This is a genomic window from Salinivibrio sp. PR932, assembly GCF_001996125.1.
GTDB classification, from domain to species: domain Bacteria; phylum Pseudomonadota; class Gammaproteobacteria; order Enterobacterales; family Vibrionaceae; genus Salinivibrio; species Salinivibrio proteolyticus.
Map to the genome: position 1 here is coordinate 1 of NZ_MUFM01000015.1, position 57,671 is coordinate 57,671.

Consider the following 57,671-nt stretch of genomic DNA (forward strand, 5'->3'; position numbering starts at 1 on the left):
ATTTAATATTGTGAAAAATCTCATAATCTTGGGATAGTAATATGTCATGAGGAACTCATCATTTTTTATATAATCAACTCCACCTGTTGACATGTTTTTTATTGCAACCAACATCCCACCACATTCACAAACACGAATTTTGTGGCTTTTTCTTATAGAAAGATCGTAACCGGTGATGTGATATTTCTTTTCAAAATCAGCATTCTTTATCCAAAATTCAATATGCAAAATTTTGTTTCTCTCATGCCACTTTTTAAAATCAACAACTACTCCATCGATATATTCAAGATATGGTTCACAATTAACTACTTTATTATTAAAACTCTTATTTATTCGCTTAATCGCACGACCAGTCAATACAAGTAAATAAACACATGGAATTAGAATAAAAAGTATAAAAAACACCCAGAAACTCATTTTTTCCTCCATGTAAAACTGCTAACGCCTCGCTTAACCGGCGCAAAATTGCAGGCTAAAATTAGCGACGAAGGAGCGCAAGCCTGCTGTTTTGCGTCCCTTGGTTTAAGCGTTTGTTAAGCATCACTGCTCGGCAAGTGCAAGATTTCACCTATGAGTAGATAGGTATTTAAAAATAAGGCTCTTGCTTCTTCCACCGTAACTTCGTTGTGAACACCGGTAGAGACTCGGTCATAGAGGTTAGCTAAGTTTTGACGAAACCTCTTTTTCCTACTATTGCTGTCTATACGTTGGTGAATATAAGCATTAATTCTGTTCTGGTGGCGATTAGCCGCTAATGAAAGTTGATTGCCACCAATTTCGATCGTTTCTTCTGATGGAGGGAAAATATTATCTGCGAAAGAGTCAATGACTCGGCGACAAGTTGTAAGTGACTGACTTATTGCTTCTTGATCACCCTCAGCTAGACGACTCATTACAGATGGGATTTGTTCGAGAACGTCCCCGCACGAGTCTCCGATCAAGCTATCGACATCACTTTTATATCTCTCAAAAATCGACTCAGAAAGACTGTCGAATTGCTTTTCATAATATATTTCGCTTACAAACTCATGAAGGTTGGCAAGTACTCTACTTTTTATTCCGCTTAGCTTAGAAATATACGAAGTCGATGAAGCCATCTCGTCAGTGACTTTCTTTGTCGCAGCAAAAGCCATATCCCCAGCAGTATCGGGCACTCGCATCGCATGTAATTTTGCTTGCTCAGCAATTATTGCGGCTTCTTGTTGTGCTAAAGGCCCCCAATAACCCCGTTGTTTTTCACGATCGACCCAGCGCCCTGTGATCCCCATATATCTTAGGGATACCTCATTTGATGAGTTGTATCCTTTCATTTCAAGCTTAAGCCAATATCGGATTTCTTCAGAGCCAACCCATCGGGCTAGTCTCGAGGCCTTCAGAATTAAGCTTTCTGCGCTTGCTCGGCTCAACTCTATATCATCGAGTAGCTCTTTAGCTAATTCGAGAATGTGTTCTGATCTACTCTGGTCAACCACGATTATTCCTTGTGATGCTTAACGAATGACATGGATTCCCTCTCTTGAAGATCTGCCACACTTAGGTGCGGCCTTTAATACCGGAGGTAACCATGTCTGCTCGATTCATTTGTGGCGCTGATCTCGCCAAGCACCACTTTTCTCTTCACGCGGTGGATGACCACGGAAAAGTCATTCTCTATAACTCGTTCCCACGCTCCTGCGTGGGAACAGGAAGTAATGTCTAATGGCCCTGTCACATGATTGGCAGGTAGCGGTGAAACCGCAGTAAGAGACCTTCTATATGTGTTTGCCGTAAGCAATAACTTAATGGCTGAAATGACAGAACGAAGTAGACGACTTTGTTGTTCGAGAGCATTGGCTGCTGGCGCAGCCAAAAAATGCTATTGCCTATTGACCGGAGAAGGGCTCATATGTGTTATACGCGTTCTCCACGATTGAACGCAACTACCGTAGCGCGTAATTTAGTTAGCTTAAACTCTGTAAGTAACACTGTAACAAAAGACAATATAGAAACGGAGATAAGTGCAACATTAATCAAAGCATTACCACTAAACTCATAAATACCTGACAGACCAATAAATAGCAAAAGACAGGAAATTATCGATAGAATCGAATCATTCGTTTTCACTTTATACTCATCAGCAGGTATATCTTTTATTATCGAAACCGGATTTGAGAGCCCGTCAAGCCGAACTGCAATTTTTCCTTTTTTAATTTTTACTTTTAGGCCAGAACTTCTTAACGAATTAGCTAAATCTTCCATGATTGATTATCTCCATTTCTGCGAGCGCATAACGCAAAGCACAGTTGCAAAATACTTGGCACTATATTTTGCGAAGCAAAATTCGTGATATGTATTTTGTCAATTGATGCGCCTTGTTATACGAACATTTCCTCATATGTGCTGATTGCTTTAACTGCACCGGTTAGGTCATTTCTACCATTAAAGTCATGCTTAACAGCAATGACGTCACAGCCACTAGATTTACCAGCACGAATACCCGCTGTAGAATCTTCAAACACAATTGTTTGGTCAGGTGAAGCAGCTAATTTGCCAAGAGCTAAAGTATAGGCTTCAGGATCAGGCTTATGCTTAGTTACGTGCTCCTGCGTGATAACAAGGTCAAAAGCATTCTCTAGCTGTAACGAGGCTAAAATATTAGCCACCATCCATGTTGCTGCTGAACTAACAACTCCACACTTTTTACCTGCTAGTTTTAACTGTTCTATGTAAGCCTTAGCCCCAACATTTAGCTCAAGACCATCATTGAGCAACTGTTCGTAATGAGCTCGAAAGTAGCAATTAAACTCTGTTAAGTCAGGAGCAATATTTGCATTTTCAAAGAAGTGACCCGTTACAACCTGCCAACTTTCACCCATAACATCTTTGTAAATGTTGTAGTCTACGTGTGCGCCATAATCTAAACACGCTAATGCTAACGCTTTGCCCTTTAAAGGTTCTGAATTTACTAATGTTCCGTCCATATCGAACAGATAAACTTCATAATCTTTCAATTCACTCTCCATGTTAAATTTTCGAGTTCGTATAACGCTAAGCCAAGTAGTGAGCAACGCAATACGAAGTCACTGCATAATACCTTAAACACATAAATCAACGCATACTAAAAATGCCACGCGTTGCGAATCTGTCTTAAGCGCTTTGATACTCATTGAGCCTTCTCCTCCAGCTTAACCAGCAGGCTAAGCTGGAAGGCGACAAATCCAAAAAAGGAGAAGACTCGATGAGATTTTATAACCAACAGCATGATTATTACTGCGGCATCGATCTGCATGCGCGCATTCTTTACGTCTGTATCATTGATTCTGCGGGTAACTCCGTGGTTCATAAGAAAGTTGACGCCACCCCTGACGCACTCTTAGACACTCTTGCGCCCTTTCAAGACCAAATTGTTGTCGGCATCGAGTGTATGCATTGCTGGTATTGGGTTAGTGACCTTTGCCGCGATAGACGGCAGTAAGAGATCTTCTATATGTGTTTGCCGTAAGCAATGACATAATGGCGGAAATGACAGAGCGAAGTAGACGACTTTGTTGTTCGAGAGCATTGGCTGCTGGCGCAGCCAAAAAATGCTATTGCCTATTGACCGGAGAAGGGCTCATATGTGTTATGTGTGCTCCCAAAAAGCAACTTGTTGCCCACTTTTGCCCTGTTGGCTAAAATTTGACAAATGAATGAACATGTTAATACTATTGATGACTATTTAACCAACGGAAGGCTTAAATCGTGAAGGAAATCATCAACAACATAAGTATTTTTGTAGGCAAAAACCTTAGCATCATTGGGTTTACCTCTGGTGTTCTATTTTACTTGGTAATCAGGTAATTGGCTCAAGAGACAGCAGATAAGCAGATTTATTTGGCCGTTTTACAACTTTGACGCTGTCTTTGGCATTGTTACCCCAAACTTTTCCACCCGTGAATAACCATTCTTTTCAGTGCTTTTATTGCTATCACTTTCGCGCTGCTATCTCCGATTACTTCGTAACACATAACGCCCGCGTCTAGGGAATCCCCTCATAAATATCTTTTGAAACAATGAGGTAGACACGCATCACTCCCTCTGATCTAATGAATTTCGCCAAAAACACACTCGATACAGACAGATTCAATAGCGATGCTAACGATGCGTGATGACCAAATCCTACTACAAACACTGTCAAAACAGTGCCCCAACATTCACAAAAAACGGCTTATTTCTGTTAAACATGCGATTAAACGTATCGACCGCCTATTAGGCAATACGCTGTTACATCAAGAGAAAAATCTCATTTATCGCTGGCATGCGCATCTGATTACGCGCGCCAATCCTTGTCCCGTCATCTTGGTTGATTGGTCGGATGTGCGTGAGCAATTGCGCTATATGACACTGCGTGCTTCTATCGCCGTGGATGGGCGTGCCGTCACTTTGTATGAGCAAGCCTTTGAATATGGCGACTATAACTCGCCTCGCACCCATCAACGCTTTCTCGATACGCTCCAAGGGATATTGCCTGACGGTTGCCACCCAATCTTGGTCACCGATGCTGGCTTTAGAAATACTTGGTTCCGACAAGTGGCACAAAAAGGCTGGTTCTGGTTAGGCCGCGTACGTGGCGAGGTCTCGATTAAAACCCATCAGCACCCGTGGCAATCCAATAAGCAGTTTTACCCTGACGCATCAGCTAAACCTCACACTCTTGGGCCCTGTTTATTAGCGAAGCGTTCGCCTCTTCATTGCTTTGCGTATCTCTACAAAGGTGCCCCCAAAGGACGCAAAGTGCATCGTCATAGCCGCACCTGCCAGCGTCATTCCGCCAACGCGCTTTATCAAAAAGGGAGCAGTGAACCTTGGGTGCTCGTAACGAATATCCCCACGCATGCAATGAATGCGGTCCAAATCACGCGGCTTTATGCCAAGCGTATGCAGATAGAAGAAGCCTTTAGAGACTTAAAAAGCACCGCCTACGGCATGGCACTTCGACACAACCGGACGCGCTGTGTAAAACGGCTCAATATCTTGCTACTCATTGCCCTGCTTGCCGATATCTTAATGTGGTGGAATGGCTTAGTGGCGACCCAAGCAGGTTGGCATTATCACTTTCAAGCCAACACCATCAAGCATCGTCGCGTGCTCTCGATACCTCGTCTTGGTCGCGAGGTCAGAAACCATCGGCGATACCTGATTAAGCTAACCCAATATCAGTGGGCCATCAGGGAATATCAACGGCTAACGCATACGATGGGGCTCGGTCAATTATGAGGGGATCCGCCAGNAGCAGGTTGGCATTATCACTTTCAAGCCAACACCATCAAGCATCGTCGCGTGCTCTCGATACCTCGTCTTGGTCGCGAGGTCAGAAACCATCGGCGATACCTGATTAAGCTAACCCAATATCAGTGGGCCATCAGGGAATATCAACGGCTAACGCATACGATGGGGCTCGGTCAATTATGAGGGGATCCGCCAGCGCCCGCGTAATAGGCGCGAGCTTGCGAGCGTCCTGATTGACGCGTTTGTTCTACGCTTCACTTTCTGCTGCCTAGAAATAGCTTCATTGCTAGACCAAATACCAAACCGCCACCTAGCCAAATGACTGCCTGAATGGCGATTGCGCTAGGGGTTAACTGATTTTGGAATATTTTTGGTAGCACCATGATGAAAAACATTAAGATTCCATAGGTTATACCCATTTTAAGCCAGTTAGTCTTCTTGGCTTCTGGAAGTTCACTTGACATAACTTCGGCAAAGCGATCTTTTTCTTTCTCAAGCCATCTTGCCTCACCGAATATTTTGAACCAAATCCAGATTGGGAACGTTAAGGTAAGCAATATAAGACTGGTGATATTCCAAAGGCACGGTATTTTCCCGTGACACTCTGGGCATACATAGCCAAACCAGTGCCCAAATGAATTGCTTTTAGACCAGAGCCTACCAACATTTAACGCACCACATTCAGGGCACGGAACGTACTGCCTCTCCATTAATGGAGCATCGCTAGTTTTATCTATTAGAGTTACCTTAGGTATTCTCTGCCCAAGAATTAACTCATTGAATGCAAGTCCAGGGTTGATAATCCAATGGAGCAGTATTGGGTGCGGCAGCTTCCATACTTTGTATTTTTCTTTATCGAATTCCATGTTTACTCTCAACTTTATTCGTGGTTGACGTAGAACGCCAAATTAAGGTGTGAACAACGCTAACCACCTACCTAAAGCATTGTGTCATAAACACTAAACTTGCATGAAGTGAAAGCGCCGAGCGTTGTGAATCACCCTTAAATTTTATTGTTAGTTGTGAAACTTACCACCTGCCGAGATCTACAACCTTAATCTAGGTAGTCTGGTGTATGTAAGTTTGTACCGCAGACTTTGCACTTGTAATCACCTGAAGGCTCACCTTCCATTAACGCACTCGCTATTGCTGCAAATAAGCTAGAAAAGAAACCCTTAACTTCTTTTCCCGTGTCTTCACCAGATTTAGAGAAGCTTTCATACTTATGAAACGTCACCTTTTTGCAATTACAGCAGAACGCTTTGGTCTCTTCAGCGCCGTATATTTGAACCAACTTGATTATCTCCAACAACCTAATTTTTCACCCAGCAACTAACGCCCGGCACATGCGCCGGTTTGGAGCCGCGAAGCGGCGGAAAAGCGGTCGCCGTGCTGCCGCTTGTTATGCGGAATCAATCAACCACCCTGAGTTGAATTTCTGCACCATCAGGAAGGTCTTTAATCTGTTTTGCGAGATCACCTGAGAACCGAACAAGTTCGACAAGGGGGGCAGTTTTGATGTTCGAAATGCCGTATTCCCCTCCCAGCGCACCGGGAATGACGAGACAATACTTTCGGCCCTCTGAAAGTTCACCCAAGCTTTCTTTTGCTTGCTCAACCAACGCCTGCATATACCAATCTTCTAAAAAATCCTGGTCTTGAGACAATCGATCCAATTCGTCGCGATCGTTAGCCACTACCTCGCAATAGACATCCTCTGGACTAAGGCGCCAATACTTACCATCCGCATCTTCAATCATAAGATTGCCGAAATCGTTTTCGCCCACAATTGAGAGCGGTTCGATTCCGACCCAACCCCATGAATCTTTGACTTCCTGAATGATGCTCATGAATTCCTTACCGCATAACATTGTATTAGTGCGCGCGCTCGATTTTCCAAAACCGTTATACGCGCCTTTTTTCATCTAACTACTTATGATTAAACACATTTTTAACGCTTGAAGCAATCACCTTGTCTGCGAAAGTGTGCATGCCGCCTATCCCGGACAAGGCGTTCACACTATCCTCAAAGGCGAATTTTTAACTCATTGATTATATTTAACTAATATTTTGTCTTTCGGCGATAATGTGAATGTGTCTCGAAAAAGTGTGCACACTATTTGGCTTTCCTTACCGATAGGCTGTATGAATATACAGTCTTAGATGGAGGAAAAAGATCATGACCAAAAGTCCTTTTATGGCAAGCCTTCAGCATGAGATTAGGCGACGAGGCTATGCGATCAAAACCGAGAAAAGTTACTTGTACTGGGTGCGTCGATTTATCCTTTTCCATCATAAGCAGCATCCTACAGAGCTTAGTGACAAGGATGTAAAAACGTTTCTGTCTTATTTGGCGAATGCGCAGCAAGTTTCACCGAACACACAAAAGGTAGCTCTCAATGCATTAGCCTTTCTTTACAACCAGTTTTTAAACCAGCCGCTAGGTAAGATTGCGTAAAGCCTTAAATCGTGCGGTACAAAAGGCCCAATGGATTTGCTTTAACGTCCACGCTACCGCCCTTCGGTTGGCGGCATCCAAAAGACCATGTGAGGGAGATATTTAAGGAACGTAGATTACCAGAGCATGAGGAAGGTGTTTAGACAGAGGCGTCTAAAATGTTGGCAATGTCAGGATTTGCATGATTGCGGGGCAGAAAACGAAAAAAGCCGCTGATTTCTCAGCGGCTTTTCGGTATGTGGCGGAGGGATAGGGATTTGAACCCTAGAAGGGCTATTAACCCTTGCCGGTTTTCAAGACCGGTGCTTTCAACCGCTCAGCCATCCCTCCGGAACGCGGCGTATAATATGGGTTTCCTGTTGGCTTGTAAAGTAAAAAACCAATATTAGCGGTGCGTTTGGTCAGCTTTCAGCCAATAAAAAAGAGGCCAGCGTTAGGCTGGCCTCTTTGGTGTGTTTTTTAAACCGTTTTAGATGTTTTCGACATCAAATTCAACCACGGGGCTGATGTCTGCCTCGTAGTCTACGCCTTCAACACCAAAACCAAACAGTTTTAGGAATTCAGCTTTGTATTCTTTGTAGTCAGTCAGCTCACTGAGGTTATCAGTGGTGATCTGTGGCCACAAGTCACGGCAGTGCTGCTGAATATCGTCACGCAGTTCCCAGTCATCTAAACGCAGACGGTTTTCGCTGTCTACCTCTGGGGCGCTGTTATCGTCTTTATAGAGGCGTTGGGTGAACATGCGATGGATTTGCTCCATGCAACCTTCATGGACGCCCTCTTGACGCATTTTTTTGAATACCATGGCGATATAAAGCGGCATAACTGGAATAGCCGAGCTCGCTTGAGTGACCACGCTTTTCAATACGGCGACGTTGGCACTACCACCTTTTGTCGAGAGCGTATCGTTCAGCGCTTTTGCAGCGCGATCGAGGTCCATTTTCGCTTTACCCAGCGCACCTTCCCAATAGATAGGCCAAGTGAGCTCGGTACCGATATAGCTGTACGCCACGGTTTTGCAGCCTTCGGCCAATACACCAGCGTCGTTCAGCGCGTTAATCCAAAGCTCCCAGTCTTCACCGCCCATCACGGTGACGGTATCTTGAATTTCTTGCTCGGTAGCCGGCTCGACACTGGCTTCAATGATTTCATCTTTGTTGGTGTCAACGGCGGTTGAGGTATAGGTCTCACCGATTGGTTTGAGTGATGAGCGCACCAGCTCGCCGCTGTCAGGTAGCTTGCGCACTGGCGAGGCCAGCGAATACACAACCATATCGATTTGACCCAAATCTTGTTTGATCAAATCAATGGTTTTTTGCTTAGCTTCATGCGAGAACGCATCGCCGTTCAGGCTCTTGGAATACAGGCCTTCTTGCTTGGCAAACTTGTCGAATGCGGCAGAGTTGTACCAGCCAGCGGTGCCAGGCTTTTTCTCGGTGCCTGGTTTTTCAAAGAACACACCAATGGTTGCCGCACCGCCACCGAAAGCTGCCGCAATGCGTGAGGACAAGCCATAACCGCTGGATGCCCCTACCACCAAGACACGCTTAGGCGCATTGGCAATCGGGCCTTGCGCTTTGGTGTAGTCAATTTGTTCTTTTACATTGGCTTCACAGCCGATCGGATGGGTGGTCGTACAGATAAATCCGCGAATTTTAGGTTTGATGATCATATTCAACGTCCCTCACAAAATTGAGGCTAAGGATAATTACTAACGCCGACCTATGCATCCCCTTTTGCGGAAAAATGACGAAAATATCCAGTGGTTGGAGGTGTTGCAGACAAGATTAGTGGACGAGATCGCGATCAGCGCCACCGAAATGGCGCAAAGACGCGCCCTTAACGACGGCGGTTAAGCGGCCAATACATAAACCAAGAGGCATAAGGATTCGGCGAGATGAATTTATCATTGTCTTGCGCGTTTTCTTTATTGCCACTTTGCTCCCACGCATTCGAGAAAATGTGTTGGCCCCAGTTAAACGCAATGTTACCGGTTAAGCCAAATTTAGGGCGTGTTGGGGTTGAGCTCGCGTCTGTATCTCGTGGTTGATGGGTTTTACTCACAGTGACTTACCTCTTTAGTTCGATACGCTTGATCGATGTTGGCGTCTTGCCATCACGACACTGCAAAGGACCATAATAAGTAAAAAAGAGCAGACTTGCACCATTTGTGTGACATTAATCACACTGGTTGGTGCGATCATGGTAAGTCGCTGTCTCATAAAAAAGCGCCTGCCGAAGCAAGCGCTTTTTGTTCTCATGGTGCGGTTTTCTTTGCAGTTACGCCGCTTTGTTTGGGTTCGGCTTTTTAATCGCACCACCTTCTAGCTGGCTAGAGGCAAACCACTCCGCTTTAAAATCATCAACTTGCACGGCATATGCACGTAGTGCATCAGCCTCAAGCAGTTTCTCTCGTGCTTGCGCGGTAATGATGTTTTGATCCACGGCCTGCTGTGAGCGATCAGCCAAGCTGGCTTTCCCGTCGATTTGTTTCGCTTTTGCGGCTTTGATCAACGCCTTGTCGGTATCGCGTGATTCCCACATAGCTACAAAGGCACGCTCCATCACGGCAACAGGATCTTCAGGCTTGTCACCCACATAGCAAATGTGTGTCCAGCGATCGCGGTCCGCACTTGGTGTCATCAGTTGCTCGGCAATTTGGTTGAGCAATTTGTCCGATGGCATTTTGTAGTGCATGCCCAACGGGAAGAGAAGTACACGTAAGCTGCGACCCACACCGTTACGTGGGAAGTTGTTAAATGCGCCATCAAAGGCTTTTGCACACTGAGCTAAACAGTATTGCAGCGCATAGTGCACCATTGGCAAATCAGCACGCGGACGTCCTTCATCTTCAAAGCGCTTCAGTACTGCAGAAGCCATATAAAGATGACTTAACACATCACCCAAACGGGCTGAGAGCATTTCACGGCGTTTCAGCTCACCGCCGAGGGCCAACATGGCAACATCGGTGGTCACGGCCAGTGCTCGGCTCATTCGTGTCAGATGACGGTAGTATTTTGCCGTTTCGCCACTCACTGGCGCGCGATTGGTCAGGGAGCCGGTTAGCGCGTTAACTAAGCCCAACACACTGTTTTTACTCGCGTGACCGATATGTTTGAACAGCAATTTATCGAACGCTTGCGCACCCGCTTCTTGGTCAGGGTTCGCCGCCGCTTCCATTTCTTTGAGTACGTATGGATGACAGCGAGTCGCCCCTTGACCAAAGATCATCAGGTTACGGGTCAAAATGTTGGCACCTTCTACCGTGATCGCGACCGGAATCCCAAAGTAGTGATGACCAATATAGTTAAGTGGCCCCAACTGGATTGCACGCCCAGCATGGATATCCATGGCATCGTTTAAGATGGTGCGCGCCAGCTCTGTCATGTGGTATTTCGAGATCGCGGTAATAATTGCAGGCTTCTCACCTTTGTCGAGCGCCGTGGTGGTCAACGTGCGGGTCGATTCGAGCAAATAGGTCAATCCGCCCATCCGTCCTAATGCTTCGGCTACTCCTTCAAAGCGACCAATATGCATCCCGAACTGTTTACGCACATAGCTGTATGCACCCGTGGTTCGGCTAGCCAAATGGCCCACTGCCGTACCCAACGCCGGTAAGGAGATACCGCGCCCTGCTGATAAGCATTCCACCAGCATCCGCCAGCCGCGGCCGACATAATCTTTGCCCCCGATCACCCAATCGATAGGGATAAAGACATCTTCGCCCTTGGTAGTACCATTCATAAACGCCATGTTGAGCGGGTTATGGCGATCACCAATTTCAACGCCGGGATGATCCGCAGGCACCAGCGCACAGGTGATCCCGAGCTCTTTTTTCTCGCCGAGCATGCCGTCAGGGTCGTCCAGTTTAAATGCCAGACCAACCACAGTGGCCACCGGCGCGAGAGTAATGTAACGCTTGTTCCAGCTTAAGCGAATACCCAGCACTTCTTTGCCCTCGTATTCGCCCATGCACACCACGCCACGGTCAGGAATGCTTCCCGCATCCGAGCCGGCTTCTGGGCCTGTCAGGCCAAAACATGGCACTTCACGGCCATCCGCTAAGCGAGGCAACCAATAGTCACGCTGCTCTTGGGTACCATAGTGAGTCAGTAGTTCACCCGGCCCCAAGGAGTTTGGCACCATCACGGTCACTGCGGCACTTAAACTACGAGTGGCAATGCGCGATACAATGGTCGAGTTGGCAAGTGCCGAGAACGCGAGACCGCCGTATTCTTTGGGGATAATCAGTGAAAAGAAGCGCTCTTTTTTGAGGTATTCCCACACTTCTTCCGGCAGGTCTTTTTGCTCTTGAACGATTTTAAAGTCGTCGAGCATCGCCAGCAGCGTTTCCAGCTGGTTATCGATAAAGGCTTGCTCGTCTGCGGTTAGCGATGGCTTGCCGTACTGGTGTAGGGTTTGCCAATCTGGCGAGCCGGAGAACAACTCGCCGTCCCACCATACGCTACCGGCTTCCATCGCCTCACGCTCGGTCGCTGATAGCGGCGGCAGTACCTTTTTGAAGAAAGAAAACGCTTTATCACTAATCAGTGATCGACGCATTGACGTTTGAGAGCTCATGATTCAGGTCCTTTTGTTGATCATGGTTGCACTCTTTTTGGTGTTATTGTGCGACCAGAACGGGTTTTCACTTGGCACTTAGGGTGCCGCTTACGGGTTGTTACAACAGCGCGATGCACGGCTTAAATACCATCGCTGTTTGACTGTCCCTTGCGCTTATTTTTTCGCCATCAGCCCAAAGGTAATCGTGCGTTACTCTGCGGCAAATGCCACGATGTTATCTTGCGACGCTTGTCTTGGTTTGGCGTTCATCCCTGCAGCTAGATACGGAATAAGTCGGTCAACGATCGCTTCTGAATCTAACGTGCGTCCAAAATCGTTTTCGGCGATGTCGCGCAATGCCTCACTCGACGCCATAGTGAAAATCGCCGCGCCCAAGGTGAAATGTAAGTGCCAAAAAACCGCCTCTGACGTAAGGTCTGGATTGGCTTTGCGGACCGCTTGATTGAACAATGAGAGCACATGCTCATAGCGGGTGGTAATAAACCAACGCAGGTGGCCTTGCACATCACTATAACCACGTCCAATCAGCTGCATAAATGTCGCGGCGCCATGCGGGCGATACTTATCAAGGGCAAGCACAGGTTGTTTTACACAGGCAAACACTTGTTCCATCGTGCAATGGGGCTCACTAAGCAGCGCTTGCAGTTGCTCTCCGAGTGCGGGCATAAAGGCCTCGAGATAACGGCTTAATACCGCCCGAACCAGTGATTTTTTATCCCCAAAATGGTAGTTCACCGACGCGAGATTAACGCCTGCTTTGCCGGTAATCGTTCGAAGTGAGGTTTCCTTGAACCCATGCTCGGCGAAGAGTTGCTCCGCGGCATCCAGAATTTTTGCTTTGGTTTCGCCTCGTCCTGCCATTTTCATTCACCTGTATTAAACGCTTGTTTAACTTTATAACGCAATGTCAGTTTTAACAAGATAGAAACACGCCATCATCACATGAGTAACATCACATTCCTGAATATCGAGCGCGATAGGTTCATCGGTGTTATGAGCTAGACGCGTGGTAGGCACTGTTCCAAGCGACACTCGGCCATGTATTTGGGCGACTTACCGTGGCAAAGAGGAGCCACTCGAAACCGGCTAGAACAAGGGCACAAGTCGATAGCGTATGGTGGTTGGTAAAAAATAGGACGATGATTTCTGCTGCTAGCTCTCGCTATGACACTGAATGTTGGGGGCAAAAGAGCAACGTCAATATACAACGAGGAGAAAAAGGCGACTTTTTGTGCAAAATTGGGAACCCTTTCGCAATACTGGCGGTCACACTCTGTGCCACTGCTTTTTCTAGAAGACTTTTCTTCTACGCCCACTCGCTCGTTGCTTGTGGGCTTTTTTATGTGCGTGCACTCAATCAGCGCCGCATCAACATGCTGACTCGCCACGCTAAGTCGGGACGAGACAAAAGAACTATTGCCATTCACCTCCTCTAATGCACGCTTTTTTGTGAGAAAAATCACAAACTAATCGCGTATTAATAAATAATTGCCACTTTTTCTCAACCTAAGGAACTTCTTCAATTTCGCCCAGTCCTAATGGGTGCATCGGTAAGAAATGCCTTATCTCCCTCAGCGATTGAGGGCGCATGATTTCTCTTTCTTTCCGACCTGCTGCTGCTTTTTCTACTCACTTTAGAGTTTGTTTGTCTCTACCTTTATTTTTTGCCCACCTTGTGTGGGCTTTTCTTTTTTTAGCGGCGCTAACCGCTTTTGACCTTTGCTTATTTATCTTGGGCTTATTTATCTTGGGCGCACTTATCTTCGCTCACCGTGTTTAATCAGGGCTAACAGCACCATTGGCAATCATTTGGTAGGGCGAGCCATATCGCAACGTCAAGCCAAGGGCCTTTAACGTCTGTGAGGCATCAATCCATTTTCCATCACCCGCACTGACGGTAAATTGCGGCGGCGTTAGGCCCATTTCCCGTGCGGCCCACGGATAATACGTCGCTTTGGGAGGATGAAGCTCTGCACACAGGTGAAAGGTGTGTCCCCATTGTTGCTGATGAATAATGGCAGTAATGGTGCTGATTACATCCGCTCGGTGCACTAAATTGACTGGCTCATTGGCACCCGCCAAGTCGCTCCGCCCTGCCAATGTTTTCGACGGATGACGGTCTCCACCAATCAATCCAGCCAGACGCAGCACGGTAGCGGTATCGCCATAATGGGCACGAAGGTGCGCTTCAATCCCGTGGTGTGCCTGTCCAGATGCAGTCTGTGGTGCCGGCGTCGATTGTTCTGTCACCTGCCCTTTCAAATCACCATACACTGAGGTGGTGCTAATAAAGAGGACATGCTTAACCTCAGCGGCAAGCAATGTGTCGATAAATGCGGTCATAGCCCCTTGATAGGCATTGAAGTCTGCATTCCGCCGTCCGGCAGCAATGTTGATTACGACCATATCGCAGCCAAGTAAGGATGCCGCGGAGGTGTAATCGGGTTTCATCACATCAAACGGCACCACGTCGCACCCAAGCGTCTCGCTGAGCGCCCGTGCATCAGCCGCATCACGCTTTGTCCCTACAACTTGATGGCCCGCAGCCAGTAACTGTTTGGCCAAGGACGTGCCTAACCAACCACAGCCACAAATACCTATTTTAAAACCCGTCACAGTCACTCCTTTTGTTACGTAATTATTTTTCAATGTAATGGATAACAACGCCTTTATTTCGCCTATTCTGGTCTATTATTTATTTCACGCTGTAAATATATTCCGTGATCCTGAAAGGAAATAACCAAAAGCGTGAATGGCGACAAAGTTTTCATGCTCGAATGGTCATAATAATGTCATTAGCAGGCGCGAGAAGATAGACTAAATGCCACGAAACGGTAGTCAAAAACCGTGTTGATATACGTAGTTAACATCGAATTTGGATCGTGGATAACGTCACGATTGTTTTACATTCTGGTCACGAACTTAAGCGGTAACTCGAATGAATACTCTGGAAAAAATACAAAAAAATCTCGAAAACTTCAGCAAATCTGAAAGAAAAGTTGCTGAGGTGATTGTTGCCTCACCACAAACAGCGATCCACTCTAGTATTGCCACACTGGCTAAGATGGCGGATGTGAGTGAGCCAACCGTGAACCGCTTCTGTCGCCGACTCGACACCAAGGGTTTTCCTGATTTTAAATTGCACCTTGCGCAAAGCCTCGCGAACGGGACACCCTACGTCAATCGTAACGTAGAAGAAAACGATGGTGCTGACGCTTATACCGCTAAAATTTTTGAATCCACCATGGCCTGCTTGGATGTCGCGAAAAACAGTATCGATACCCACCAAATTAATCGCGCGGTGGATTTACTGACCCAAGCCAAAAAGATCGCCTTTTTTGGCCTTGGTGCATCGGCGTCGGTTGCGCATGACGCACAAAACAAATTTTTCCGCTTTAACATCCCCATTGTTTGCTTCAACGACATCGTAATGCAGCGTATGAGCTGTATTAACTGTAACGATGGGGATGTCGTGGTGGTGATCTCGCACACTGGCCGCACCAAAAGCTTGGTGGATGTGGCGAACTTAGCGCGCGAAAATGGCGCGACGGTTATCGGCATCACCCAGCGTGACTCACCACTGGATAAAGTGTGTTCACACACCATTCAGCTTGATGTCCCGGAAGATACCGACGTCTATATGCCCATGGCGAGTCGCGTCGTGCAAATGACCGTCATTGATGTGCTCGCGACTGGCTTCACGCTTCGCCGCGGTCCCGGGTTTAGAGAAAACTTGAAACGTGTGAAAGACGCGATTCGCGATTCACGCTTTCACAAAGAGTCGTTGACTTAATACGCAGGAGTGCCCACGGCACTCCTTTTTTGTGTCACACGATCGACGCTTTCCCTGCGCTACACTGGATGCAATGTGCTTGGTTGCACGTTGAGCTTCATGATGTTTTTGCTGTTGCACCTCACTATCCAGGTCTATGCGTGGTCTGGGCGTAGCCCAATGAAAACAGGAGTTAAACATGTCTGCAAAACTGAGAAGAACCAAGATAGTTACAACACTCGGCCCTGCCACTGATAAAGATGATGTGTTAGAAGCGGTGATTAAGGCAGGCGCAAACGTGGTTCGCCTCAACTTTTCTCACGGCAGCGCAGAAGATCATATTAAGCGTGCCGAACAGGTCCGTGCCATTGCGGCCAAATTGGGTCGTCATGTCGGTATTTTAGGCGACCTACAAGGGCCGAAAATCCGTGTATCGACCTTTAAAGACGGAGCAATCCAACTGGCCGTTGGTGATAAATTTACCCTAGACGGTGATTTATCACCGGGTATGGGTGATCAAGATGCAGTCGGCCTCGACTATAAAGCGCTTCCTCAGGATGTGACCAATGGCGATATCCTGTTGCTTGATGACGGCCGAGTTCAACTCAAAGTGTTGGCGGTAGACGGCGCGAAAGTGCATACCGAAGTGACGGTCGGTGGCAAGCTGTCGAACAACAAGGGCATCAATAAAAAAGGTGGCGGTCTATCGGCGCCGGCACTGACTGAAAAAGATAAACAAGACATTCATACCGCCGCCAAAATTGGCGTGGACTACTTAGCCATTTCGTTCCCGCGCAACGGTCAAGATATGAATTACGCGCGTACCTTGGCTCGCGACGCAGGTCTTGAGGCGCGATTGGTCGCCAAAGTTGAGCGTGCTGAAACCGTGGCAAGCGAAGCAAGCATTGATGACATCATCGAAGCATCAGATGTGGTGATGGTGGCACGTGGCGATTTAGGTGTTGAAATTGGCGACCCTGAATTGGTGGGGGTCCAAAAGCAATTGATTCGCCGCGCCCGTAGCATGAACCGTTTGGTGATCACAGCAACTCAGATGATGGAGTCGATGATTTCGGCGCCAATGCCAACGCGTGCGGAAGTGATGGATGTGGCGAACGCCGTCCTCGACGGAACAGATGCCGTCATGCTTTCTGCGGAAACCGCTGCGGGGCAATACCCCGTAGAAACCGTTCGATCAATGGCCGAAGTCTGTATGGGGGCGGAAAAAATGCCGTCCGTCAATGTGTCGAATCACCGTCTGGATCGTCAATTTGATAGCCAAGAAGAAACGGTTTCGATGGCGACCATGTATGCGGCGAACCATATGAAAGGGGTGAAAGCCATGGTCTCGTTGACCGAGTCGGGCCGAACCGCCTTGATGATGTCGCGTATTTCGTCAGGTAAACCTATCTTCGCGCTCTCACGTCACGAGCACACACTCAACCGTGCCGCGCTGTATCGGGGGGTCACACCGGTTTACTTTGATAGTGATAGCGGAGCTGGCCTGCAAGTTGCTGAGCGCGCACTGCAAACCCTCAAAGAAGGTGGCTTCTTGGATGAAGGGGATCAGGTCATTATGACCCAAGGTGACCAAATGGAAGTGATCGGCTCAACCAATACGATGCGTGTTCTGACCGTGAAATAATCAAGGCTATCAGACATGACCAAGGGCGCTGCGGCGCCCTTTTTCTTCACCAACCGTTAGCCAAGAGAGGTCGCGTTTTGCGTGCTCTCAGGACGAGGTGGCTGCCAACGCGGATTAATGTGGGCCATTAAGATATGATCTTCCCAGTGTCCGTTAATCAGCAAGTAATCGCGCGCACGCCCTTCACGCTCAAATCCAACCGCTTCTAACACCTTGGCGCTTTTTTCATTTTTCGGCATATAAGAGGCGCAGACGCGATGCATATTCACGTTATCAAACAGCCATTGGTTGGTGGCTGATAACGCGCGCCGCATAATTCCCTGCCCTTGAGCGAGCTCATCTAATGAGTAACCCACCGTGCATGAGTAAGACGGATACTGCATCATGCTGGTGTAGGAAATCACGCCTAACACCTGTGGTGACGTTGGCTTCGCGATTAAAAAGTAATAAGCCAGCTGGTGTTTTTGCAGCTCCATCAATTGCAATACGCGGCGTTTCCAGCCCTGCTCGGTATAAAAACCATCGGTGCGTGTCGGCTCCCACGGGGTCAAGAAAGTGCGATTACGTTGGAAGTATTGAACAATACGCGTCACGTCTTCGTGACAGATCGCATCAATCCGTAAATCATCGACAATGATACGCGGGAAACGGCTTATACTGGGATCAGACATTCTGTGGTTCCGAACGATTATGTTTTTTGACTGCATGACAACACCGCTAGGGCAAATCAGCTTATTAGCGGACGAACACGGACTAAGACAGCTGACCTTGTCGGTGTATCACCCCTTTGAGCCCAGCCGTGAGTGGCAACATGACCCAAGAGCACTCCACCGCTACAAAACGCAGCTGTTCGAGTACCTCTCAGGGCAACGGGCTGAATTTTCACTGCCCTTGTGCCCGGAAGGCAGCCCGTTTCAATGTCGTTTGTGGCAGCAAATACAGCAGATATCCTATGGTGATACCTGCACCTACCGAGAATTGGCCGCTGCACTGGGCGAGCCACATATGCTCAGTGCTGTATCGATGGCCTGCAACATGAATCCGATTCCCATCATCATTCCTTGCCATCGTGTCCTTAACGAGGATCACCAAGTGGGTGATTACCGTTATGGCGCTGAGCTCAAGCATGCCTTGTTAGCTCTTGAGCAAGGCGAGCCCCTAGAGGGGCCCGCTTAGTTCGCGTCGGGCTAACTACTTTTTGCCAATCCCGTAATCACGCAGCTTATTCGCGATCGCGGTATGCGACACGTCCAAGCGCTTGGCAAGTTTTCGGGTCGACGGATAACTCCGATAGAGATTATTTAAGATCCCCGATTCATATCGCTTCATGATTTCATCCAGCGAACCATCCAATGACTCTTCACTGATGAATTGGGTATTTTCGATCTCTGGTAACTGAACGTCGTCGATCGTCATCACTTCTGCGTCAATTTGGGTCATGGCATGAAGCAAAATATTGCGGAGCTGACGAATATTACCCGGCCACGCATAATGGGTCAGATAATCAGCCAGCGCGCTATCAATCCGTGGCTTAGATTGGCCTAAATCGGCGGCAAACTGTTTGATAAATAGTTCAGCCAAAGGCATGACGTCCGCGGTACGCTCGCGCAAAGGAGGCACGGTCAACGACAAGACATTAAGCCGATAGAACAAGTCTTCACGGAATTGCTGCGCCGCGACCAGTTCAGGCAGATTCTTTTGTGTCGAGCAAATCACGCGCACATCAACGTGCATTTCACGCTCTTCGCCAACGCGACGGAAGGTGCCATCTTGCATGAAGCGCAATAATTTCACTTGCAGATGACGGCTCATTTCGCCGACTTCATACAAGAAAACTGTCCCGCCATCGGCTTGCTCAAAGATCCCTTTTTTGGCTGTACCGCCATTTTCCGCCGCCGCCATACCAAATAATTCGGTTTCGGCGGCGTTATCCGGCATAGACACACAGTTGACCAATAAGAACGGCTTGTCCGCACGCAGCGAATGGCGATGACAGGCTCGAGCGATCATCTCTTTACCGGTGCCCGTTTCACCTTGGATTAATAATGGCGCGTCGAGCATGGCAAGCTTTTTCGCTTGACTAATCAGCTGTTTAAACTTGTTAGATTGGCCTACCAAATGCTCAAAACCGTGATCGCTAGGGGTACGGAACACGGTTTGTGGCGTATTGTTCATTGCCACTTGCTTGAGCTGGACAACGGCGCTGACCAGCACGGGCTGATCACTCTCATCGTTAATGTGAACCGGCATCACTTCCATCAGAAAGTCGAGCCCGGCCATCACAACCATGCGGCAACTTTGGCTTGCTTCTTCTTTTTCTAACCAGTGAGAAAATTGAAAATCAGGGAACACACTGTTGGCGTGCTCGCCCACTAATTGATGCTCGCTTGAGCTAATCAAATCCAGTGCCGCTTTATTGGCCATATCGATATAACCATCGAGGTTAATCGAGAACACAGGATCAGTCAGACTTTCGAGCAGAGCGCGCAGTTCACGGTGCTCGCGTTCGGCAGGCAGAAACTGGATTTTACGCACATCGGTCACGCCTGAAATCAAACGGATTTCAGACATCAGTTGGCTAAAGGCTTCGAATTCAATTTCAGGGCAATTGAGGTAGATAATGCCGACTTGGTCGATCTCGATACCACGCAGGTCAATTTCACGTCGTACCAAAATATCGAGTAGTTCGCGCGTTAGCCCGATTCTGTCTTCACAACAGACTTTCAGTCTCATAATGGATTCCTGTAACTTGACAGTGATACCCAATACCGGCTCGTCACATCGTTGGATGAGTGGGTTAAAAACACGGCACTCATCAGTCAGTTAGGTAAGAGGTCAAACAGTTTATCTGTCGGAGCCGAATTAGCTGTCAGGATAAGTTGACACTGAAGCGGAGTTTGAGCGGGTTGGCGGAAACAGTCAAGCCCTGATGCGATTTTTGCCACCTGATATCACGTTTGTAGCACATCACCCGTTTAGGTAAATTTTTGATTATAAAGTTGAATTACCTAACAGATCTTAAAGCCTTTAGAGCCCTTGGCGTCGCGACGAGTTCGCGGCCAAGGGCGACCCATTACGACGCTGAGCGTTCAGCTTTGCCCAAAAGCCGTTTAACTAACTCGCGACGAAGTTGTGACAAACTCGGAGCGGGCTGGCCATGCCAAGGCAGCGGACGCATCAAGGTCATGGTTTTAAGACCCAAGCGTGCCGTCAGCAGTCCTATTCCCAAGCCTTGCGCTACGCGTCCTGACACGCGACCGGCCATATTCACCGACAGGACATCAAATCCCACATCGGTCATCGCCTCACTGGCGCCTGCCAAAGCCATATTAGTTAGCACCATTTTTAGCAAAGTGAAGCGTGCTTTGACGCCTAATTGAATACCGTAAATCTGCGCAATCCGAGTCATTAGGTGCAAGTTGCGCCAGGCCACCAGCAACATATCGGCAATCGCAAGTGGGCTGACCGCCACCATAAGTGCCGCTTCTTGCGCGTATTTGGTCACTAATAACCGCGCGGCTTTATCTTGGTCGGTTAACACATTTTGCTCATACAGGGCCAACACCTCGCCATCGTTATGCGTGGCCGAGATTTGGCTTTGCCAGTGGGCAAACCCTGCAGTATGGGTTTGCTGTGTGCGCTCAGCCAGCGTCCGACAAAAGGTCTCTCCCTGCCCAACCGACTCAGAAGCCAGTAATTGCTCGGCATATTGGCGGGTTTGTTCGCGCTGCACTAACTTACGCATGGCTCGCCACTCACGGCCCAGCACCGCAAGCCCAGTCGCGGCCACCGCCACCAACAAGCTTTGCCACGCTAAACTCAGCCAATCTTGCGACTGCCACGATTGGTACACACTCACACCGGATTGCACAACCGCCAAGAGCACGCCGAGTAACACCAAAAAAGGCCACACACGGCGACGCCTACGCGTAGGAGTCAGCGTCGTTTCCAGATCCGATTCGAGTGTCGACGTGGCTTCAGGCAAAAAGTCAGCCTGTGCATCAAATTCAGCACGGTGTTTCACATCATGAAAGGCACTCGCCTCATCATTATCGCCATGATGAGTAAACGTCTGCTTGGGTTTATATTGCGTCATCTCATCCTCTCTTATCGAAATTTATCGCCGAGCAAATAGTCGAGCGCTTTGTCCATGCGGATATGTGGCAACGGCGCATCCAACGGCACACGAGGCGGCCTAAATGATGGAAAATCAAAGCCTTGATGTTGCCAAAAATCCGCATCGGGAAGCTGGCTTGGCACATCGCCCGGATACAGTGTCACCCCCGAGCCGTCGTCCAATTCGCCTTTCAGTGCAGCGTGTTGGGTGCCTTTGACATCAACGAAACCGGGCGTCGTTGCCGCCACGGATGCGACACTTTGGCAGCGCATCTCTATGCCTTCGAAAGCCGCTTGTTGCCATGCTTGGTGGACAATTTGTTGCAGTAAGCTGACCATATTCGGATGTTGTTCGGGCGTAACGTGATCGGCTTTGGTTGCCGCAAACAAGACTTTATCGATCCGCGGGGAGAACAGCCGTTTGAGCAATCCAGATTTACCATATTTAAAGCTCTGCATTAATTGCTCAACCGCCAAACGCATATCGTGAAAGGCATCCGGCCCAACATTGAGCGGCTGCAACGTATCGACCAAGATCACTTGACGATCGATCTTAGCGAAATGCTCGCGGTAGAACTGAGCGACCACGTGCTCACAATAATAGTCATAACGTGCCTTGAGTAAGCCATAGTTGGTGTGCTTGTCCGCTTTGGCTTTGATCTCGTCAGTTAATGCACCCATCCAAGGGAAGAACTGCACGACCGGCGCGCCGGCTAATTCACCGGGTAACACGAACCGTCCCGGCTGAACCCAATGTAGGCCACCATGCGCTTTGCAAGCATGCAAAAACTCAGTAAAGCTTGCCGCGACCTCTGCCAATTGTTTTTCATCTGCCGGCGCAAGCGGGTCCAGTTGAGCCGCTTTCGCTTGCCACGCCTTGGCAAGTTCCGCGCGTTTCCCCGTCAACATGCTGGTCTGCTTTTGCGACCATTGGGGGTAACTTTGGCTCAGTAAGGGTAAGTCCAACAACCATTCGCCCGGATAATCGACAATATCGACATACAAGGTAGCCATGTCATTCAACGCGCGCATGGCGGCAGATTGAGGGCGATAGCGCACGGCCACTCTCACCTCACTCACATCTCGCGTTGGCGAGGGCCACGTCGGCGGTGTCATTTGCAGGGCATGCATGGCGTTTTCATAATCAAACGCGGGAAGATGCATGTGAGGGTGTGGCTCACGACGTGCGCCTAGCGCGCGCCCTTGCTGCACCAGTTGCAGTAACGGCAAATTTGGCTGGGTGCCTAAATGGGTCAGCTGATTAATGAGTGAGGTAATAAACGCGGTTTTACCCGCGCGAGATAAACCGGTTACGGCGAGACGCACATGGCGGTCAGCCCCGCGGCTCACCCACTGCTTTACGCGCCTTTTCACTGATGGCATCGGTTAGATTGACTCCTTCATGACCACGCTGCCCCGAGAGAAATTCGATGGGACAGCGTGAATAGGTTCTGTGTAGCTGTTAGGCCATAAACGCTTTACAGCTTTTTAAAGGCTTGGTCGACATTGAATGCCGAGGAGGTGACATAAGCTTCCATCTGGCCAACTTTTGCTTCCATCGCGTTAAACTCGCGATCGAGATCCGCAATCAGTTGGCTCGCCGGCTTTCCCGATTGCCACGCCTTTTGTTTCACCTGATGTTCAGGCTGCGGTGTCGCATCGGGTTGTGCATCAGGCTGGATCGGCTTTTTATCGAGGATCAACATCGCAGCGATATACGCGACAATCACAAAAAAGCCAAAACCAATCAGAAACGCAGAAACCGTCAAGATACGTACCAACCAGGTTTCCATGCCAAAGTAATTGGCAATGCCAGCGCACACACCGCCAATGCGTCCATTTTCTGGGTCACGATACAGGGTTTGACTCATGCGCGTTGCCTCCATTGGGGTGCTTCAGCATCGAGCAAACGCTCGAGGTTATCGACACGGGTCTGCAGCTTTTCAGCGCGCTGCGCGAGTGATTGCAGCGTTTCATAATCTTGTCCACTCAAGCCTTGCCCAATTTGACGCTTACTACGATAGTGCAGCATCAGCCACAACGGGGCGACAAATAGCAAGAAAATCGCCAGTGGTATGCCTAAAAAGAATGATGACATGTTCGCTCCTATCGTGGTCGTTATTGCTTATCGTTCATTTTGGCTTTTAATGCAGCCAACTCTTTTTCAATTTCATCTTGAGCTTGCAGATCGGCAAACTCATCTTCGAGTCGCTTGCCTTTGCCCATTTGATAGCTGTCTGCTTCCGCTTCTAGTTCGTCAATACGACGCTCATATTGTTCAAACTTTGCCATTGCCTCATCAGCACGGCCGCTTCCTAAGTGGCGACGCACGTCACGACGATTTCCGGCGGTTTCACGTCGAATAGCCAGTGACTGCTGACGCGCGCGGGTATCCGTCAGTTTGGTCTCAAGGGCAGCAATTTCACCACTCAGCTTATCGACACTTTCTTCGATTAAGCTTAACTCTTCTTCCAGCGCGACTTTGATATCATGCGCTTTTTGTTTTTCGATTAATGCCGCGCGCGCCAAATCTTCCCGATCTTTTTGCAGCGCCAAGGAGGCTTTATCTTGCCATTCTTGGAGCTGGCGATTGACGTTTTCAATCTTACGCGCCACTTCTTTTTTATCCGCGAGCGCTTTCGCGGACGATGTGCGTACTTCGACCAGCGTGTCTTCCATCTCTTGAATAATAAGACGGATCATTTTTTGTGGATCCTCTGCCTTATCTAACAGCGAATTGACGTTAGCATTTACGATGTCGGCGAAACGAGAAAAAATACCCATCATAGACTCCTTAATAATGCACCCAAGCAGTAGATTACATGCTCATTGTGCCTGATTCGTCTGAGCGCCATCGCTCAGCCATAGTTTGCTAGCCAATGTATAATCAACTAACGTGCCAACTTTTTAATCCTTATATTTCAGATACTTAAAATTTATTGCATCCTGCCATCAAACGCGCCATGATGAACAAAACCACTATTTGGTAAAAATCGCCATGCGTGAACAAGACAATTTAATCGGAGAATCCGATCGCTTTTTAGCCGTGTTGGACCACGTCTCGCGGCTCGCGCCATTAAATCGTCCCGTGCTGATCCTTGGCGAACGCGGGACTGGCAAGGAGCTGATTGCTCAACGCTTGCACTACTTATCACACCGCTGGTCTCAGCCCCTCGTCAGTTTAAATTGCGCCGCATTAAGTGAAGGCCTGATCGATTCTGAGCTGTTTGGTCACGAAGCGGGAGCCTTCACTAGCGCCAAAGGGCGTCATGCGGGTCGCTTTGAGCGGGCCGAAGGTGGCACCTTATTTTTAGATGAAGTCGGCACCGCCCCCTTGGGCGTGCAAGAAAAGCTCCTTCGCGTGATTGAGTATGGCGAATATGAGCGTGTGGGAGGATCTCAGCCCAAGCAGGCGGACGTGCGCTTGATTTGTGCCACCAATGAAGATCTTCCCGCGATGGCTACCCGTGGGGACTTCCGGCCTGATCTGTTAGACCGCCTCGCATTTGATGTGGTCCATTTGCCGCCACTGCGTGAGCGGCGACAAGATATCTTATTACTCGCCGAGCATTTTGCTCTAAAAATGGCGGTTGAGTTAGGCTATAGCTACTTCGCCGGTTTTTCTGCCCAAGCCCAAGCGCAACTACTTGCCCACCCTTGGCCTGGTAATGTACGCGAGCTTAAAAACAGTGTAGAGCGCGCCTTATATCGCCACAATGATCCCGATACGCCGGTTGAATCACTGTGTCTGGACCCGTTCACGCCACCTTGGCAAGCCGAGATAACATCACCACTTCAGACCAATTCGGCGGCCGACAATCAAGGCGGGACGCTCCCTGCGTTACCGGTAGATTTGCGGGAGTGGCAAACCGAGATGGAAAAGGCCATGCTGATGGCGGCGATGACACAGGCCAAATATCATCAAAGAAACGCCGCGCAGTTACTCGGCCTCAGCTACCATCAACTCAGGGGGCTGTTACGGAAACACAATGTGGGCAACAACGAACAATGATGTAAGCCAATACGTACATCACTGGGAAAATGATACGCGACATTGCCCTTACTTTGCTTGGTGGTAAGGCCGTTTCGGTGGTAGATTACGGGGTTTACTTTGATAGCTGATTTCACTTGGTTTATGCGCGTTTTCATCCAATTTTTGATCCTTGGGGTCAGCGGCTTGATCCTCGCAGGCTGTGATGCCTCCACGGACCAACGTGCGGCCGACAATCGTGGCTTTGTTTTTTGTGGCCCGGGCCAGCCCACCACGTTTAACCCTCAATTGACCGACGGCGGCCTCACGGCCGATACCTTATCGAGCCAGCTTTACGATCGCCTTTTGCGTCTAAACCCTAAGACGTATCAGCCCGAACCCATGTTGGCGAAAAGCTGGGAAGTCAGCGAGGACGGTAAAACCTACACGTTCTCTCTGCGACGGGGCGTTGCGTTTCATCGCAGTGTGCAGTTTACGCCGTCACGCTACCTCAACGCTGATGATGTGGTCTTTTCATTTCGCCGTCTCATCGACAACAATCATCCTTACCATCCTGTCTCCGGTGGCCAGTACCCTTGGTTTGATAGCATGGACTTCTCGGGGTTATTAACAGACGTAAAAGCCTTGGATACTTATCAAGTTCAATTTACGCTCTCACGCCCTGATGTGTCTTTTTTATCCACTTTGGCAACCAACTTTTCGGTGATCCTCTCGAAAGAGTATGCGGATCAACTTCTTACTGCTGGCACCCCAGAAAAGCTAGATACCTATCCGGTCGGTACTGGCCCATTTGCACTGGCAGAGTTTCAACCACGCGAGTTTATTCGCTTGCGTCGCCATTGGCAGTATTGGCAGGGCCCAGCACCCATGGAGCAAGTGGTATTTGACGTCTCAACGCGTGGCACAGGCACCTTAGCAAAAATGCTGACTGGTGAGTGCGATGTGCTCGCCTCGCCGGTTGCTAGTCAATTGCCTGTGGTCGTCGATGACAAGCGTTTTCATTTGTCATCTCAAACCGGCATGAACGTCGCCTTTATCTCCTTGAATACGCGCCATCCAGCCTTGTCTGAAGTGGAAGTGCGTCAAGCGATTAACCTTGCCATTGATCGCAATGCCCTACTCAGCTCGGTGTATTACGGCACTGGCGCTCCGGCTACCAGTTTGCTGCCGCCCATGTCGTGGGCTTACGATCCCAACAGTCAAACCGAATACAACCCGAAATTGGCCGCCGCACTCCTTGCTAAAGCGGGCTATCGCCAAGGTTTTAGCGTTGATTTGACCGTGCCAATGAAACCCACCGCTTTTAACCCGAGCCCGCGAAAAACGGCGGAGCTGATTCAAGCCGATTTAGGGGCGATTGGTATTCGCGTCAATATTATTCCGGAGAAAACAGTCAACCGTGTGGCTATTCGCGAAGGCGATGATGCGCATGACATGGTGCTGACCGGCTGGGTGGCAGACAATGGCGATCCGGACACCTTTTTACGTCCACTACTGACATGCAATGCAAAGTTTACTGGCTGGAATATGTCAAACTGGTGCAACCGCTACTTTGATCAAAAACTCAATGAAGCGATTGCGACGGAAGATACCGAGGCGCGCAAAGCCTTGTATATCGAAGCACAAACCATTTTAAATCGTCGTATGCCCGTCGTGCCTTTGGCGCATGGCATTCAACATCAAGTGCGTGACGCGAGCCTAAAAGGCTTAACCATGACGCCGTTTGGCACCGACAGCTTTGCTGACGTATCTCGGGGGCGCTAATGCTGATTTATACCTTACGACGCCTCAACCTGTTCCTAATCACCTTGGTGATCCTCACCTTGGTTGGCTACAACATTATGCTGTTGGCGCCTGACTCAGTGTGGCATGGCTTTGATTACTGGGTTGGCTGGTTATATTACCTACGCCAATTAGTGGAGGGACATTTAGGCATGGCCGCTAACGGCGAGCCGGTAATGGTCACCCTCGCGCATGTCGCCCCAGCTACTTTGGAGCTATGCTTTGCCGCATTGGTGATAAGCTTTGTGGTTGGCGTGCCGCTCGGCACCTTAGCGGGCCTGCGCAGTCAAGGGCCAACAGATAAGCTGATCTCATCGCTCGCGGTGGTGGTTTTCTCAATTCCCACCTTCTGGCTGGCTATTTTGTTTATCATGCTGTTTTCGCTCGACTTACAGTGGTTTCCTGTTTCTGGGCGCTATAACCTGTTGTATGAGATCCCTCATATTACCGGTTTTGCGTTGGTGGATTTATGGCTGTCGGATTTACCGCTTCAGGGCAAAGTCGCCACTGACATCATGCGCCATCTCGCCTTGCCCACGCTGACGCTAGCGGTGGTGCCCACCACGGAAATCATCAAAATGGTGCGCAACTCCATGGCACATGTGATGAGCCAAAATTACATCAAAGCCGCCGCGACTAAGGGCCTGTCTAAAACCGAGATCGTGTTGCGTCATGGCATGAAAAACGCCATTCCACCCATTATTCCTAATTTTGGTTTATTGGTATCAACCATGGTCACCTTCGTGATCATTGTGGAGTCGGTATTTAACTGGCCGGGCATTGGTCGTTGGCTATTAGATGCCCTGATCGCAAAAGACTACGCGTCTGTTCAAGCCGGTGTCCTCGTGATTGGTGGCTTTGTGTTACTGATAAATATCATTTCAGATGTTGTGGGTGCGTTTATGAACCCTCTGGTAAGGAAGGAATGGTATGCCCTCAAATAATGTCTATGTCGAGCAGCATATTCCCACCCAGCTCGAGCGATCGTGGGCGGCATTTCGTCGTAACAAGCTGGCCGTGATTGGTTTTTGGTGCCTGGTCGGCTTGATCTTGGTGACGATATTCGCTCCTTTATTAGCGCCTTGGAGCCCACAGCATCAAACCGGTCATCTGTTGATGGCGCCGTCTTGGGTGCAATCGGGTCAAATCGAATACTTCTTGGGCACAGACGATCTAACCCGCGATATGCTTTCTCGCCTGATTGCCGGCTCACGCTTAACCTTTGGCTATGCACTGATGGTGGCAATTGGCGCGGGCATTGTCGGTGTGGGCATTGGGGTGCTAGCCGGCATGACGAAGGGGCTAAAGTCGAGCTTTTTGAACCATATTCTCGACAGCATCCTCTCGATTCCTTCGCTGTTGCTTGCCATCATTGTGGTCGCCTTTTTAGGGGTGGGAGAAATGCAGGTGCTACTTGCAGTCTGGCTCTCTTTGATCCCTCGTATTATTCGTGCGGTGTATACCGCCGTACACAATGAGATAGAGAAAGACTACATCATTGCCGCGCGCCTTGATGGTGCCAACGATTTTTATCTGCTCTATCACTCCATTTTCCCGAATATGGCGGTGGTGCTGAGCACTGAAATGACCCGAGCGATTTCCGTCGCCATTCTTGATATTGCAGCATTGGGCTTTTTGGGCCTCGGCGCCCAGCCACCCGCACCGGAATGGGGTGCGATGCTGGGCGATTCAGTCGAACTCATTTTTACCGCGCCTTGGACAGTCACACTCCCGGGAATGGCCATTGCGTTTAGCGTTTTGGTTGTTAACCTTGTTGGTGAAGGGGTCAGCCAAGCTATCAACGCAGGAACAGAATAATGCCGTTATTAGATATTCGTCACCTGACCATTGAAATCGACACGCCGCAAGGGATGGTGAAAGCGGTTGACCGTATGAGCCTAACCATCAATGACGGCGAGATCCGCGGCTTAGTGGGTGAATCTGGCTCAGGAAAAAGCTTGGTCGCCAAAGCCATTTGTGGGGTTACCAAAGATAGCTGGCATGTGAGCGCCGACCGGTTACGATTAGGTAATATCGATTTACTTGAGCTTCCAGCACGAGAACGTCGTCATGTAGTCGGTAAAGACATTGCGATGATCTTTCAAGAGCCCTCGACCTGTTTAGACCCCTCTGAGGTCGTCGGGCATCAGCTGGAAGAGGCCATTCCGCCTGCCTCGTTTTCAGGTAGCTGGTGGCAACGTTTAAACTGGCGCAAACAGCACTCGATTGCCTTATTGCACAAAGTGGGCATCAAAGATCATAAACGGGTGATGGACAGCTATCCGTATGAACTCACCGATGGGGAATGCCAGAAAGTGATGATTGCGATGGCGATTGCCAACCGCCCTCGCCTGTTGATCGCTGATGAGCCAACTAACGACCTCGATCCTATCACTCAATCGCAGATTTTCCGGTTACTCAGTCGCACCAATCAGCTTTCTAACACCACCATTTTGCTGATCAGTCACGACTTAACCTTAGTAACACAGTGGGCGGATCGTATTACCGTGATGTATTGCGGCCAATCGGTTGAATCAGGTAACCGTGAGCAAATACTTACCACGCCGCATCATCCCTACACGGATGCTTTGCTGCGTGCGATGCCTGATTTTAGTCAAGATATTCCCCATAAAAGTAAATTGGAAACATTACCGGGCTCGATTCCTCCGTTGCAGCACTTACCGATTGGTTGTCGCTTGGGCCCTCGGTGCCCTTACGCGCAACGTAAATGTGTTGAAGTGCCGCATACACAGAAAATCAAAAACCATAAGTTTGCCTGCCACTTCCCATTAAATATGGAGAATAAAAATGACCGCTCTTCTTGAAGTCGACGGGTTAAGCAAAGATTATTACCACCGCACTGGCTGGCTAAGAAAACGCGTCACCCATGCGGTGAAGCCCGTTTCTTTCCAGTTAGAAGTCGGCGAAACCATCGCTTTTGTGGGGGAAAATGGCTCGGGAAAATCGACCCTAGCACGTATGATTGCAGGCGTGATCGAACCAACATCGGGGCAGATTCGGGTCAATGGTGAAGAGCTGACGTTCAAAGATTACCAAACCCGCTGCAAGCTCATTCGCATGATCTTTCAAGACCCCAATACCTCGCTCAATCCAAGAAACCAAATTGGGCAAATTCTTGAAGGACCGCTGAAACGAAATACCAATATGACGCCGCAAGAGCGAGGCAAGCGCGTTAAAGACACCCTTCTGCGAGTGGGTTTGTTACCCGAGCATGCCTACTTTTACCCGCAAATGCTCGCCACGGGGCAAAAGCAGCGGGTGTCACTGGCACGTGCGTTAATCTTGCAACCGAGTGTGATTGTAGCCGATGAAGCCTTGAACGGGTTGGATATGTCAATGCGCTCACAGATCATCAACTTGCTGCTCGAGCTCCAAGAAGAGATGGGACTGTCGTATGTTTACGTGTCTCAACACATGGGCGTAATTAAGCATGTCACCGATAAGGTGATGGTGATGCAAAAAGGGGAAGTGGTCGAGTCAGGCAGCACAGAGTCCTTATTCGCCAATCCTCAGCATACATTGACCCAGCGTCTGATCGATAGTCACTTTACTGCGCCCATCCTCGATAGACGCTCGCGTAAATCTGCGTCGACGCGTACCTAGCTTTATCGCAGAGCCAGTCAACATAAAGGCCACACATGTGGCCTTTATTATCTCAAGCAGTTTTGCGCCTGATGTTACGCTAAACTTTGATTGATTTGTGCAAGGACGGCCGCCGGGTCATCGGCTTGTGTAATCGGACGCCCAATCACTAAGTAGTCGGAACCCGCGGCAACAGCTTGTTCTGGGGTCATAATTCGGCGCTGATCACCAGCCGCACTCCCCACCGGTCGGATCCCGGGCGTCACCAACTTAAAGGCATCGCCACACTGGGCTTTCAGCAAACTAGCTTCTTGCGCTGAACACACCACACCATCCAATCCCGACTGTTGCGTCAGCTTGGCAAGGTGCTGTACCTGAGCTTGTGGTGAGCGTTGTACCCCACTTTGGCGCAAATCCGCGTCCGTCATGCTGGTCAATACGGTAACGCCGATAAGCAATGGACGGTTGCCGCCATATGGCTCAAGCGCCTCACGTGCTGCACTCATCATCCGCTCACCGCCTGAGGCATGAACGTTCACCATCCATACCCCTAGCTCTGCCGCGGCCGCAACCGCTTTCGCACACGTGTTCGGAATATCGTGAAACTTCAGGTCAAGAAAGACATCATGACCGTATGCGTGTAATTGTTTAACCAATGCAGGCCCAAATAAGGTGAACATTTCTTTGCCCACTTTTAAACGACACGAGCCCGGCTCAATTTTATCCACAAAGGCCAATGCTTGATTCATGTCTGCATAATCTAAGGCGACGATGACTTTCGGGTCTTGCATTATTGCTCCTGATTCCTTCACAAGGTTGTTATTCTCGCACTCCGCGTGCTCCCCAGCTGTCGCAGCCATTCGCGGTGACAGCAAGATAAAAAAACGGCGATGCCACTGCATCGCCATTATTCCCCATCCAAGCCCCGAATTGGCTTAATCGCTCCCCAGTTTTTACACGAGGGGCATTGCCAATAAAGCGCATGGGTGGAAAAGCCACACTTACGACAACGGTAATGCGGCTTAACTTTAATCTGTTCTGCAACAAGGTCTTTGAGGGTATTGAGGCTGGCTTTCGCGCGCCCCTCTTCCGCCTGTTCCACATGGTATTCCATCAGCTTGTGGAAACCACGCATGGTCGGGTTACGGGTTAGTTGGCGGGTCAGGAAGCTTTGTGCCATTGCCAGGTTCTCATTGGCGCCGATCACCTCTGAGAGCATCAGTTCAGCACTGACGCCGGCTTTTTTCTCAATACATTCTTTTAAGAAACGGACAAGTTGCATTTCGCGTCCCAAGGCGCGATAACTTTGCGCGAGAAGCGGTAAAGCCTCGCTGACAAAATCAGCATCTTGCTCGAGAATGTTTTCCAGCTGCTTAATCGCCCCTTTATAGTCCTCGTGCTGAATATCAAGCTTGGCTAGCATCAGACTGGCTCTGACACAGCCTTTATCATAGGACAGGGCGCGACGTAGCAGTTGACGAGCTTTGTGCTCATTCCCCTCACCCATCTGCTGCATCGCTAACTCACAGTGAAAGTGAGCAATGTCTTTGCGCAGTTTGCTCTTACCCAATTTAACCAGTTTGGCCGCAGTGTCTATCGCTTGTTCCCACTCACGTGTTTGCTGGAAAATCGCCAAAAGCTGTTGCAGTGCAAACTCTTTATAGTCAGGCTCATCGACCAATTTGACAAAGATTTTCTCTGCGCGGTCGAAAAAGCCCGCCACCATGTAGTCTTTCGCCAACTGTTGCATGGCGAGATTACGTTGGTCGAGGGTCAGGTTAGGACGAGCAATGAGGTTTTGGTGAATGCGGATCGCTCTGTCGACTTCGCCGCGAGAGCGAAACAGGTTACCCAAGGCGAGGTGAGTATCAATCGTTTCATTATCGACTTGGAGCAGTTCAATAAAGAGATCGACCGCTTTATCCGACTGCTCAGACAGCAGTAGATTGAGTCCCGTGACATACTGGCGAGACAGATGATGTGACTGTTCTTGCCGTCGATGACGAGCATTCCTGTTACCCATATACCAGCCGTAACCGGCCGCTATTGGCAATAACAGAAACAACAGCTCTAGCATGAATTAATGTTCCTTAAGCGGGTCCGTACGCAATTTATCAAGTTCTTTGCGTTGTTTCTCTACCTGCTTACGCAATCCTCGCGCCGTTAAGCGTGCTTTGAGGTATAGCGCTCCACATACCAGCCAGCCTATGCCAAAGCCAATGACAAAGACAATACCCAAGATGACTGACAGCTTAAATTCACCTTGCGCGATAAGATAGTTAAAGTTAATCACTTCTTGGTTTTGCGCTCCCAGCGCCAAGGTGATCAAAAAGCATAACACCAGAAACAGAATGCCGAGTATTTTCACAAGTATTCCCTCATTGCGAAAGGCCTAGCGCCCCATCAATCATGATAAACCTGCCAGATGCGAGGCATCTGTCACTGTGATAGTTCCTGTGAGTTAAGCCAAGCTGCGCACCGCATTAAAGGTGTGCTTGTATCGAGGCGTAACATCCGGCGCCTGGCCTTGTGATGACTGGTACGAGATCTTACACAGGAGGTATGATTATGCAGGAAATTCATCACGCAAGCTATGATCGATAGACATAAAAAAACGGCACACCTACAGCATGCCGTTTTTTTCAGCGCACATCGCTTAACTGTAAATGTTAACGCGATCGCGAAGTTCCTTACCCGGTTTAAAATGCGGAACGTACTTACCGTCCAATTCCACTTTTTCGCCCGTTTTAGGATTACGCCCCACACGAGGCGCACGATAATGCAGTGAGAAACTACCAAAACCACGGATCTCGATGCGGTCACCGCTCTCGAGTGTGGTCGCCATGTGCTCAAGGATTTCCTTGATGGCATCCTCTACCTGCTTTGCAGATAGATGGGTTTGCTGACTACAGAGCCTTTCAATCAACTCAGATTTGGTCATAAACACCCCGCTTTAGTATGTTTCTCAACAGTATAAATGCAGAGAGGGAAAATTTCCCCCTCTTATTGTGCATTATTCGCTCTTCGCTGCTTTGAACGCGTCAGCCATAGCGTTACCGAACGCGCCTTCTTCGGCTTTGTTCAGGCTAGCCATTGCTTCTTGCTCGTCAGCTTCGTCTTTCAGACGTACAGACAGGTTCAGAACGCGGTTCTTACGGTCAACACCGGTGAACTTCGCTTCAACGCTGTCACCAACAGCAAGTACTTGAGTCGCGTCTTCAACACGATCACGAGCCGCTTCAGAAGCGCGCAGGTAACCTTCAACACCTTCTGCTAGCTCAACAGTTGCGCCTTTCGCGTCAACAGCAGTCACTGTACCGTTAACGATAGCACCTTTTTTGTTGGCTGCCAGATAGTTGTTGAATGGGTCTTCTTCCATTTGCTTGATGCCCAGTGAGATACGCTCACGCTCAGCATCAACCTGAAGAACTACTGCAGAGATCTCGTCACCTTTCTTGTATTCGCGAACGGCTTCTTCGCCAGCCACGTTCCAAGAGATGTCAGACAGGTGAACCAGACCGTCGATGCCGCCGTCTAGACCGATGAAGATACCGAAGTCAGTGATTGACTTGATCTTACCAGTTACACGATCGCCTTTGTTCTGAGTTTCAGCGAATTGCTGCCATGGGTTGGCTTTACACTGTTTCAGACCTAGGCTGATGCGACGACGCTCTTCGTCGATGTCCAGAACCATAACTTCAACTTCGTCACCCACGTTAACCACTTTAGATGGGTGGATGTTTTTGTTGGTCCAGTCCATTTCAGACACGTGTACCAGACCTTCAACGCCTTCTTCGATTTCAACGAAGCAGCCGTAGTCAGTTAGGTTGGTTACGCGACCAGTCAGCTTGTGACCTTCTGGGTAACGGTTAGCAATTGCTACCCATGGATCTTCACCCAGTTGTTTCAGGCCTAATGATACGCGAGTACGCTCACGGTCAAACTTCAGAACTTTAACGTTGATTTCGTCACCAACATTAACGATTTCTGATGGGTGCTTAACGCGCTTCCACGCCATGTCAGTGATGTGAAGCAGGCCGTCAACGCCGCCCAGATCAACGAACGCACCGTAGTCAGTCAGGTTCTTAACGATACCTTTAACTTCCATGCCTTCTTGCAGAGAAGCTAGCAGCTCGTCACGCTCAACGCTGTTTTCTGACTCGATAACCGCACGACGAGAAACAACAACGTTGTTGCGCTTCTGGTCAAGCTTGATTACTTTGAACTCGAGCTCTTTGCCTTCCAGGTGAGAAGTGTCACGTACTGGACGAACGTCAACCAGTGAACCCGGTAGGAACGCACGGATGCCGTTCAGTTCTACGGTGAAACCACCTTTCACTTTACCGTTGATGATACCCATCACGGTTTCAGCTTCTTCGTACGCTTTCTCTAGCTGGATCCAAGCTTCGTGACGCTTAGCTTTCTCACGAGAAAGCTGAGTTTCACCGAAACCGTCTTCCACTGCGTCCAGGGCTACGTCTACTTGACCGCCAACTTCAATTTCAAGTTCGCCAGCAGCGTTCTTGAATTGGTCAGCTGGGATAGCAGATTCAGATTTCAGGCCTGCGTCAACCAGAACGAAACCGTTCTCGATAGCAACAACAGTACCCTTAACAATAGAACCTGGGCGAGTTTCGATTTCTTTTAGAGACTCTTCAAAGAGTTGAGCAAAAGATTCAGTCATTATATTTAAATCTTCAATTTGATAAACGTCCACGGGTATCCTACCGCATGGGGTTGTTAAATATGTTAGCCATCATCCTTGCAGCTAACGGTTATAGACTGCTTATGCAGCCGATAATTTGCTTTCAATAAACGCCAGCGCTTGCTCGATCACCTCGTCGATTGACAATGAGGTTGAATCCAGCACCAATGCATCTGGCGCGGGGCGCAATGGTGCCACCGCTCGGTTGCGGTCACGGTCATCACGCTCTTGAATTTCACTTAAAAGGCGGTCAAAGGTAACATTAACCCCCTTTTCTTGCAACTGCTGCTGACGGCGGCGGGCACGCTCTTGTGCACTGGCATCTAAGAATATTTTCACTTCGGCCTGCGGAAAGACCACGGTGCCCATATCACGGCCATCAGCAATCAATCCCGGCTCGCCGGCAAACGCGCGTTGACGACGCAACAATGCTTCACGCACACGCGGTAACGCGGCAACTTTTGACGCCTGATTGCCGACTTGTTCGGTACGTAGCGTCGCGGAAACGTCTTCGCCTTCCAGAATCACTTTTACCAGCTCACCTTCAGCGATGAACTGTACATCTAGGTTAGCAGCCAATGGCACTAATGCATCTTCTGAGGTGGTGTCCACATCATGGTGAATCGCAGCCAATGCCAATACACGGTATATCGCGCCAGAATCTAACAAATGCCACTGCAGTTTTTCTGCTAGTCGCATACATAAGGTTCCTTTTCCAGCACCACTCGGGCCATCTACTGTAATAACAGGCGCCTGTGTCGGCATAAATCTCTCCACATTTGGTTGAGTGCGTCGACGTTGCGCTATCCAAGCGCCCTCATATAAAGGGAAGCAACGCCGATAAATCGGCGCTTATTATAGAAGAAAGCGAGGAGGAAATCACCGCCACCGTCAGTTTATCCGTACGTATGGCGGTGGGATATTCAAGACCGGCTAATGGCGGCGAGTTTTTCAAAGTAGTCTGGGAACGTTTTTGAAGTACAACCCGGGTCATTAATGGTGACTGGCGTGTCGCTCAACGCCACCAGCGAGAAGCACATCGCCATCCGGTGATCGTCATAGGTATCAATCGCCGCATGAGTCAGCTGCTGAGGCGGTTCAATGTAAAGGTAATCATCTCCCTCTTCGACCACCGCCCCCACTTTTTTCAACTCGGTTGCCATCGCATGTAAGCGGTCGGTTTCTTTTACTCGCCAATTATAAACGTTACGAATACGCGTGGGGCCTTTGGCAAACAGCGCCGCTACCCCAATGGTCATGGCAGCGTCAGGGATGTGGTTGAAGTCCATGTCCACACCATGAAGCTCGCCTTTGCGTGCAATGACGTAATCATCGCCCCACTCGATGTCAGCGCCCATTGCCGCCAACGCATCGGCAAATTGGATATCACCTTGCACACTATGACGACCAATACCGGTGACCTTCACGGCACCGCCTTTAATGGCCGCGGCCGCGAGGAAGTAAGAGGCCGATGACGCATCGCCTTCTACCATCAGATGGCCTGGCGATTGATAACGTTGCCCCGCCGGAACCACAAACCGCTGATAGTTATCGTTATGTACCTCGACGCCAAACTGAGCCATGATCGCCAAGGTAATATCAATATAGGGTTTAGATACCAAGTCGCCTTTGATGGTGATCCGCGTTTCTTCACGCGCTAACGGCGCAGCCATCAACAGGGCGGTTAAGAATTGGCTAGAAATACTGCCATCGATACTGACATCGCCGCCAGCGAGCCCCGTACCTTTAATATGTAATGGTGGGTAACCCTCGCTCTCTAAATAGCGAACCTCTGCCCCTATGGCATTGAGTGCCTCAACAAGGTGGCCAATGGGACGCTCTTTCATACGCGGCTCACCGGTTAGAGTGATCTCGCCTTCACCCAAACACAGCGCGGCCGTTAATGGGCGCATGGCCGTACCGGCATTACCTAAAAACAGCTCCAGTGGCGCTTGGGTATGAAAGGCGTGTCCCAACCCTTCCACAACACACTCAGTGCGATCGTCAGACAGCTGATAAGACACGCCTAAGTCAGTAAATGCATTGAGCATATGACGCACATCGTCACTGTTGAGCAGGTTGGTTAAGCGCGTCGTGCCGGATGCTAGCGCGGCCAGCAGTAAAGCGCGATTAGATACACTCTTTGAGCCGGGAAGGTTGATGTGACCATCGATATGAGAGATCGGGGAAAGTGTCAGTTGCTCCATTCTGGTTTAATTTCCGTGATGCTTTGTGCAACCAGAGTAACCAAAATACAAGCCATCTCACAATTATTATTTTTATCAAAGTAGAAACAAAAACGTCCCAAACGCAAAAAGCGGCTGGGACGCAAACCGTTTTACACCGCGTTAGGCGTATTTTTTCTCAAACTTCACCATGAAGCCGACTAATGCCTGAACCCCTTCAAGGGACATTGCGTTATAGATTGACGCGCGCATTCCTCCGACATCTCGATGCCCTTTCAGCGCGTGCAATCCATGCTCCATCGCTTCGGCGAGGAAGGTGTCGTCCAGCTCACTGTTAGCGAGTTGGAAGGGCACATTCATCAGTGAGCGATTATCTGGGTGAACATCATTGCGATAGAAAGAAGAGTTATCGATGCAATCGTACAACAGCGCCGCTTTCTGCTGATTGTGCGCATAAATAGCCTCAACGCCCCCTCTCTTTTTCAGCCATTTAAAGACTTCTGCTGCCAGATACCAAGCAAAGGTAGGTGGTGTATTGAACATGGATTCTTTCTCGGCCAAGACTTTGTAGTTCAACACACTCGGCAACACATCTTTAGCAAGGTGTAATAAATCATCACGCACAATCACCAAGGTCAGCCCCGCCGGACCGATATTCTTCTGCGCCCCCGCATAGATCACGCCATACTTGGACACATCTATCGGGCGAGAGAGAATGTTCGATGACATATCTGCCACGATGGGTTTGTTGGTTTCCGGCAGATCCGTGATTTCAATCCCATCAATGGTTTCATTGGGGCAAAAATGCACGTATGCGGCATCATCACTTAACAACCACTCGTTTGCCGGCAAGATAGCGCGTTTACCATCACGCTCGCGAGTCACATTGATCACATTGGGAGTGCAGTAGCGCTTGGCCTCTTTGACGGCACTCGTCGCCCAGTAACCGCCATCGACATAGTCAGCAATGGTGTTGTTACCCAGTAAGTTCATAGGTACCGCCGCAAACTGCGCGCGTGCACCACCTTGGCAAAAGAGAATGTGATAATTGTCTGGGATCACCAGTAGTTCACGTAAATCTTGCTCTGATTGACGAGCAATGGCTAAAAACTCTTTACTGCGATGAGAAATTTCCATCACCGAGGTACCAAGACCGTTCCAATTGGTGAATTCTTTTTGTGCTTTTAGCATTACCTCGCGGGGAAGCATCGCGGGTCCGGCAGAAAAATTGTATACCTTGTCCATGTTGTGGAGGGGCTCCTGCTGTTTTTTATCTGCAAGACGTATCTCACGTTATGACGAAGATACATCGTTAAAAGGCGTAGCTACTGATTTAACACGTTTGCATGGGCTTTGGAAATATAGCGCGTAAAAAAGGGCGCAGATCACTGCACCCTTTTCTTGTTTTATGATTGCAACACGAGGACTTAAGCGTCTTGATCGCTATCCGTCTCACTCGGTGTGTCATCATTGTCCTCAGAGCTGGTCTCAGAGGCTGGTGCGTCACTGGTTGCATTGGCATTTGCCGCCGCTTCGTTAGCCAGTGCTTCCATTTCCTCTTCATCCGGCTCTTCGATACGCTGAAGACCAACCACTTTTTCATCATCACTGACGCGGATCAGTCGTACGCCTTGGGTATTACGGCCCACTTGGCTAACTTCTTCCGCGCGGGTACGTACCAGCGTACCGGCATTGGTGATTAACATCAGTTCATCACCGGTGCAGACCTGGATGGCACCGACAACGTCACCATTCCGCTCAGAGACTTTAATCGAGACCACACCCTTGGTCGCACGGCTCTTCGTTGGATATTCTTCCAGCGCCGTGCGTTTACCAAAGCCGTTCTCCGTCACCGTCAGGATGTCACCATCCGACTGCGGCACAATCAGGGAAACAACTTGGTCTTTCTCTGCGAGCTGAATCCCGCGGACACCTGCCGCGGTACGGCCCATTGCCCGTACTGTCTCGTTAGACGCCACAAAGCGCACTACTTTACCGAATTGCGAGAACAGCATGACTTCGCTGTTATCATCGGTCAGCTGTGCTCCGATAAGGCTATCACCTTCACGCAGGTTCACAGCGATAATGCCCGCGCTACGTGGACGGCTAAAGTCAGTCAGCGGGGTTTTCTTCACGGTACCGTGTGCGGTTGCCATAAAGACGTATTTGTCTTCTGCATATTCACGAACCGGCAGAATAGTGGTGATCCGCTCGTCGTCTTCCAATGGCAGCAAGTTGACGATCGGTTTACCGCGTGCGTTACGCGACGCATGTGGCAGTTGATACACTTTCAACCAGTACATGCGGCCACGTGTCGAGAAGCACAAGATGGTGTCGTGCGTATTTGCGACCAACAGACGCTCAATGAAATCTTCATCTTTCATGCGCGTGGCTGATTTACCTTTACCACCGCGACGCTGCGCTTCATAGTCACTCAAGGCTTGATATTTCACATATCCCTCGTGTGACCATGTCACGATGACATCTTCTTCGTTGATCAGATCTTCGATATCAATGTCAGCGCTTGCCGCCGTGATCTCGGTCAGGCGCTTATCGCCATAACTATCACGAATCGCCTCAAGCTCTTCGCGGATCACTTCCATCAAACGCTCGGTGCTGGCCAAGATATGCATTAATTCGGCAATTTGTTCCAGCAGCGATTTGTATTCATCAAGGATCTTGTCGTGCTCGAGCCCAGTCAGCTTATGCAGACGCAAATCCAGAATCGCTTGCGCTTGTTGCTCAGTCAGATAGTAGGAGCCGTCATCACGTGCACCAAACTCAGGCGCTAACCACTCAGGGCGTGCGGAGTCAACACCCGCCGCTTCCAACATGGCAGACACCCCACCTAAGCTCCAGCCTTGCGCTTGTAGCTCTTGTTTGGCAACTGCTGGGGTCGGCGCTCGGCGAATAAGCTCGATCACTTCATCGATGTTAGCCAGCGCAACCGCTAGACCTTCAAGGATGTGTGCACGCTCACGCGCTTTGCGTAATTCATACACGGTACGACGAGTGACCACTTCACGGCGGTGATTGACAAAACACTCCAACATCCCTTTGATGTTGAAGAGTTTTGGCTGGTTGTTATCCAGCGCCACCATGTTGATACCAAACGACGTTTGCAACTGAGTCTGGGCATACAGGTTGTTGAGAACGACTTCTGCCACCGCGTCGCGGCGGCATTCGATCACAATCCGCATCCCGTCTTTATCTGACTCGTCACGCAGTGCTGAAATGCCCTCAATTTTCTTATCTTTGACAAGCTCAGCAATCTTTTCAATCAGGCGCGCTTTGTTAACTTGATACGGGATCTCATTGACAACAATGGTTTCTTTACCATGTTTATCCGCTTCGATCTCCGCCTTCGCACGTAAATAGATTTTGCCTCGGCCGGTCTTATAAGCATCTTCGATGCCTTTACGGCCGTTGATCATCGCCGCGGTCGGGAAATCAGGACCCGGAATGTGCTCCATCAGCTCATCAATGGTGATATCTTCGTTATCGATATACGCCAGACAGCCGTTGATCACTTCGGTGATGTTATGAGGTGGGATGTTGGTTGCCATCCCCACCGCGATACCAGAGGCGCCATTCACTAACAAGTTAGGCACGCGCGTCGGTAATACATCAGGGATTTGCTCCGTACCGTCATAGTTAGGTACGTAGTCCACTGTTTCTTTATCTAGATCCGCGAGGAGTTCATGGGCAATTTTTGCCATGCGCACTTCGGTGTAACGCATCGCCGCGGCCGAGTCACCATCAATGGAGCCAAAGTTACCTTGGCCATCCACCAGCATATAACGCAGTGAGAAAGGCTGCGCCATACGAACAATAGTGTCGTAAACCGCGCTATCACCGTGTGGGTGGTATTTACCGATTACGTCACCGACCACACGGGCCGATTTTTTATATGGCTTGTTCCAGTCGTTGCCAAGTACATTCATCGCGAATAAAACGCGGCGGTGTACTGGCTTTAGGCCATCACGCACGTCAGGAAGAGCTCGGCCAACAATGACAGACATTGCATAGTCGAGATACGAGCTTTTCAGCTCCTCTTCGATATTGACTGGCGTGATCTCTTTAGCAAGATCGCTCATGGAGCCAACATCCCTCAAATAATGTTTGCGTATTCAAATACGTGACCACGGAGGATAACACAAACCCACTCGCTAGACACGTGAATATGGCTAAGATGTATCATAGATCTCGTTAGAAAAGCCTCTCAACGCGTCTATGCGGGTAAAAACCCATCACTTCCGTGTCTGGCTATCAAGAATTAAAAATAAAAGCCCAGAAACGTCCTCAGCGCTTATTTACTTTTTCTATTTACCGTATTGCAGCGTCATCTTCATCCTTTATCGCTTCCTATTTGCTGTCGTTTCAGCCATCTTGGCCCATACTTAAATCGTGAGAATGCGTGACATACGACGCGTAGAAAGGATTGTTGTCGACACGTTCGACTAAGGAGTAAGCAGCATGCTGACTCGTATCGTGAATGCTATCGGAATGTGCTTGATTGCCGGTAAATACATGTTAGCGTGCATCATTGCTGTCAGTGCAATGATGACTGCAACCTTGTAACCACTATATCACGCGGCCGGGCTGGCGAGCCGCGTTTATCGCTCACCGACACTTGGCGGGACCACTAAGCTCGCTTATCCTGCAGCGCCCTTTTGCGTGCCCAATACCACCAATTACACTTCCTTTGTTCCACGCGTTCCCGAGCTGCAACTACACAGCATTTGGGTATATAATGCAGCAAAACCAATAAGGAAGCTGTATTTATGAGCCACGTAGCTAACGTTGACCCGGCAGAAATTCAAAAGTTTGAAGACATGGCATCACGCTGGTGGGATTTGGAAGGTGAGTTTAAACCCCTCCACCAAATCAACCCGCTACGCTTGCAGTACGTGATAGAAAAATCCGGCGGCCTGTTTGGTAAAAAGGTGTTAGACGTTGGCTGCGGCGGAGGCATTCTTGCCGAAAGCATGGCTCGCGAAGGCGCCGAGGTCACGGGACTCGATATGGGCAAAGAGCCACTGACCGTTGCACGCTTGCATGCGCTTGAATCCGGTATTGACGTACAATACATTCAGTCGACCGCCGAAGAACACGCTAACAGCTACGCCGGCCAGTACGATGTGGTGACCTGCATGGAGATGCTAGAACACGTGCCAGAACCTGCCTCAGTGATCCAGGCGTGTGCGAACATGGTCAAACCTGGCGGTCATGTTTTTTTTTCGACGCTCAACCGCAATACCAAGTCGTGGCTATTTGCCATCGTGGGCGCCGAGCACCTGCTCAAACTGGTACCGAAAGGCACTCACGACCATCATAAGTTTATTCGTCCCTCTGAACTGATGGCGATGGTCGATACCACAGCCCTCCAAGCGCGTGGTATGACCGGCTTACACTACAACCCATTAACCGGCATCTATAAGTTATCCAACGCCAATGTCGACGTGAATTATTTGCTCCACACTGTCAACCCCGCTTAAAGAGTTGAGGCATTGTATGACCACTCCCGCAACGGTTTTGTTTGATCTCGATGGCACGCTGCTAGATACCGCGCCGGATATGGGCATGGCGGCGAACCGCGTGCTCGCAGAGTACAACTTACCCCCTCTTAGCCAAGAGCAAATCTACCGCCATACCAGTCATGGAGCGCGCGGCTTACTGACCGCAGGGTTTGGTGATAAAGCCAAAGAGCAAGATCCCATCGCCTTGCGGGCCCGTTTTCTGCATCATTACGGCCAAGCGATTTGTTCGGGGACGACCTTGTACGAAGGTATCGAAGCACTCCTCGACTTGTTAGAACATCAGGCCATCTCGTGGGGCATTGTCACCAATAAACCTGAAGGGCTCACCCATCAGCTGTTAACCTTTTTTCCACGCCTGCAGCAGGCACAGGTTATTGTCGGGGCTGACACTTACGCGCACGCCAAGCCTCACCCATTGCCGCTTCTCGAGGCAGCGAAAACGCTTAATTGTGCACCAGAGCACTGCTTCTATGTCGGAGATATTGAAAATGACATGTTAGCCGCGCGTGCGGCCAATATGGGTGCCGCGGTCGCCGCGTGGGGATACACAGGTGGTGATGATGTAATCAGTAAATGGGAAGCAGATCATATTTTCGCCACACCACACCATCTCAGTGCCTTTATTGGATCCTAATCACACCCCACAAACCGTGGGGTTTGTTGCCTTTTCAATCAGTTAAATCGGATCACTGTTCGAGCCCAAGATCAATCAAAATAAATTTTTTTTCTTGGCCTTTTTACTGTTTCAACGATTGAAATTCTCGCTAATCTTGGCGCACTTGGAACGCTAGGTTGGTGATTACTAACTTGCGTTATAACATCCCCAAGATATCCACACCTCATCAGCGTGTCGCTCTCTTGCAATATCGCGGTTATATCACTATCTTGTAACGCATCGACAAGCCGACCCCTATATATAGTGTATGAGCGACGCAACGTCCGCATAGAGGCCGACCAAAAAATCATCAGGCATTTTATAAAATCTTGCGAAAATAGCAGTTTGGCAAGGAAATATTGGGAAAGCACACAAAATGAACCAAGAAATAACCGTACTCAAGCGTGATGGACGCAAAGAAAATTTAAACCTCGATAAAATCCATCGCGTTGTTACTTGGGCTGCAGAAGGCCTCACCAACGTCTCCGTTTCTCTCGTCGAGATGCGCTCTCACATCCAGTTTTACGATGGCATGCGTACTGAAGACATTCATGAGACGATCATTAAAGCTGCAGCGGACCTGATTTCAGAAGAAAGCCCAGACTATCAATACCTTGCTGCTCGCCTAGCGGTGTTCCACCTGCGTAAAAAAGCGTACGGACAGTTCGAGCCGCCCACGCTCGTGAAGCATGTGAAAAACATGGTTGAGAAGGGTAAATATGATGCCCACATTCTCGAAGACTACAGCGAAGACGAGCTCGACACCCTAGACAGCTATATCGACCACTGGCGCGATATGAACTTCTCATACGCAGCCGTGAAACAGCTGGAAGGCAAGTACTTGGTTCAAAACCGTGTGACCGGTGAAATCTACGAGAGCGCCCAGTTCCTGTATATGATGGTTGCTGCGTGCTTGTTCGCTGCCTATCCAAAAGAAACGCGCCTTGATTATATCCGTCGTTTCTATGATGCGGTTTCTCAGTTCAAGATCTCATTGCCTACGCCAATTATGTCTGGGGTACGCACACCAACGCGCCAGTTTAGCTCGTGTGTACTGATCGAGTGCGACGATAGCCTAGACTCGATCAACGCGACCTCTAGCGCCATTGTTCGCTACGTATCTCAGCGAGCGGGGATTGGTATCAATGCCGGCCGTATCCGCGCGTTGGGTAGCCCAATTCGTGGAGGTGAAGCTTTCCATACGGGTTGTATTCCGTTTTATAAATATTTCCAAACTGCTGTTAAATGCTGTTCGCAAGGCGGTGTGCGCGGTGGTGCAGCCACCTTGTTCTACCCTATTTGGCACCGTGAAGTTGAATCCCTGCTGGTATTGAAAAATAACCGTGGTGTCGAAGAAAACCGTGTGCGTCACATGGATTACGGTGTGCAGATCAACAAACTGATGTACACCCGCCTACTCAAAGGTGGCAACATCTCCTTGTTCTCGCCGTCTGATGTGCCGGGACTGTATGATGCTTTCTTCGAAGACCAAGAGAAGTTTGAGCGTCTGTACACCCAGTATGAAGCGGATGCCTCTATTCAGCGTGAAACGGTCAAAGCTGTCGATCTTTTCTCTCTAATGATGCAAGAGCGCGCATCAACCGGTCGTATCTATATCCAAAACGTGGATCACTGTAATACGCACAGCCCATTCGATGCGTCTGTGGCGCCAATTCGTCAGTCCAACCTGTGTTTGGAAATTGCACTGCCGACCAAGCCACTCAACAATGTTGAAGACGAAAACGGTGAAATTGCGCTGTGTACCCTCTCGGCATTTAACTTGGGTGCGCTGGAGTCACTGGACGAGCTTAGCGAGTTGGCCGATCTGACCATCCGTGCACTGGATGCCCTGCTTGATTACCAAGACTACCCGCTACCGGCAGCACGTAAAGCGACCATGAACCGCCGTACCTTGGGTGTCGGTGTGATTAACTTTGCTTACTACCTAGCGAAGCATGGCGTACGTTATTCCGATGGCAGCGCAAACGGTCTGACTCACCGCACCTTTGAAGCGATTCAGTATCACTTGCTTCGCGCCTCTGTTGAGCTTGCAAAAGAGAAAGGCGCGTGCCCTGCGTTTAACGAGACTACCTATTCGCAAGGTATTCTGCCAATTGATACCTACAAGAAAGATCTGGATGGTATCTGTGACGAGCCTCTGCACTTAGATTGGGAGACGCTGCGTAAAGACATTCAAACGTATGGCTTACGTAACTCAACATTGACCGCCTTGATGCCATCAGAGACGTCATCACAAATCTCAAATGCCACCAATGGCATTGAGCCACCTCGTGGTTACGTATCGGTAAAAGCATCGAAGGACGGTATCCTCAAGCAGGTCGTGCCGGAATTCCATAAATACAAGAATAACTACGAGCTGCTCTGGAACATTGGTAGTAATGATGGCTACTTACAGTTAGTCGGTATCATGCAAAAATTCGTCGATCAGGCGATTTCCGCCAACACCAATTATGATCCGAGCCGTCATCAAAGTGGTAAAGTTCCAATGAACCAACTACTCAAAGACCTGCTCACCGCTTATAAACTCGGGGTTAAAACCCTGTACTATCACAACACCCGTGATGGTGCGAGCGATGGTCAATCGGATCTAAGCGCTGCGCAAGCAGAAGATGATTGCGCCGGCGGTGCATGTAAGATCTAACAAATTGGGGTAAGGGCCTGCGGGCCCTTTTCTAGAGGTTAATAGGATTCATGACTTACAGTACGTTTTCTAAAGTCAACAACGACCCATTGAAAGAGCCAATGTTCTTTGGCCAATCGGTCAACGTGGCGCGTTACGACCAACAAAAATATGAAATTTTTGAAAAGCTGATCGAAAAACAGCTTTCTTTCTTTTGGCGCCCAGAAGAAGTTGACGTGTCAAGTGACCGCATTGATTACAACAAGTTGCCTGAGCATGAAAAGCATATTTTCATCAGTAACTTGAAGTATCAAACGCTGCTCGATTCTATCCAAGGCCGTAGCCCGAACGTCGCCTTGCTGCCTTTGGTGTCGATTCCTGAACTGGAAACTTGGATTGAGACGTGGAGTTTCTCAGAAACCATCCACTCACGCTCATACACCCACATTATCCGTAATATCGTTGCTGATCCGGCGATTGTATTCGATGATATTGTGATGAATGAGCACATCCAGAAGCGCGCCAACGATATTGCGCAATACTATGACGACCTCATTCAAACCACTAACTACTACCACCAGTTAGGGGAAGGCACCCATACTATTAATGGCAAAACCATCAGCTTAAGCCTGCGTGCGTTAAAACGTAAGCTGTACCTGTGCCTGATGTCAGTGAATGCACTCGAAGCGATTCGTTTCTACGTCAGCTTTGCTTGTTCATTCGCCTTTGCGGAGCGTGAACTGATGGAAGGCAACGCCAAAATCATCAAATTTATTGCCCGTGATGAGGCGCTTCACCTTACAGGCACCCAGCACATGCTGAATATTTTGCGTAGCGGGCAGGACGATCCAGAAATGGCTGAGATTGCCAAAGAGTGCGAGCAAGAGTGTTTTGATCTCTTCAAAGACGCCGCCGAGCAAGAGAAAGACTGGGCAGAATACCTGTTCCGTGATGGTTCTATGATTGGCTTGAACAAAGACATTCTTTGCCAGTACGTTGAATACATCACCAACTTGCGTATGTCGGCAGTCGGCCTTGCCCCTGCATACGATAACGCCACCCAAAACCCGATTCCATGGATCAATGCGTGGCTATCTTCCGACAATGTGCAGGTTGCACCGCAAGAAGCCGAAATTAGCTCATACCTCGTGGGTCAAATCGATAACGAAGTGAGCGTTGAAGACTTTGGTGACTTCGAGCTATGACCCGAATCACGATTGAAGTGAACGGTATCAAGGTGGGTGGCAACACCCACCAAAGTTTGCTTGAACAACTTGAGCAAGCCGGTATTCAACCCGAATATCAATGCCGCAATGGCATGTGCGGTGCGTGCCGTTGTCAATTGCAACAAGGTTCGGTCAAACAAGAAGACGCGATGGCATTTGTTCGTCCCGGCGAAATTCTTACTTGCCAAAGTGCGCCACAGACCGATGTGTCAATTGAATTTGAATACCAGCCCGCAGCTAAAGCAAAAGTCGTTAATGAGTAGTGAGCCTACGCCCACTACTCCTCTCACCTTAGCGCCCAACAGGCACCGATTTAAGCAATCGTCTCAGCATCAATAAAAATGTCATCATGGCGCGCTAATGATGCGTAATCGGCAATCACCGGCTGCCCATGAAGATAACGCCTTAACATGTCCAGCAATACCGTCGCCATATAACAGCGGGCGTTGTCATGGGAGAAATGGCGTTTAAAGCTTAGTCGCTGTCCCCACTCTCCCTCGGGGGTGGAAATCGCCACGCAAATTTGTCCATGAAGCTCAGGACCACATGCTAAACCAATTTGATGCTGGCCTTGTGCAATGGCCGCGCTGGCCATGGCTAATGAGGCAGCGAGCGGGTTGGCAACGGCTTGTTCGGGCACATGCGCATTTGACATGACCCAGCCTTGCTCGACCAAGTGTGCAGCTTGACCGTTTAACGTGCTGGCTAACCATCCGCCCGTAAATTGCTCCACCACCTTTAATACCGCACCTTGACGATTGAGATCGGCGGCCAGCGCTTGCACCATCGCTTGGTTGCAACTGACAACATGATCGCCAAGGCATGATTGCACCGCATCAATGAGCTGCTCTTTATCGGGATGATCGTCAGCCATGAAGAGTTTCACTTCAATAAACGGCAGACTCGAGCGATAACCCAGCGTCACATCGTCAGGCAACGAAACAGATGCCATGGCATCGCTGATCCCCGATTCGGACAAGCCAAATGTGAACAAACGGTAACAAGAACGCGCACTGGGTGCATAGTTGTGGCTTAATTCAGGCAGAATCTGCTGCTCTACCATGCAGAAAAATTCTGAAGGCACCCCAGGTGTAAAATAGAAATGACAGCCATTTAACTGGCAATAAAAGCCACAGGCAGTGCCATTAGGGTTGTCAATGAGGCGAGCGCCATCGGGGAGCATGGCTTGTTTTAGGTTGCTTTGCGCCATAGGACGGCCATGACGCTCGTAGCGCTGCTTTAATTCATCCAGCCAGGTTTCATTGAGTGTCAGCTCTACGCCCATCGCCGACGCCATCGCTGCCGTGGTCAAATCATCAGTAGTTGGCCCTAACCCGCCATTCACAATCACCACATCCTCGGTTTGAGATAGCCGAACAAGCTCAACCGCCATCTCATCAAGCTCATCCCCGACAGTGACCCGCCGAGACATCGCAAATCCATTTTCGTACAGCATGCGGGACAGCCAAGCCGCATTGGTATCTGTGATATCGCCAAGCAAAACTTCTTCACCCGTCGACAGCATCGCGACACGTGGCATGGGTGTTTTATGTTGTTGATTGTCCACCTAGCCGCTCCTTTTGATTAGTATCCTAGAGCATTGATTATGACATCACACGCCATCACGCACTAGCCCAAGGAAATCGTACACTTTATTTTACGGCATCGTACCTGTATCATTACACTCATCAGTTTTTTAATCTGTATAAGCAGTGCACAATACGCATAAATTCACGTTATCTTTTGTGCGAACACAACAATTAACTTTTTATTTACACTGGTTAAACATTATATGAACAAGGTACTAGGAAGTTCGCTAATCATTGCAGGTACGACCATTGGCGCAGGCATGCTCGCGTTACCGCTTGCATCTGCAGGAATCGGGTTTGGCGCATCGATGGCGCTAATGGGTGTGATGTGGGCCTTGATGACCTACACCGCATTGTTGATGCTAGAAGTGCACCAATACGCCGACGCTGACGCCACCCTACACAGTCTCGCAAAACAATTTTTAGGGGATAAAGGCAAATGGCTGGCATCGTTCGCGATGCTGTTTCTTTTCTACTCACTTTGCGCTGCTTACATTGCGGGCGGTGGTAGCCAGTTGAATGAGAAACTTGCACAGTGGTCCTCGATTCAACTCCCACCCGCAGCGGGCGCGGTGCTGTTTACCTTAGTGTTTGGATTGGTGGTAACACTAGGAACCAGCAAGGTAGATTTAATCAATCGTGGGCTATTCACGCTAAAAGTGGTGTTCTTGATCTTGGCTCTAACACTACTCACTCCCCATGTATCGAGCATTAATTTGGTCGAAATGCCGGTGGAGAAAGGCTTGATGGTTGCCGCACTCCCGGTCATCTTCACCTCGTTTGGCTTCCATGGCAGCATCCCTTCGATTGTACGTTATGTGGGGATTGATTTGCCCTCCTTGCGCAAGGTGATGATTATTGGTTCAACCTTACCCCTCGCCTTGTACATTTTTTGGCAGGTCGCGAGCTTGGGGAGCGTGGCGCAGTCAATCTTGCTACAAAATGGTGAGTTGTCACAATTTGTGAAAGTCATTCAGGCAGTGGTACAACAAGACTATATTGCCTCGAGCATTTCGCTGTTCGCAGACTTGGCACTCGCCACCTCATTCTTAGGCGTGAGTTTAGGGTTGTTTGACTTTATTTCAGACAGCTTTAAGCGTCAGGACACAGTCAGTGGTCGACTGCAAACAGCAGCAATCACTTACTTACCGCCGCTTGTTTTTGCGCTTTTCTATCCACAAGGCTTTATCACTGCCCTTGGCTATGCTGCCATCGCACTGGTTATTCTTGCGGTCGTGTTGCCTGTGCTAATGGTACGTAAGGCTCGCCAGACCGTCTCTACCGACAACCATTATCAGGTCATTGGCGGTAATTTAGGCCTGAGTTTGGCGATGGTCGGCGGTATCGCTGTGGTAGTTGCGCAATTTATGGCGTAACCCTCCCGCTAACCGTACACTATCAAAACGCCCAGCTTTGGCTGGGCGTTGCTTATGGGCAATGACACGCCTATCGCTATGTGCCACTAACCACCTAAAAGTCCTCTGACCAAGGTACTCACCCCAGCTAACGTACACAGCACCAACATAGCGCGCCGAACCAGTACAGGCTTCACCTTCGGCGCGACACGATAGGCTAACCACGTCGCGAGTAAAACCGCGGGCACCGCGAATGCGGCTTGCTGAACATGCCACCAGGTAAGATAGTCCGTCGCGCCCAGCGCAATCAAAGACAAGATACAGCTAATCACAAAGTAGCCGGCCAAGCAGGCACGCATCTTATTCACTTCCGCATGCTGTAATACCAGTGCCATCGGCGGTCCACCGATGCTGGTTGTGGTGCCCATGATCCCCGATGTAAACCCAGCAATAAAGAAGTTGAGGCGATTCGGTGCGATGTTGAGACGTGCAATACTGGCAAACACTGCCAGCAAGACCGCCGTGCCAATGATGATTTCTAGCATTTGCGTGGTGACCACCAACATAATGGCACCTGCTAGCATGGTGCCAGGCACACGCCCCAAGTATGCCCAGCTCAAATCACGAAAGGACAGTTGGTGGCGATACTGCCACGCATTAATACTCGCAAGGGTCAGCCCCACCATTGAAATAGTGGTGGGGACCAATTTCGGGTCAATCATAAGTAGCAGTGGCGCAGCGACAATCGCCATGCCAAAACCAATTAAACTTTGCACAAAACAGCCCAAGCCTAGGATCACGGCCACGGCAAATGACACACTTAAATCTGCCATAGTAAAGCTTCTTTATATTAAGTTATTTGCGCGAAATTTTAGCGGCTAAGCGCACGCGACACTATCACTCATTAACAGATTGATTACTCTGGCGTGTCAATTCTACGTAACACGTAAGCAACGTGCTGGCGAAGCGCCGCTCTTAGCGACGCGTGGCATGAATAAGCAGATTGCGCGGCGTTAAGCTCGGCGCACAAAATTGGACCAGATCGACGTGATAGTTATGTTGCTCAAGATACAGCACCCGATCGAGCGCTAGCCAAAGCTCTAACGCTCGGCGGAACGCAGACTTCACGACATTGATTTGTTCCAGAATCACAAATCTCGCCTCTCCCCGAGCCAAATACGGCGTAAAGTCGGTATTGCTAGATACGGTTAAGCCTTTTTGCGTCGCTCCCCAATGACAAAACGCCTCAAAGCCATCATTCAGTTGCGACTTTTGAAGCGCCGGCAGCGGTAAATACTGGTCAGACTGAAAAGCGTCACGCTGCCACTCATCAAACCCTAACCGGTACGTGACTTCTTGATAGCGCTGACGACGGACACGCTCACCACCGGTTGCCGCTTCTTGAACCGCAATTTTGAGATCGGTTTTGCTCAGGACCAATCCTGCTTGCTGCCCCGCATTCGACAGAGGTTGATACGTCTTACCCGTAATCAATTGATAACAACACGGTGATACACTAATCGCGTTAAGATCGGCCGCAACCGCTTGGCGCAATAGGTGCACATGCAGATCGCCACAAGCATGCAGCGCCAAGGCATGATCGCAGCGATGAATCACGGATAATGCCGCCTCACTAAAGGCATCTAGATGATGAAATTGTATCGGCAACTGGTGCTGTTCAGCATAGGCTTGGCCTTGTTCACAAAGCGCCTGCTGCCACTCTAAACTGTCCACTCGCGCGGGTGTACTTGCCGCCACAGCACGGCCTAAATATCCTTTTCCTGCACACCACTCTAGATATCGTTGCGTGGATGGTTGTGTGGGGACGGCGCTCAAGTAAGCGCGAATTTGCGCCCACTTCCGCCCGGGGACTCCCACGCCAAGCCGCTCATCCATAGCCACTGCTGCCATCTTAGCCTCTGGGACATCCGTTAAGCGTGGAATCGCGGCCAACGCCGGCCACCACTTCGCCAATTGCTCTGCCACTTGGTTTGGCGCCGCCTTCCATTGCGCGGCCTGTGAAATGTCGAGCGTTGAAAGCCATTCACACAGTTCAGGACACGATGACCAAGGCAGACGCGCATGTGCCATCGGCATGGGCCGCCATAACCACTGATACTCCACCAGCAATTCGGTCAGTTGCTTAAATTGAACAAGATATAACGAGTTAGGCATCGGGCTGGCACCTTGATTGCTCGACAAATAGCGGCGTCACTGGGATCAAAAAGGGCTGCCGAAGCAGCCCTAATGGCAATCTATTATTTTATCGAATTGGTAGTGGAATGTCCTTAAACATTGCCTCGATTTCGTCGTTAGAGCGCAGTGCGACGGCTTGGTCAACAACGTTGCGCGTTAAATGAGGTGCGAAACGTTCGATAAAGTCGTACATATAGCTTCGTAAGAAGGTTCCTTTACGAAAGCCAATCTTGGTGGTGCTGGCACCAAAGATATGGCTCGCATCAATCGCTACCAAATCGGTATCTGTATGACTGTCCATCGCCATACTGGCAATCACCCCGACTCCGAGCCCCAATTTCACGTAAGTTTTTATCACATCGGCATCGGTCGCGGTGAAGACAATTTTGGGGGTGAGATGAGCGCGATGAAAGGCTTCATCGAGCTCTGAGCGACCAGTAAAGCCAAACACATAGGTCACCAGTGAATAAGCCGCTAAATCTTCGATGGTGATCTGCTTTTTCTGCGCCAGTGGGTGATCTGGGGTAACGATGATTGAGCGATTCCAGTGGTAACAAGGTAGCATCACCAGATCTTCATAGAGGTGAAAGGCTTCCGTTGCAATCGCAAAGTCCGACGTCCCTTTAGCGACCGAGTCTGAGATTTGCGTGGGTGTGCCTTGGTGCATATGCAACGACACTTTCGGGAAACGTGCAGTGAAGGTTTTGATCACCTCAGGCAGTGCATAGCGCGCTTGGGTGTGCGTGGTTGAAATATTTAGGTTCCCCATCTCTGGGTGGGTATGCTCGCTTGCCACCGCCTTAATGCTTTCAACCCGTGAGAGAATATCTTGCGAAATCGAGACAATCGCCTCACCTGCCGGTGTCACTTTGGTTAAGTGCTTACCGCTCCGCTCAAAAATCTGCACGCCCAGCTCATCTTCTAATAACCTGACTTGTTTACTGATCCCAGGCTGAGAGGTATATAAACTCTCTGCCGTTGCAGACACATTCAAGTTATGATTGACGACTTCAACGATGTATCTAAGCTGTTGTAGTTTCATAGTGCAGACGCATGAGCCTCGTAATAAAAGTGACCGCCTTGGGATTTCTCTTCTTCATTTATATACCCAAATTCGATTATTTAATAGGCTTTGGTTATATAAACGTTAGTGATTGCACATTCACTAATCGATCCTGTGCCTATGGTGTGAGAATGATGGAATATTCCTGCGAGGAAAACCCAGAATCAAGCAATTAGAGTCGCGAATTCCACCAACATGGGCCACACTCAAACAAACTGACGCGAGATCGAACGTAAGTGAGGTTGAAACTCAGGTTAGAGACGGATCACTGAACCGTGTTAACACCTGTATTCATGCTATCTCTGACCTTAGAGATCGTGTATCTTAATCAGTTGAGTTTATTACAAGGAACATCGACGCTGAATTATGAATATTGCCTTGATAGCTGGCCTTTGTGTCATATTGCTCGGCCTGATTGTCGGCTACAACATTTTGGCTCAACAGCGCAAACAGATTGAATCGCATAAGCGTCAAGAAATGGCCAAACACATTGCGGTAATCGACGCCACCGAAGAGCTAATTGGTAACGCTCACAACCTGCCTTATAGCGGGACTTTGTTAGTTTGCTTGAACAAGAAGATCCTTGATTCACTTAAAGCAATGCATGAAATCGATAACTCAGATAAATCTATTCCGCAGCGTATCAGCGCCACGCAAGCGCAAATTGACCAAATTAAACAGAGTTTCTCGAACAAAGAATCGACATCATTTCGTGTCCCAGATAGCGACCGCCAAGCCATTTCTATGCTGAAACTGGTAAAGCGCCTTCGCTCGGTGATTAAGGCAGAGCACTCAAAAGGCCGTTTACAAACCCAAGCCTTTGTGGCTGAAAATGCGCGCCTTGAGCAGATGCAGCTCAAAATCAATATTGAGAACGTGGTGAAGCGCGCTAACGAAGCGAAGCGCAAAGGCCAGTTAGGAACGGCACAACAATTGTTGAAGAAAGCGATCGATGTATTGGGCACCAAAAACGACAATTACTCAGCGCAAATGAAAGAACGCCTTCAGCAAATGCACACTGAAGTGACACAAACACTCAATACCGGTCACGAAAAGAGCAAGTCCGATCAAGAGCAAGAGAAAAGCGAACTCGACGAACTCTTCGCACCAAAGAAAAAATGGTGATGGGCTCAAAGCGAATAATAGACTCAAAAAAGGCGCTTATCGCGCCTTTTTTATTGGCTTAACGCCGACATCTCCGGCTTAAGCGCTAAATCGCATTTTGATATGGTCAAGCACCCCATCCGCCGCTTCTTCCAGCAAATCCAACACTTTTTCAAACCCCTGCGCGCCACCGTAGTAGGGATCGGGGATTTCCTGTTCTTCTCCCTCACTCCAACTTAAAAACAAAGAGAGCTTGGATTGATGCGCATCTGGGCACATCATTTGTAAGTCGGATAAGTTGCTCTGATCCGCCGCCAATATCATATCGTGTTTTGCAAAATCATCGGGCTGGATCTGTCGAGCACGAATACCTGCGAAGGAATACCCTCTCGCTTCCCCCGCTTTTTGACTACGTGGGTCGGGCGGATTACCTTGATGGCATCCCGCCGTCCCTGCCGAGTCGATACGAACCGCCAGTCCTCTTGTCTCAGCACGTGCTCTCAGCACGGCTTCAGCTGTCGGCGAGCGACAGATATTGCCTAAACATACCACCAATACACTGGGTGTCGTTGTCGCTTCCTTCATTCACTATTACTCCGTTTGCCTGCGAGCTCACAGTGTATCAGGCCGTCCATTTGCGCGACTAGCTTAGTGCCACCGTATAATCAATCACAATTAAATCCTCAATCACGGGACGAAACACGTCTTTTAACGCTTCGTGTGCAGGATGGGGTAAGTAGGTTTGTCGCGCCGCCTCATCACGAAAGGTCATTAAAATCACATGGCTATAACCTTGGTTTTTCCCCTCTGGGCTATTGTTTTCGCCCCACTCTACCGACTCCACCCCTTCAATGGTTGAGGGCATCGCCTCGAACGCATCACGGACAGCTTGAATCTGTGCATCGCGCGCATTGGGCACAAACCGTACTACCAGTACATGACGTATCATTTTAAATCCTTATTGGTTTGCCAAATCGACGCTCAGTTGTTCGGAAAGGAACTGGGTGAATGCTTGCCAAGACTGCTTGTCGGCTTGTTCGCGATAACGCTCCGAGCCAAAGACAGTAAAGGCATGGGGCGCCCCAGCATATACTTGCGACCAGTAATCAAGGTTGGCGGCTTCAAGTTCGTTAATCAGCTGCGCAAATTCACTCATGGGAACGGCTTTATCCGCACCACCGTGAGCAATAAAAAGTGGCGCAATATCTTGTGAATATGCCTGTCCACTTGGGGTTTCCAAACCACCGTGAAAACTGGCATAACCACTGACTGGCATCTGCTGCGGATTGCGTGCAAGTTCGAGTGTCACTGTTCCGCCAAAGCAATATCCTGCCACCACGGGCGCCTCAATTCCTTGCGACTGTGCCGCTGCCATGCCCGCTTGAATTAAGGTTTGCATCCGTGCTCTATCTTTATAAAGCGCGCCTGTCGCTGCTCGCTTCGCCTCTAGTGTTTGAGGCCGATTTCCTTTACCGAACATATCGAGCGCAAAAACACGATACCCCATTTCCGCCAACATGTCTGCTCGTTGCTGTTCATACTCGGTTAGGCCGTCCCAGTCATGGATAATCACCACACTGCCCTTTTCAACCGAGCTAGGAGTCGCTAAATACCCGGAAAACATCTCATTGCCCAATTGATACTCTATCTGCTCTCCCGCCAATACCGGAAGTGAGAATAGACATGTTACTGCCACTAGACATCGCATTGTTTGTTTCATCATTTCATCCTTGATTGGCCTAGGTATGGGTGGTGTTCAGTGCATGGTCTCTTTACTATAGACACAGGTTCATCGTTTATTGGAAATCAAATGTCTGAACAGGGTCATAAAAAACGCCAACAAAAACTCAAAGAAATGGTTGATGCCCGCGTAGAAGCGGCTCAGCAAGAAAAAGGATTACTGCTGATAATTACGGGGAATGGAAAAGGCAAATCAACCTCTGCCTTCGGTACAGTAGCACGAGCAACGGGCCACGGGCTCAAATGCGGGGTGGCGCAGTTTATAAAGGGAACGTGGGCATGTGGCGAGCGCGATCTGCTATCGCAGCATGGCGTTGACTTTCACGTGATGGGCACCGGATTTACATGGGACACCCAAGATAAAACCGCCGATACGGAAGCCGCGCAGCAAATCTGGCAACACTGCCAAGCCATGCTGGCTGATCCAAACTACGACTTGGTCGTCCTTGACGAGATCACCTATATGATCACCT

54 protein-coding genes, 1 tRNA gene and 2 pseudogenes (1 of these 57 running past the window's edge) are annotated in these 57,671 nt (G+C 49.3%); 21 read left to right on the top strand and 36 right to left on the bottom strand.

Going from position 1 to position 57,671, the window contains the following annotated elements:
- On the bottom strand, positions 1–429 hold a 429-nt coding region (locus tag BZG84_RS09035), incomplete at its 3' end, for a hypothetical protein (RefSeq protein WP_131826264.1).
- Between the two features lie 104 nt (positions 430–533).
- On the bottom strand, positions 534–1,472 hold the full coding sequence (locus BZG84_RS09040) for an AbiTii domain-containing protein (RefSeq protein WP_077482045.1): 939 nt from the start codon (positions 1,470–1,472) through the stop codon (positions 534–536).
- Positions 1,473–1,564: 92 nt separating this feature from the next.
- On the opposite strand from BZG84_RS09040, the gene BZG84_RS16545 reads away from it, so the two are divergent.
- A complete protein-coding gene (locus tag BZG84_RS16545) occupies positions 1,565–1,699 on the top strand; it encodes a hypothetical protein (RefSeq protein WP_274532440.1) in 135 nt (44 codons plus the stop codon).
- A 191-nt stretch (positions 1,700–1,890) separates the two neighbouring features.
- On the opposite strand, the gene BZG84_RS09045 is transcribed toward BZG84_RS16545, so the two are convergent.
- Positions 1,891–2,238, bottom strand: coding sequence for a hypothetical protein (locus BZG84_RS09045; RefSeq protein WP_077482047.1), 348 nt, complete (start codon positions 2,236–2,238; stop codon positions 1,891–1,893).
- A gap of 116 nt (positions 2,239–2,354) precedes the next feature.
- Positions 2,355–3,002, bottom strand: coding sequence for an HAD family hydrolase (locus tag BZG84_RS09050; RefSeq protein ID WP_077482049.1), 648 nt, complete (start codon positions 3,000–3,002; stop codon positions 2,355–2,357).
- A 215-nt stretch (positions 3,003–3,217) separates the two neighbouring features.
- On the opposite strand from BZG84_RS09050, the pseudogene BZG84_RS09055 reads away from it, so the two are divergent.
- Together BZG84_RS09055 and BZG84_RS09060 are read left to right on the top strand one after the other, a co-directional pair.
- Positions 3,218–3,442, top strand: a pseudogene (locus BZG84_RS09055) (IS110 family transposase); the annotation flags it as partial.
- 677 nt (positions 3,443–4,119) lie between these two features.
- Positions 4,120–5,235, top strand: coding sequence for an IS4 family transposase (locus BZG84_RS09060; protein ID WP_077678148.1), 1,116 nt, complete (start codon positions 4,120–4,122; stop codon positions 5,233–5,235).
- A 266-nt stretch (positions 5,236–5,501) separates the two neighbouring features.
- On the opposite strand, the gene BZG84_RS09065 is transcribed toward BZG84_RS09060, so the two are convergent.
- From BZG84_RS09065 to BZG84_RS09075, 3 genes are all read right to left on the bottom strand, one after another.
- Positions 5,502–6,113, bottom strand: coding sequence for a hypothetical protein (locus tag BZG84_RS09065; protein ID WP_077663538.1), 612 nt, complete (start codon positions 6,111–6,113; stop codon positions 5,502–5,504).
- A 188-nt stretch (positions 6,114–6,301) separates the two neighbouring features.
- On the bottom strand, positions 6,302–6,541 hold the full coding sequence (locus tag BZG84_RS16455) for a hypothetical protein (RefSeq protein WP_077480441.1): 240 nt from the start codon (positions 6,539–6,541) through the stop codon (positions 6,302–6,304).
- A 118-nt stretch (positions 6,542–6,659) separates the two neighbouring features.
- A complete protein-coding gene (locus BZG84_RS09075; protein WP_241825770.1) occupies positions 6,660–7,172 on the bottom strand; it encodes a DUF1851 domain-containing protein in 513 nt (170 codons plus the stop codon).
- A 254-nt stretch (positions 7,173–7,426) separates the two neighbouring features.
- Between BZG84_RS09075 and BZG84_RS09080 the strand changes: the two genes are divergently transcribed.
- Entirely contained in the window at positions 7,427–7,705 is a 279-nt protein-coding gene (locus tag BZG84_RS09080; RefSeq protein ID WP_077480424.1) for a site-specific integrase, read from the top strand.
- Between the two features lie 239 nt (positions 7,706–7,944).
- On the opposite strand, the gene BZG84_RS09085 is transcribed toward BZG84_RS09080, so the two are convergent.
- From BZG84_RS09085 to BZG84_RS09110, 6 genes are all read right to left on the bottom strand, one after another.
- Positions 7,945–8,035, bottom strand: a tRNA-Ser gene (locus tag BZG84_RS09085).
- 139 nt (positions 8,036–8,174) lie between these two features.
- Complete coding sequence (gene fabV / locus BZG84_RS09090) at positions 8,175–9,377, bottom strand: enoyl-ACP reductase FabV (RefSeq protein ID WP_077480425.1); 1,203 nt, start codon at positions 9,375–9,377, stop codon at positions 8,175–8,177.
- A gap of 167 nt (positions 9,378–9,544) precedes the next feature.
- Positions 9,545–9,769 carry a hypothetical protein gene (locus BZG84_RS09095; RefSeq protein WP_077480426.1) on the bottom strand — a complete coding sequence of 75 codons (225 nt, stop codon included), beginning with the start codon at positions 9,767–9,769 and terminating at the stop codon, positions 9,545–9,547.
- Between the two features lie 216 nt (positions 9,770–9,985).
- On the bottom strand, positions 9,986–12,286 hold the full coding sequence (locus tag BZG84_RS09100; RefSeq protein ID WP_077480427.1) for an acyl-CoA dehydrogenase: 2,301 nt from the start codon (positions 12,284–12,286) through the stop codon (positions 9,986–9,988).
- Between the two features lie 192 nt (positions 12,287–12,478).
- The gene (locus tag BZG84_RS09105) at positions 12,479–13,150 is read right to left on the bottom strand and encodes a TetR/AcrR family transcriptional regulator (RefSeq protein ID WP_077480428.1); all 672 of its coding nucleotides are present in this window, start codon (positions 13,148–13,150) and stop codon (positions 12,479–12,481) included.
- A 915-nt stretch (positions 13,151–14,065) separates the two neighbouring features.
- A complete protein-coding gene (locus BZG84_RS09110) occupies positions 14,066–14,905 on the bottom strand; it encodes an SDR family oxidoreductase (protein WP_158011476.1) in 840 nt (279 codons plus the stop codon).
- A gap of 322 nt (positions 14,906–15,227) precedes the next feature.
- On the opposite strand from BZG84_RS09110, the gene BZG84_RS09115 reads away from it, so the two are divergent.
- Positions 15,228–16,082, top strand: a complete 855-nt coding sequence (locus tag BZG84_RS09115) for a MurR/RpiR family transcriptional regulator (protein WP_069588909.1) — start codon at positions 15,228–15,230, stop codon at positions 16,080–16,082.
- Between the two features lie 178 nt (positions 16,083–16,260).
- Positions 16,261–17,706 carry a pyruvate kinase gene (pyk, locus tag BZG84_RS09120; RefSeq protein ID WP_077480431.1) on the top strand — a complete coding sequence of 482 codons (1,446 nt, stop codon included), beginning with the start codon at positions 16,261–16,263 and terminating at the stop codon, positions 17,704–17,706.
- 56 nt (positions 17,707–17,762) lie between these two features.
- Here pyk and BZG84_RS09125 read toward each other — a convergent pair whose 3' ends face one another.
- Positions 17,763–18,377, bottom strand: coding sequence for a GNAT family N-acetyltransferase (locus tag BZG84_RS09125; RefSeq protein ID WP_069588905.1), 615 nt, complete (start codon positions 18,375–18,377; stop codon positions 17,763–17,765).
- A gap of 34 nt (positions 18,378–18,411) precedes the next feature.
- Between BZG84_RS09125 and BZG84_RS09130 the strand changes: the two genes are divergently transcribed.
- Entirely contained in the window at positions 18,412–18,882 is a 471-nt protein-coding gene (locus tag BZG84_RS09130) for a methylated-DNA--[protein]-cysteine S-methyltransferase (protein ID WP_241825771.1), read from the top strand.
- A 15-nt stretch (positions 18,883–18,897) separates the two neighbouring features.
- Here BZG84_RS09130 and tyrR read toward each other — a convergent pair whose 3' ends face one another.
- The 6 genes from tyrR to pspA form a co-directional block, all read right to left on the bottom strand.
- The gene (tyrR, locus tag BZG84_RS09135) at positions 18,898–20,439 is read right to left on the bottom strand and encodes a transcriptional regulator TyrR (protein ID WP_077480433.1); all 1,542 of its coding nucleotides are present in this window, start codon (positions 20,437–20,439) and stop codon (positions 18,898–18,900) included.
- A gap of 340 nt (positions 20,440–20,779) precedes the next feature.
- A complete protein-coding gene (locus tag BZG84_RS09140; RefSeq protein WP_077480434.1) occupies positions 20,780–21,802 on the bottom strand; it encodes a YcjF family protein in 1,023 nt (340 codons plus the stop codon).
- 11 nt (positions 21,803–21,813) lie between these two features.
- Positions 21,814–23,205: a YcjX family protein gene (locus BZG84_RS09145; RefSeq protein ID WP_077480435.1), complete on the bottom strand. Its 1,392-nt coding sequence runs from the start codon at positions 23,203–23,205 to the stop codon at positions 21,814–21,816.
- A gap of 95 nt (positions 23,206–23,300) precedes the next feature.
- On the bottom strand, positions 23,301–23,693 hold the full coding sequence (gene pspC / locus BZG84_RS09150) for an envelope stress response membrane protein PspC (RefSeq protein ID WP_077480436.1): 393 nt from the start codon (positions 23,691–23,693) through the stop codon (positions 23,301–23,303).
- The gene (pspB, locus tag BZG84_RS09155; RefSeq protein ID WP_069588893.1) at positions 23,690–23,920 is read right to left on the bottom strand and encodes an envelope stress response membrane protein PspB; all 231 of its coding nucleotides are present in this window, start codon (positions 23,918–23,920) and stop codon (positions 23,690–23,692) included. Before pspB ends, pspC begins: the two co-directional genes overlap by 4 nt.
- A gap of 20 nt (positions 23,921–23,940) precedes the next feature.
- Positions 23,941–24,606, bottom strand: a complete 666-nt coding sequence (gene pspA, locus BZG84_RS09160; RefSeq protein ID WP_069588891.1) for a phage shock protein PspA — start codon at positions 24,604–24,606, stop codon at positions 23,941–23,943.
- A gap of 214 nt (positions 24,607–24,820) precedes the next feature.
- Between pspA and pspF the strand changes: the two genes are divergently transcribed.
- The 6 genes and pseudogenes from pspF to BZG84_RS09190 all read left to right on the top strand — a co-directional run.
- Positions 24,821–25,834, top strand: coding sequence for a phage shock protein operon transcriptional activator (gene pspF / locus BZG84_RS09165; RefSeq protein ID WP_077480437.1), 1,014 nt, complete (start codon positions 24,821–24,823; stop codon positions 25,832–25,834).
- Positions 25,835–25,957: 123 nt separating this feature from the next.
- The gene (gene sapA / locus BZG84_RS09170; RefSeq protein ID WP_077480438.1) at positions 25,958–27,577 is read left to right on the top strand and encodes an ABC transporter substrate-binding protein SapA; all 1,620 of its coding nucleotides are present in this window, start codon (positions 25,958–25,960) and stop codon (positions 27,575–27,577) included.
- Positions 27,577–28,539, top strand: a complete 963-nt coding sequence (locus BZG84_RS09175; RefSeq protein ID WP_077480439.1) for an ABC transporter permease — start codon at positions 27,577–27,579, stop codon at positions 28,537–28,539. The genes sapA and BZG84_RS09175 overlap by 1 nt, the downstream gene beginning before the upstream one ends.
- On the top strand, positions 28,526–29,413 hold the full coding sequence (gene sapC / locus BZG84_RS09180) for a putrescine export ABC transporter permease SapC (protein WP_069588887.1): 888 nt from the start codon (positions 28,526–28,528) through the stop codon (positions 29,411–29,413). The genes BZG84_RS09175 and sapC overlap by 14 nt, the downstream gene beginning before the upstream one ends.
- Positions 29,413–30,420 (top strand): peptide ABC transporter ATP-binding protein, encoded by a 1,008-nt coding sequence (locus BZG84_RS09185; protein ID WP_069588884.1) that lies wholly within the window; start codon positions 29,413–29,415, stop codon positions 30,418–30,420. Before sapC ends, BZG84_RS09185 begins: the two co-directional genes overlap by 1 nt.
- A gap of 97 nt (positions 30,421–30,517) precedes the next feature.
- Positions 30,518–31,219, top strand: a pseudogene (locus tag BZG84_RS09190) (peptide ABC transporter ATP-binding protein); the annotation flags it as partial.
- 74 nt (positions 31,220–31,293) lie between these two features.
- Here the strand turns inward: BZG84_RS09190 and pyrF are convergent.
- From pyrF to gyrA, 9 genes are all read right to left on the bottom strand, one after another.
- On the bottom strand, positions 31,294–31,989 hold the full coding sequence (gene pyrF, locus BZG84_RS09195; protein WP_069588880.1) for an orotidine-5'-phosphate decarboxylase: 696 nt from the start codon (positions 31,987–31,989) through the stop codon (positions 31,294–31,296).
- A 116-nt stretch (positions 31,990–32,105) separates the two neighbouring features.
- Positions 32,106–33,275 (bottom strand): lipopolysaccharide assembly protein LapB, encoded by a 1,170-nt coding sequence (lapB, locus tag BZG84_RS09200; RefSeq protein WP_077480725.1) that lies wholly within the window; start codon positions 33,273–33,275, stop codon positions 32,106–32,108.
- A gap of 3 nt (positions 33,276–33,278) precedes the next feature.
- Positions 33,279–33,566: a LapA family protein gene (locus BZG84_RS09205; protein WP_069588877.1), complete on the bottom strand. Its 288-nt coding sequence runs from the start codon at positions 33,564–33,566 to the stop codon at positions 33,279–33,281.
- Between the two features lie 288 nt (positions 33,567–33,854).
- Complete coding sequence (gene ihfB / locus BZG84_RS09210; RefSeq protein ID WP_069588875.1) at positions 33,855–34,139, bottom strand: integration host factor subunit beta; 285 nt, start codon at positions 34,137–34,139, stop codon at positions 33,855–33,857.
- A gap of 72 nt (positions 34,140–34,211) precedes the next feature.
- Positions 34,212–35,882 carry a 30S ribosomal protein S1 gene (gene rpsA / locus BZG84_RS09215; RefSeq protein ID WP_069588938.1) on the bottom strand — a complete coding sequence of 557 codons (1,671 nt, stop codon included), beginning with the start codon at positions 35,880–35,882 and terminating at the stop codon, positions 34,212–34,214.
- A gap of 102 nt (positions 35,883–35,984) precedes the next feature.
- The gene (gene cmk, locus BZG84_RS09220; protein ID WP_069588873.1) at positions 35,985–36,668 is read right to left on the bottom strand and encodes a (d)CMP kinase; all 684 of its coding nucleotides are present in this window, start codon (positions 36,666–36,668) and stop codon (positions 35,985–35,987) included.
- A gap of 158 nt (positions 36,669–36,826) precedes the next feature.
- Entirely contained in the window at positions 36,827–38,110 is a 1,284-nt protein-coding gene (aroA, locus tag BZG84_RS09225; protein ID WP_077480728.1) for a 3-phosphoshikimate 1-carboxyvinyltransferase, read from the bottom strand.
- Positions 38,111–38,251: 141 nt separating this feature from the next.
- Positions 38,252–39,334, bottom strand: a complete 1,083-nt coding sequence (serC, locus tag BZG84_RS09230; protein ID WP_077480730.1) for a 3-phosphoserine/phosphohydroxythreonine transaminase — start codon at positions 39,332–39,334, stop codon at positions 38,252–38,254.
- A 182-nt stretch (positions 39,335–39,516) separates the two neighbouring features.
- Entirely contained in the window at positions 39,517–42,186 is a 2,670-nt protein-coding gene (gene gyrA / locus BZG84_RS09235; protein WP_077480732.1) for a DNA topoisomerase (ATP-hydrolyzing) subunit A, read from the bottom strand.
- Positions 42,187–42,873: 687 nt separating this feature from the next.
- Between gyrA and ubiG the strand changes: the two genes are divergently transcribed.
- The 5 genes from ubiG (at position 42,874) to yfaE (ending at position 48,414) form a co-directional block, all read left to right on the top strand.
- Positions 42,874–43,587, top strand: a complete 714-nt coding sequence (gene ubiG, locus BZG84_RS09240) for a bifunctional 2-polyprenyl-6-hydroxyphenol methylase/3-demethylubiquinol 3-O-methyltransferase UbiG (RefSeq protein ID WP_077480734.1) — start codon at positions 42,874–42,876, stop codon at positions 43,585–43,587.
- A gap of 16 nt (positions 43,588–43,603) precedes the next feature.
- Positions 43,604–44,263, top strand: coding sequence for a phosphoglycolate phosphatase (gene gph / locus BZG84_RS09245; RefSeq protein ID WP_077480736.1), 660 nt, complete (start codon positions 43,604–43,606; stop codon positions 44,261–44,263).
- 397 nt (positions 44,264–44,660) lie between these two features.
- A complete protein-coding gene (nrdA, locus tag BZG84_RS09250; RefSeq protein WP_077480738.1) occupies positions 44,661–46,946 on the top strand; it encodes a class 1a ribonucleoside-diphosphate reductase subunit alpha in 2,286 nt (761 codons plus the stop codon).
- 50 nt (positions 46,947–46,996) lie between these two features.
- The gene (gene nrdB / locus BZG84_RS09255) at positions 46,997–48,130 is read left to right on the top strand and encodes a class Ia ribonucleoside-diphosphate reductase subunit beta (protein WP_069588853.1); all 1,134 of its coding nucleotides are present in this window, start codon (positions 46,997–46,999) and stop codon (positions 48,128–48,130) included.
- Positions 48,127–48,414, top strand: coding sequence for a class I ribonucleotide reductase maintenance protein YfaE (gene yfaE / locus BZG84_RS09260; protein ID WP_077480740.1), 288 nt, complete (start codon positions 48,127–48,129; stop codon positions 48,412–48,414). The genes nrdB and yfaE overlap by 4 nt, the downstream gene beginning before the upstream one ends.
- Positions 48,415–48,464: 50 nt before the next feature.
- Here the strand turns inward: yfaE and BZG84_RS09265 are convergent, their stop codons facing one another.
- The gene (locus tag BZG84_RS09265) at positions 48,465–49,718 is read right to left on the bottom strand and encodes a CinA family nicotinamide mononucleotide deamidase-related protein (RefSeq protein ID WP_241825772.1); all 1,254 of its coding nucleotides are present in this window, start codon (positions 49,716–49,718) and stop codon (positions 48,465–48,467) included.
- A gap of 225 nt (positions 49,719–49,943) precedes the next feature.
- Here BZG84_RS09265 and tyrP point away from each other — a divergent pair, with 225 nt between their 5' ends.
- Complete coding sequence (gene tyrP / locus BZG84_RS09270; protein ID WP_077480742.1) at positions 49,944–51,116, top strand: tyrosine transporter TyrP; 1,173 nt, start codon at positions 49,944–49,946, stop codon at positions 51,114–51,116.
- 86 nt (positions 51,117–51,202) lie between these two features.
- On the opposite strand, the gene BZG84_RS09275 is transcribed toward tyrP, so the two are convergent.
- From BZG84_RS09275 to cysB, 3 genes are all read right to left on the bottom strand, one after another.
- Positions 51,203–51,928, bottom strand: coding sequence for a sulfite exporter TauE/SafE family protein (locus tag BZG84_RS09275; protein WP_077675823.1), 726 nt, complete (start codon positions 51,926–51,928; stop codon positions 51,203–51,205).
- 142 nt (positions 51,929–52,070) lie between these two features.
- Entirely contained in the window at positions 52,071–53,270 is a 1,200-nt protein-coding gene (locus BZG84_RS09280; protein WP_077678149.1) for a methyltransferase, read from the bottom strand.
- A gap of 88 nt (positions 53,271–53,358) precedes the next feature.
- Complete coding sequence (gene cysB, locus BZG84_RS09285; RefSeq protein ID WP_069588842.1) at positions 53,359–54,333, bottom strand: HTH-type transcriptional regulator CysB; 975 nt, start codon at positions 54,331–54,333, stop codon at positions 53,359–53,361.
- Positions 54,334–54,720: 387 nt separating this feature from the next.
- On the opposite strand from cysB, the gene BZG84_RS09290 reads away from it, so the two are divergent.
- Positions 54,721–55,479: a DNA repair protein gene (locus BZG84_RS09290; protein WP_077480165.1), complete on the top strand. Its 759-nt coding sequence runs from the start codon at positions 54,721–54,723 to the stop codon at positions 55,477–55,479.
- Positions 55,480–55,557: 78 nt separating this feature from the next.
- Here the strand turns inward: BZG84_RS09290 and BZG84_RS09295 are convergent, their stop codons facing one another.
- Genes BZG84_RS09295 through BZG84_RS09305 form a run of 3 tightly spaced genes read right to left on the bottom strand, consistent with a single transcriptional unit; the run spans position 55,558 to position 57,154 of the window.
- Positions 55,558–56,043 carry a low molecular weight protein-tyrosine-phosphatase gene (locus BZG84_RS09295; RefSeq protein ID WP_077480164.1) on the bottom strand — a complete coding sequence of 162 codons (486 nt, stop codon included), beginning with the start codon at positions 56,041–56,043 and terminating at the stop codon, positions 55,558–55,560.
- Positions 56,044–56,101: 58 nt separating this feature from the next.
- Positions 56,102–56,407: a Dabb family protein gene (locus BZG84_RS09300; protein WP_077480163.1), complete on the bottom strand. Its 306-nt coding sequence runs from the start codon at positions 56,405–56,407 to the stop codon at positions 56,102–56,104.
- Positions 56,408–56,416: 9 nt separating this feature from the next.
- On the bottom strand, positions 56,417–57,154 hold the full coding sequence (locus tag BZG84_RS09305; protein WP_241825773.1) for a dienelactone hydrolase family protein: 738 nt from the start codon (positions 57,152–57,154) through the stop codon (positions 56,417–56,419).
- A 114-nt stretch (positions 57,155–57,268) separates the two neighbouring features.
- Here BZG84_RS09305 and cobO point away from each other — a divergent pair, with 114 nt between their 5' ends.
- A protein-coding gene (gene cobO, locus BZG84_RS09310; protein WP_077480162.1) for a cob(I)yrinic acid a,c-diamide adenosyltransferase crosses the window boundary here: on the top strand, positions 57,269–57,671 show its 5' portion. Its footprint extends 188 nt past the window's final position; 403 of the gene's 591 nt are visible here — the first part of the coding sequence; its start codon is at positions 57,269–57,271; the stop codon falls past the right edge of the window.

Excerpts from the sequence above, each read along its gene's own strand:
- BZG84_RS09290 (WP_077480165.1), top strand. The coding sequence starts at position 54,721 with ATGAATATTGCCTTGATAGCTGGCCTTTGTGTCATATTGCTCGGCCTG.
- yfaE (WP_077480740.1), top strand. The coding sequence starts at position 48,127 with ATGACCCGAATCACGATTGAAGTGAACGGTATCAAGGTGGGTGGCAAC.
- BZG84_RS09185 (WP_069588884.1), top strand. The coding sequence starts at position 29,413 with ATGCCGTTATTAGATATTCGTCACCTGACCATTGAAATCGACACGCCG.
- BZG84_RS09175 (WP_077480439.1), top strand. The coding sequence starts at position 27,577 with ATGCTGATTTATACCTTACGACGCCTCAACCTGTTCCTAATCACCTTG.
- lapB (WP_077480725.1), bottom strand. The coding sequence starts at position 33,275 with ATGCTAGAGCTGTTGTTTCTGTTATTGCCAATAGCGGCCGGTTACGGC.
- BZG84_RS09065 (WP_077663538.1), bottom strand. The coding sequence starts at position 6,113 with ATGGAATTCGATAAAGAAAAATACAAAGTATGGAAGCTGCCGCACCCA.
- tyrR (WP_077480433.1), bottom strand. The coding sequence starts at position 20,439 with ATGAGACTGAAAGTCTGTTGTGAAGACAGAATCGGGCTAACGCGCGAA.
- BZG84_RS09140 (WP_077480434.1), bottom strand. The coding sequence starts at position 21,802 with ATGACGCAATATAAACCCAAGCAGACGTTTACTCATCATGGCGATAAT.
- gyrA (WP_077480732.1), bottom strand. The coding sequence starts at position 42,186 with ATGAGCGATCTTGCTAAAGAGATCACGCCAGTCAATATCGAAGAGGAG.
- rpsA (WP_069588938.1), bottom strand. The coding sequence starts at position 35,882 with ATGACTGAATCTTTTGCTCAACTCTTTGAAGAGTCTCTAAAAGAAATC.
- tyrP (WP_077480742.1), top strand. The coding sequence starts at position 49,944 with ATGAACAAGGTACTAGGAAGTTCGCTAATCATTGCAGGTACGACCATT.
- nrdB (WP_069588853.1), top strand. The coding sequence starts at position 46,997 with ATGACTTACAGTACGTTTTCTAAAGTCAACAACGACCCATTGAAAGAG.
- BZG84_RS09075 (WP_241825770.1), bottom strand. The coding sequence starts at position 7,172 with ATGAAAAAAGGCGCGTATAACGGTTTTGGAAAATCGAGCGCGCGCACT.
- pspA (WP_069588891.1), bottom strand. The coding sequence starts at position 24,606 with ATGGGTATTTTTTCTCGTTTCGCCGACATCGTAAATGCTAACGTCAAT.
- BZG84_RS09100 (WP_077480427.1), bottom strand. The coding sequence starts at position 12,286 with ATGAGCTCTCAAACGTCAATGCGTCGATCACTGATTAGTGATAAAGCG.
- BZG84_RS09280 (WP_077678149.1), bottom strand. The coding sequence starts at position 53,270 with ATGCCTAACTCGTTATATCTTGTTCAATTTAAGCAACTGACCGAATTG.
- pspC (WP_077480436.1), bottom strand. The coding sequence starts at position 23,693 with ATGAGTCAAACCCTGTATCGTGACCCAGAAAATGGACGCATTGGCGGT.
- BZG84_RS09080 (WP_077480424.1), top strand. The coding sequence starts at position 7,427 with ATGACCAAAAGTCCTTTTATGGCAAGCCTTCAGCATGAGATTAGGCGA.
- ihfB (WP_069588875.1), bottom strand. The coding sequence starts at position 34,139 with ATGACCAAATCTGAGTTGATTGAAAGGCTCTGTAGTCAGCAAACCCAT.
- sapC (WP_069588887.1), top strand. The coding sequence starts at position 28,526 with ATGCCCTCAAATAATGTCTATGTCGAGCAGCATATTCCCACCCAGCTC.
- BZG84_RS09105 (WP_077480428.1), bottom strand. The coding sequence starts at position 13,150 with ATGGCAGGACGAGGCGAAACCAAAGCAAAAATTCTGGATGCCGCGGAG.
- BZG84_RS09295 (WP_077480164.1), bottom strand. The coding sequence starts at position 56,043 with ATGAAGGAAGCGACAACGACACCCAGTGTATTGGTGGTATGTTTAGGC.
- sapA (WP_077480438.1), top strand. The coding sequence starts at position 25,958 with ATGCGCGTTTTCATCCAATTTTTGATCCTTGGGGTCAGCGGCTTGATC.
- pspB (WP_069588893.1), bottom strand. The coding sequence starts at position 23,920 with ATGTCATCATTCTTTTTAGGCATACCACTGGCGATTTTCTTGCTATTT.
- pyk (WP_077480431.1), top strand. The coding sequence starts at position 16,261 with ATGTCTGCAAAACTGAGAAGAACCAAGATAGTTACAACACTCGGCCCT.
- cmk (WP_069588873.1), bottom strand. The coding sequence starts at position 36,668 with ATGCCGACACAGGCGCCTGTTATTACAGTAGATGGCCCGAGTGGTGCT.
- BZG84_RS09300 (WP_077480163.1), bottom strand. The coding sequence starts at position 56,407 with ATGATACGTCATGTACTGGTAGTACGGTTTGTGCCCAATGCGCGCGAT.
- BZG84_RS09145 (WP_077480435.1), bottom strand. The coding sequence starts at position 23,205 with ATGCCATCAGTGAAAAGGCGCGTAAAGCAGTGGGTGAGCCGCGGGGCT.
- gph (WP_077480736.1), top strand. The coding sequence starts at position 43,604 with ATGACCACTCCCGCAACGGTTTTGTTTGATCTCGATGGCACGCTGCTA.
- BZG84_RS09045 (WP_077482047.1), bottom strand. The coding sequence starts at position 2,238 with ATGGAAGATTTAGCTAATTCGTTAAGAAGTTCTGGCCTAAAAGTAAAA.
- cysB (WP_069588842.1), bottom strand. The coding sequence starts at position 54,333 with ATGAAACTACAACAGCTTAGATACATCGTTGAAGTCGTCAATCATAAC.
- serC (WP_077480730.1), bottom strand. The coding sequence starts at position 39,334 with ATGGACAAGGTATACAATTTTTCTGCCGGACCCGCGATGCTTCCCCGC.
- BZG84_RS09115 (WP_069588909.1), top strand. The coding sequence starts at position 15,228 with ATGAATACTCTGGAAAAAATACAAAAAAATCTCGAAAACTTCAGCAAA.
- BZG84_RS09275 (WP_077675823.1), bottom strand. The coding sequence starts at position 51,928 with ATGGCAGATTTAAGTGTGTCATTTGCCGTGGCCGTGATCCTAGGCTTG.
- BZG84_RS16545 (WP_274532440.1), top strand. The coding sequence starts at position 1,565 with ATGTCTGCTCGATTCATTTGTGGCGCTGATCTCGCCAAGCACCACTTT.
- fabV (WP_077480425.1), bottom strand. The coding sequence starts at position 9,377 with ATGATCATCAAACCTAAAATTCGCGGATTTATCTGTACGACCACCCAT.
- nrdA (WP_077480738.1), top strand. The coding sequence starts at position 44,661 with ATGAACCAAGAAATAACCGTACTCAAGCGTGATGGACGCAAAGAAAAT.
- pyrF (WP_069588880.1), bottom strand. The coding sequence starts at position 31,989 with ATGCAAGACCCGAAAGTCATCGTCGCCTTAGATTATGCAGACATGAAT.
- aroA (WP_077480728.1), bottom strand. The coding sequence starts at position 38,110 with ATGGAGCAACTGACACTTTCCCCGATCTCTCATATCGATGGTCACATC.
- ubiG (WP_077480734.1), top strand. The coding sequence starts at position 42,874 with ATGAGCCACGTAGCTAACGTTGACCCGGCAGAAATTCAAAAGTTTGAA.
- BZG84_RS09050 (WP_077482049.1), bottom strand. The coding sequence starts at position 3,002 with ATGGAGAGTGAATTGAAAGATTATGAAGTTTATCTGTTCGATATGGAC.
- BZG84_RS09125 (WP_069588905.1), bottom strand. The coding sequence starts at position 18,377 with ATGTCTGATCCCAGTATAAGCCGTTTCCCGCGTATCATTGTCGATGAT.
- BZG84_RS09130 (WP_241825771.1), top strand. The coding sequence starts at position 18,412 with ATGACAACACCGCTAGGGCAAATCAGCTTATTAGCGGACGAACACGGA.
- pspF (WP_077480437.1), top strand. The coding sequence starts at position 24,821 with ATGCGTGAACAAGACAATTTAATCGGAGAATCCGATCGCTTTTTAGCC.
- BZG84_RS09060 (WP_077678148.1), top strand. The coding sequence starts at position 4,120 with ATGCGTGATGACCAAATCCTACTACAAACACTGTCAAAACAGTGCCCC.